Consider the following 47,968-nt stretch of genomic DNA (forward strand, 5'->3'; position numbering starts at 1 on the left):
TCGAAGTAGCAGGTTCAGGTGCTCCGGCAGCGGCTCCTGCAGCAGTTGAAGCGCCAGCAGCAGCTCCTGCGGCAGCGGCTGACAAAGAAGTGAACGTACCGGATATCGGTGGCGACGAAGTTGAAGTCACTGAAATCATGGTTGCAGTTGGCGACATGGTGACAGAAGAGCAATCTCTGATCACTGTGGAAGGCGACAAAGCTTCGATGGAAGTACCAGCACCATTCGCTGGTAAAGTAAAAGAAATCAAGATCGCGACGGGTGACAAAGTGTCTACCGGCTCTCTGATCATGGTCTTCGAAGTAGCAGGTGCAGCACCGGCTGCGGCACCTCAGGCAGTGGCTCCGGCGGCAGCCCCGGCAGCAGCTCCGGCTCCGGCAGCAAAAGCTGAAGCCCCTGCAGCGACCGGCGATTTCGTTGAAAACAACGAATACGCACACGCGTCTCCGGTTGTTCGTCGTCTGGCACGCGAGTTTGGCGTGAACCTGGCGAAAGTGAAAGGCACTGGCCGTAAGAACCGCGTTCTGAAAGAAGACGTTCAGAACTATGTGAAAGAAGCGCTGAAGCGTCTGGAGTCTGGTGCTGCGGCATCTGGCAAAGGCGACGGTGCGGCTCTGGGTCTGCTGCCTTGGCCGAAAGTTGATTTCAGCAAGTTCGGTGAAACCGAAGTGAAGCCTCTGTCTCGCATTAAGAAGATCTCTGGCGCGAACCTGCACCGTAACTGGGTGATGATTCCGCACGTGACTCAGTGGGATGATGCTGATATCACTGCACTGGAAGCATTCCGTAAAGAGCAGAACGCGATCGAAGCGAAGAAAGATTCAGGCATGAAGATCACCCCGCTGGTGTTCATCATGAAAGCAGTTGCGAAGACGCTGGAAGCCTTCCCTGCGTTCAATTCTTCTCTGTCTGAAGATGGTGAGAGCCTGATCCTGAAGAAATACGTCAACATCGGTATCGCGGTTGACACGCCAAACGGTCTGGTTGTACCTGTGTTCAAAGATGTGAACAAGAAAGGTATCTACGAGCTGTCTGAAGAACTGATGGTTATTTCTAAGAAAGCGCGTGCCGGTAAACTGACTGCATCTGACATGCAGGGCGGCTGCTTCACCATCTCAAGCCTGGGTGGCCTGGGTGGTACTGCATTCACACCAATCGTGAATGCACCGGAAGTGGGCATCCTGGGCGTGTCTAAGTCTGAGATGAAACCAGTATGGAACGGCAAGGACTTTGAACCTCGCCTGATGCTGCCATTGTCACTGTCTTACGATCACCGTGTGATCGACGGTGCCGAAGGTGCACGCTTCATTACTTACCTGAACGGCATGCTGTCTGACATTCGTCGACTGGTGCTGTAATAGGTGTGACCCGAGATTCCTTGCCCGATAAACGGGCAAGGAATTGTTGCCTGGCTCACAGGGAATGCCATTTTCCTTTTCAGGTTGATAACAGGTCTGTAAACTGTTGCGCGGTCTGAAAATAAAAATATAACGCATTCTGCCTTACAGCCAGTTTAGGGATAGATGACTTACAACGAGGTCAATAATGAGTAAAGAAATTAAAGCCCAGGTCGTAGTTCTAGGCTCAGGTCCTGCCGGTTACTCTGCCGCTTTCCGTTGCGCAGACTTAGGTCTGGAAACGGTTCTGATTGAAAAATACAGCACTCTGGGTGGCGTGTGTCTGAACGTGGGTTGTATCCCATCGAAAGCACTGCTGCACGTGGCGAAAGTCATCGAAGAAGCGAAAGCCATGGCCGAGCACGGCGTGGTCTTCGGTGAGCCGCAAACCGATATCAACAAGATCCGCATCTGGAAAGAAAAAGTCATCAACCAGCTGACTGGCGGTCTGGGTGGTATGGCGAAAATGCGTAAAGTAACGGTAGTGAACGGTTACGGTAAATTTACCGGCCCGAACACCATCGTTGTTGAAGGCGAAGAAACCACCACAGTGAACTTCGATAACGCGATTATCGCTGCGGGTTCTCGTCCGATCGAACTGCCATTTATCCCGCATGAAGACCCACGTATCTGGGATTCTACTGATGCGCTGGAACTGAAAGAAGTTCCTGAAAAACTGCTGGTGATGGGCGGCGGTATCATCGGTCTGGAAATGGGGACTGTGTATGACGCACTGGGCTCTCAGATCGATGTGGTTGAAATGTTTGACCAGGTGATTCCTGCGGCAGACAAAGACATCATCAAAGTCTTCACCAAGCGTATCAGCAAGAAGTTCAACCTGATGCTGGAAACCAAAGTGACTGCGGTTGAAGCGAAGGAAGACGGTATCTACGTATCAATGGAAGGCAAGAAAGCACCTGCTGAGCCTGTTCGTTATGATGCGGTTCTGGTTGCGATCGGCCGTACACCAAACGGTAAGCTGATCGACGCTGAGAAAGCTGGCGTTGCCGTTGATGAGCGTGGCTTCATCAACACTGACAAGCAAATGCGTACTAACGTACCACACATCTTCGCGATCGGTGATGTTGTGGGTCAGCCAATGCTGGCGCACAAAGGTGTTCACGAAGGTCACGTGGCTGCAGAAGTCATTGCCGGTAAGAAACACTACTTCGATCCGAAAGTGATTCCTTCAATTGCTTACACTGAGCCAGAAGTGGCTTGGGTTGGTCAGACTGAGAAAGAAGCGAAAGCAGAAGGCATCAACTACGAAGTTGCAACCTTCCCATGGGCAGCCTCTGGCCGTGCGATTGCTTCTGACTGTGCCGACGGTATGACGAAGATGATCTTCGACAAAGACACCAACCGCGTGATCGGTGGTGCAATTGTGGGTACCAACGGTGGTGAGCTGCTGGGCGAAATCGGTCTGGCGATCGAGATGGGCTGTGATGCTGAAGACATCGCGCTGACCATCCACGCTCACCCGACGCTGCATGAGTCTGTGGGTCTGGCTGCTGAAGTGTTCGAAGGTTCGATCACTGACCTGCCAAACGCAAAAGCGAAGAAGAAAAAGTAAGTCATTACCTTTTCTGAAAGCATGAAAAAAGCGCCTATCAAGGCGCTTTTTTGTTTTCTGTGACCTGCCCACAACATGGTGTCTGTCCGGTCTGATTTCCCCGCCATCGCGGCGGGGCTGCCTTGATTATTGTTTGAAGCTGCTGACCATGCGTTCCAGACGGACCGACAGCGCATGCAGGTTCTGGCTGGAAGAAACCATCTGATTGGCGGTTTCTGAGGTACGCTGGGTATTCTCGTTGATCTCTTCAATATTCACGTTGATGTCGCTGACCACAGTGGACTGTTCTTCTGTCGCTGTGGCGACCTGGGTGTTGAGATCGGATATCTGCAGGATCTGTTCATTGATCAATTGCAGGGCCTTGGTGGCATCATCCGCAGCCTGGGTGCCGGCTTCCGTCAGCTGCTGACTGCTCTGCATGGCATTGACCGCATTCTGGGCTTCCTGCTGCAGACGGTCGATCATGGTCTGAATCTCATCGGTGGATTTCGCAGTCCGGCTGGCTAAGTTACGGACTTCTTCTGCCACAACCGCAAAGCCGCGGCCCTGTTCTCCGGCACGGGCGGCTTCAATGGCGGCATTGAGCGCCAGCAGGTTGGTTTGCTCAGATACCCCGCGGATCACTTCCAGAATACCGCCGATCGCAACCGTGTTATCGGCCAGATCGCTGATGACCCGGGCCATGTTGTTCATATCAGCGGCCAGCTGTTCGATGCTGTCCTGAGCACTCAGAACCACTTGCTGACCATTGCTGGTGGCAGAGGTTGCCTGCGAGGCTGAATCAGCCGCAAAGGCTGCATTGCCTGCGATTTCATTGACTGTTGCTCCCATTTCATTGATGGCGGTTGCCACCTGCAGGGTGCGGTCACGCTGATTCTGGCTGTGAGACAGGGTGGTTTGTGCGTGCGTGGAAACGTCTTCTGCGGCAACCCGCAGTTCGGTTCCCGTGGCTGCAACATCGGCCACCAGGGTATGGATCTTATTGGCAAAGGCATTGAAGCCTTCGGCCAGTTGCGCCATTTCATCCTTGCCGGACACCGGGATACGGCGGCGCAGGTCACCATCGCCTTCTCCGAGTTCACGGAAGGTTTCAGCGGCCTGCTGAATCGGTCCGGTGATGGTATGGCTCAGATAGATGGCCAGTGCGATAAACGCCAGGGTTGTCAGTACGACCAGCAGCATGACGTGCTGGCTGGTTTCCGCCAGCTGGGCGAAGACTTCTTTCTCAGGGACCTGAGCAATCAGGAACCAGTCGATGGACGGAATATAGCTGGAAGCCAGCAGCAGGCTCTCTCCCTGATATTCTGTGGTAAACAGGTTAAACGGTGTTTTTTCCAGCAGAACCCGGCTGTCCGGGCCGAAGCGGTCGATCAGACGGGATTTGTCCGGATTACGGGTGTTGGGATCCAACTGGATCACACCCTGTGCATCGGTCAGGACCACAAAACCGCTTTTTTCCAGTTTGAATTGCGACAGCAGGTTGGCCATGTCATTGAAGGAGCGGGAAAAGCCCGCCATGCCTTTGCCGTTGGTCTGCTGGTAATTGACAAAGAGCTTCAGCTCACCGTTCGCTTCCCGGAAGACCTGAACCATTCTTGACTTGTTGCTGTCACGGAAGCCGAAGAACCAGCTATCCTGAGCGGGATTCAGGCGTCGCAGGAAACCATTCTGGTTCCAGTAATCACCGGTCTGGCGGTTTGCAATGGACGCATCATTCAGGCCATATTGCGCTTTCAGGGTGTTCAGCTGTTCAATCAGCTGCTGGTCATCGGCCGCACTGACGGGTTGATCCAGCAGTTTCAACGTCGCCGTATTGGAAGCCAGTTGCTGGCTGGCATTTTGCAATTGTTTGACTTCGGATTCGACCTTGTCACGAAATTGTGTCAGCCGTGTCGGCAGCTCAGTATTGAGCAGGCGCGTCTGAATAATATCCTGCGACTTGCTCAGGCTGAGGTAGCCAACCAGGGCACAGGACGCGATCACGGCGATACTCATCGCGAGTGTAAGTTTTTGTCTGATGGAAAGGTGCTTGATATTCATGCATCAATTCTCTGTTGCTACCGGTGTATCTGCGGTATAAGTGTGCGGATTAGTTGTGTTTTCAGGTCAGCCTTTGGGAGGCCGACCGCGTGATCAAAATGGTGTTTCAAAAAAGGATGTTACGGTTTTTTGCATTATTTCTTGTGATATCGGCAGTATTTCCATCAACTTTAGTGCTTGCAGAGCAAAAAAATGCTGAGCGGATCAAGGTCGGGCTGGTGCTGGGCGGCGGTGGCGCAAAAGGCGCAGCCCATGTTGGCGTGCTCAAAGCACTGGAAGAAATGCAGATACCGGTGGACTACATCGTCGGAACCAGCATGGGGGCTTATGTCGGGGGGCTGTATGCTTCAGGCATGAGTGCAGATGAAATCGAAGCCATTCTGAATACCGTGGACTGGGCGTCCGGTTACGAAGACCGGGTGAAGCGCAGTGAACGCCGGGTCCGGGAAAAACAGCAGGAAGACCGGTTTCAGATCATCACAGATTTCGGATTTTCTTTCTGGGAAATCAAGGTGCCCCGGGGCTTCGTTCAGGGGCAGACAATGGGGGAAATCCTGCGGACCACTTCAGGGAATCTGCCCTGGATGGCTAGTTTTGATGAGCTGCCGATCCCTTACCGGGCAGTCGCAACGGATATTGAGCATCTCAAACCTGTTGTCTTGTCCGGCGGCGATCTGGCGGAGTCGATGCAGGCCAGTATGTCGGTACCGGGGTTATTACCGCCGGTAAAACTCGATGGCAAATTATTGGTCGATGGCGGGATCACCAATAATCTGCCGATTTCGGTGGTCAAGGCTATGGGAGCGGATGTTGTGATAGCCGTCGACATCAGCAATGACTTCAAAACAGCGGATGAGCTCACCGACTATCTGGTGGTCATGGATCAGCTGACCGATTTTATGGTGCGGGACAATGCGGCCCGCCAGGAATCCTTGCTGCAGGATGCTGATTTTCTGCTGCGGCCCGATATTCAGGGCATTACTACCACAGACTTTGACCGGATGCCCGAAGCCTTTGACAGCGGCTATCACACGGTACAGGCGCAGCGTTTTCAGCTCTCGGCCCTGGGAAGTGCCACTATTTATCAGGACTATATCGAGAAAAAACAGGCCGCGCGCCGCCAGCTGGAGTTTCTGGAAGAAGGGCGGATTGATGAAATTAAGCTGATCAATAACAGCGATTATGCGGATGCGGTGTTGCTCGACCGTCTGCAGCTGAAGCCGGGCATGAAAGTCAATACGGAAAAGCTCGAGAAAAGTGTCCGCGATCTCTATGCGCTGGACCGGTTTGAGCGGGTGGATTACCGCATTGTGCGGCGGAATGACCGTCATATTCTGATCCTGGAAGTGAAAGCCAAAAGCTGGGGGCCGAACTTCATTGATATGCGATTTGCTCTGGAAGATGATTTTGCCAATAACACGGACTATTCGATTGGATTGGCGCTGACGGCAACCGGACTGTCAGAGAAGGGTGCTGAGTGGCGGAATGAACTGGAATATGGTTCGGACAAACGCATTGCCTCTGAACTCTATGTGCCTTTCACCAGTGATCAGGAATGGTTCTCCGTGCTGGGGATGGCGTATGACGTGACCAATACGCATGTCACGGTTTCCGGTGAGGAACCGGACCTGAGAAAGATTGATGATTTCCTAGCTGCCCGTTTCAGCGATGTGTCGATTGACAGTTCGATCGGTTGGCAGCCAGCGCTGTGGCAGGAATTCAGGCTGGGTTACCTGTTTGGCAACGGGGAGACTGAGTTTCCCGGGATTCTCCAGCTGGGACGTGAGAAACGCAGCAGTCGTCGGATTTATCTCAGATACAATCTGGATACACTGGATGATTTTACCTTGCCCAAAGACGGGCACTATTTCCTGGCTGAGGTCGCGTCGTCTGATGACAGCGTTCGCTATAAGGGAGAGAAGTTTTCAGATTCCTCACTGCATTTCGATATTGGCTGGAAAGGTGCCTACACCTTTGGTCGCCATACAGTCATGGGTAAGGCGGAGTACGGTAAAGTCCGCTCCGACGCAGATCTGCGGCTCGATCCGAAAGAACTGGGCGGCTTTCTGAATTTATCCGGGATCCCGAAAAACAGTTTGTCCGGGAATAATAAGCTTTTCTCAGCATTGGTTTATCGTTACCACCTGATGGATAACGACTTTGGTTTGTTTAATTCGTCCATTTATTTGGGGGGCTCTGTGGAATGGGGCGGGGTGTACAATAACCCGGATCTCTCAGCCTCAGAAATTCCGGGCTATTATGCCGGGAGTATTTTTACCGGAATTACAACACCATTCGGGCCATTCATTCTGGCTTATGGTCAGACCGAAGAAGATCTGAGTTCATTTTATTTATTCTTTGGAGGAGAGTTGTAAGAAGCGGATTTTTCATGTTTTGTGAATGTTGTAAAAGTCCGTCCGATTTTAATTTTTAGTTAAAAATGGTATGCTCCGTAACCGGTTTTGGTCTCTCCTGCACGCCACAAAGGTCTGAATCAAATCAAGCATAATGCGTGCGAGAAAACCGGAGAGGGCAATCACTTCCAAGGATGTTTAACCGGTTGGTTAAACCGAAAAAAGAGGAATATGTCGTGCTTGAAGCCTACCGTAAACACGTCGAAGAGCGTGCTGCCGAAGGGGTTGTTCCCAAGCCTCTGGACGCCGAGCAAACTGCTGCTCTGGTTGAGCTGCTGAAAAATCCCCCTGCAGGCGAAGAAGCCGTCCTGATTGATCTGCTGGAAAACCGCATCCCGCCGGGTGTGGATGAGGCAGCATATGTGAAAGCCGGTTTCCTGGCAGCGATTACCAAAGGTGAAGCCTCTTCCCCTATCGTCAGCAAAGAAAGAGCCGCTGAACTGCTGGGCACCATGCAAGGTGGTTATAATATTGAGCCGCTGGTCAGCCTGCTGGATGACGCCGCGCTGGCTCCGATTGCCGTGAAGGCCCTGTCTCACACCCTGCTGATGTTTGATGCTTTCTATGATGTTGAAGAGAAAGCAAAAGCCGGCAATGAGTTTGCCAAACAGGTGCTGCAGTCCTGGGCTGATGCAGAGTGGTTCCTGTCTAAGCCTGAACTGGCTGAAAAAATCACCCTGACTGTCTTTAAAGTCACAGGTGAAACGAACACCGATGACCTGTCTCCGGCACCGGATGCATGGTCTCGTCCGGATATCCCGCTGCATGCGCTGGCCATGCTGAAAAATGAGCGTGACGGTATTGAACCGGATCAGGCTGGCAGCATTGGTCCGATGAAGCAAATTGAGGCCCTGAAAGAAAAAGGTCATCAACTGGTTTATGTTGGTGATGTTGTGGGTACAGGTTCTTCCCGTAAGTCTGCGACAAACTCCGTGCTGTGGTTCATGGGTGATGACATTCCGCATGTTCCGAACAAACGCGCCGGTGGTTATGTCCTGGGCGGTAAGATTGCGCCAATCTTCTTCAATACCATGGAAGATGCAGGTGCACTGCCAATCGAAGTGGACGTGACTGCCCTGAACATGGGTGACGTGATTGATGTTTACCCGTTCAAAGGTGAAGTCCGCCGTCACGGCAGCGACGAAGTTGTGTCGACTTTCAAGCTGAAAACAGACGTTCTGATTGACGAAGTCCGCGCCGGTGGCCGGATTCCTCTGATTATCGGTCGTGGTCTGACGGACCGTGCCCGTGAATCTCTGGGTCTGGAAGCATCGAAAGTCTTCCGTCGTCCGCAGCCTGTTGCCGATACTGGTAAAGGTTATACGCTGGCCCAGAAGATGGTGGGTAAGGCATGTGGCGTCGACGGTATCCGTCCCGGCACATACTGTGAGCCGAAGATGACGACTGTGGGCTCTCAGGACACCACAGGCCCGATGACCCGAGATGAGCTGAAAGATCTGGCATGTCTGGGTTTCTCGGCTGACCTGACCATGCAATCATTCTGTCACACCTCGGCCTATCCGAAGCCGGTGGATGTGAACACGCACCATACCCTGCCTGATTTCATCATGAACCGCGGCGGTGTCTCGCTACGTCCGGGTGACGGCGTGATCCACTCCTGGCTGAACCGTATGCTGCTGCCTGATACCGTCGGTACCGGTGGTGACTCGCATACACGCTTCCCGCTGGGTATTTCTTTCCCGGCTGGTTCTGGTCTGGTTGCTTTCGCTGCGGCGACAGGTGTCATGCCGCTGGATATGCCTGAATCCATTCTGGTTCGCTTCAAAGGCGACATGCAGGAAGGTATTACCCTGCGTGATCTGGTTCATGCGATTCCTTACTACGCGATCAAACAAGGTCTGCTGACCGTGGAGAAAGCCGGTAAGATCAACGAATTCTCTGGTCGTATCCTGGAAATCGAAGGTGTTGAGCACCTGACGGTGGAGCAGGCGTTTGAACTGTCTGATGCGTCTGCTGAGCGCAGTGCTGCGGGTTGTACCGTGAAACTGTCTCAGGCTTCTGTGGCAGAGTACCTGGAATCGAACATCGTGATGCTGAAGTGGATGATCGCTGAAGGTTACGGTGATCGTCGTACCATCGAGCGTCGTATCACTGCGATGCAGGAGTGGCTGGCGAACCCGTCACTGATGGAAGCCGATACAGATGCAGATTACGCGCATGTGATCGAAATCGATCTGGCTGAGATCAAAGAGCCGATTCTGTGTGCGCCAAACGATCCGGATGATGCACGTCTGCTGTCTGATGTTCAGGGCACAGCAATTGATGAAGTCTTCATTGGTTCCTGTATGACCAACATCGGTCACTTCCGTGCTGCCGGTAAGCTGCTGGATAAATTCGGTGGCCAATTGAGCACCCGGATGTGGGTTGCACCGCCAACGAAGATGGACCGTGACCAGCTGACTGAAGAAGGTTACTACGGCATCTTCGGCCGTGCCGGGGTACGGATTGAAACGCCGGGATGTTCTCTGTGTATGGGTAACCAGGCGCGTGTTGCTGACAAAGCGACCGTGATGTCAACGTCGACCCGTAACTTCCCGAACCGTCTGGGTACGGGCGCGAATGTCTTCCTGTCATCTGCTGAACTGGCTGCTGTGGGTGCAATTCTGGGGCGTATTCCGACGCTGGATGAGTATCTGGAGTACGCGAAGCAAATCAATGCAACGGCAGCAGATACATACCGTTATCTGAACTTCCACCGCATGGATCAGTACACCAAACGTGCTGATGATGTGATTGTTCAGGCGGCGGTGTAATCCGGTCTGCTGACAACATGTAAATTGAAAGGGAGCCGATGGCTCCCTTTTTTAGTTCTGTTTTTTTATCCGTCTTTATGGAGATGATGCCTGTCTTTCAGCTGACCGCCCATGGTGAGCAAAGCGGCGATGTTGCGTGCTGTCAGCTCAAGGTTGGCAGCACCTTGCGCCAGTGCCTCATCCAGATCGCAGGCCCGGTTGACGATGCTGAACACAGCATCAATGCCCTGGTCGTGAACTACACTGCAGTCTTCAGACAAACTACCGGCGATCCCAATGACCGGTAATCCGAAGCGCTTTGCAGCCCGTGCCAAACCCACGGGCGTTTTCCCGTGAATACTCTGACTGTCGATCCGGCCTTCACCGGTAATCACCAGGTCGGCATCGGCGATGGCGTCGTCCAGCCGGACGGCGTCCATCACAATCTCAATACCGGGACGCAACGTTGCACCGAGTACAGCAAGCAGCGCGGCGCCCATTCCGCCCGCTGCACCAGCGCCGGGAGTGTGCCCGATATCACGGCCAAGCTGGCGGCTGAGCAAGCCAGCAAAGTGAGACAGGTTCCGGTCGAGTTGCCCGACCATGGCTGGCGTTGCGCCTTTTTGCGGACCAAATATGGCGGAGGCTCCATGGGCGCCGCAGAGCGGGTTGTCGACATCACAGGCAACTTCCAGTCTGAGCGCTGTCAGCCGGGGATCCAGTCCTGAGACGTCGATGGTCGTCAGATCTGAGAGGGCGCCACCGCCACGGCCAATTTCCTGCCCGTGCTGATCGAGACACCGGACTCCCAGCGCCTGCAGCATTCCGGCACCGCCGTCATTGGTTGCACTCCCGCCGATACCAATGATGAGGTGCTCAATATGTTGTTCCAGGGTTGCTTTGATCAGCTCGCCAGTACCGTAACTGGTGGTCAGTAGCGGGTTGCGTTCATGCATGGGCACGAGGTGCAGCCCTGATGCGGCAGCCATCTCGATGACTGCCGTTTTGCCGTCCCCCAGCAAGCCGTAAAATGCCTCGACCTGATTGCCCAGTGGCCCGGTGACGTGCTGATGGATGATTTGCCCGCCGGTCGCATCCACCAGTGACCGGACGGTTCCTTCGCCGCCATCCGCCATCGGCAGTTTGTGGTAGTCAGCATCCGGCATGACCTGCCGAAAGCCGCGCTCAATGGCATCGGCAACTTCCATCGCCGTCAGGCTTTCTTTGTAGGAATCCGGCGCAATAATTATTTTCATAAGCAAGCCTTGTCAGCTTCTGCCGGAGGCATGGGAGGAAGCTGGTTGCAATTTGTCTGAGTTCCTGACATGGTGCGCGCCTGCTTTCAGCACGCACTGCGATGCCAGGCTGTGATGATGCCTTTTGCATTCAGTCTATCGAGCAAATGATCAATCGACAAACCGCCTGGTGGCGAAAAGAACAAGAGTAGGGCAGGTATGGATTACGAGTTTAAGAAAAATATGCTGGATGGCAGCTATCATGCCGTTTTTTCCATGGGACATGAGGCCCTGGGACGCTGGCTGGTGGAAGAGGTTCAGGATGACGAGGCGAAGATCAGCCTGATCCTGACTCATCTTGGTGCACTCAAGGGCACCACGAGAGAGTGGCAGCTGTCCGGGGAAGAAATGTCGCTGAACCTGCAGGATAATGAAGCGATCGTTCAAGCCAACTACCTGTTTTTCAATACGGAAGACGAACTGGACGAAGACATGAGCCATTATGATGACGAAGCAGTGTCCTGTTGCGGCTTTGAAGATCTTGAGCAGGTTTTGCATGCTTGGCGTGCATTTATCGCCGGCCGGTAGCCCTTCCGGCTGAGAGAAGCAGAGACTTGCTTCTTTTCGGGGAATCAGCCGCACCACGATGGTGCGGCTTTTTTGTGCAATTTGATTTCTTTCTCTTTAACTTGTTGTTTTTCAATTGATATAAAAATTGGCACGAAGCTTGTTTACTTGACTGTGTACTGACTGAGGGATGCACAGGTTTAAGGAGCAGGTTAATGAAACTCATCAACGCAATTATCAAACCTTTCAAGCTGGATGATGTTCGTGAAGCACTGGCAGATGTCGGCGTCGAGGGGATGACGGTTTCTGAGGTTAAGGGATTTGGCCGTCAGAAGGGACACACCGAGCTGTACCGTGGTGCGGAATACCAGGTCGACTTCCTGCCAAAAGTCAAACTGGAGATTGCCACGCAGGCTGAGAACCTCGACATCATTCTTGAGGCAATCACCAAGGCTGCACACACGGGCAAAATCGGTGACGGTAAGATTTTTGTTTATGACCTGGACCACGCGGTACGGATCCGTACCGGTGAGACAGATGCCGAAGCATTATAACAACAAGATGTGATAAGAGGATGATGACCATGGAATTATCAACCACAGTGACTGAGTTGCGTTACGCACTCGACACCTTCTTTTTTCTGATTTCCGGTGCGCTGGTGATGTGGATGGCGGCAGGTTTTGCCATGCTTGAAGCGGGCCTTGTGCGTTCAAAAAACACCACCGAAATTCTGACGAAAAACTTTTGTCTGTACGCGATTGCCTGCACCATGTATCTGATTATCGGTTACAACATTATGTACGTCGATAATGGTGAAGGAGGATGGCTGCCATCATTCGGCACCTTGTTCGGTGCTCAGGCTGAAGGGGCGGATCACTCGCTGGAATCGGATTTCTTCTTCCAGGTCGTCTTCGTGGCAACTGCGATGTCTGTTGTTTCCGGTGCGGTTGCTGAACGGATGAAACTTTGGGTCTTCCTGATTTTCTCTGTGGTCCTGACAGCTGTCATTTATCCGATTGAAGGCTACTGGACCTGGGGTGGTGGCTTCCTGTCTGCAGCCGGCTTCAGTGACTTCGCCGGTTCCGGTATCGTGCACATGGCTGGTGCATCTGCGGCACTGGCTGGTGTTCTGCTGCTGGGTGCCCGGAAAGGGAAATATGGCAAGAATGGTGAAATTCTGCCAATCCCGGGCTCCAATATGCCGCTGGCGACGCTGGGTACTTTCATCCTGTGGTTTGGCTGGTTTGGCTTCAACGGTGGTTCTCAGCTGATGCTCTCCGATTTCGAGAATGCTACAGCGGTCGGTAAAATTTTCCTGAACACCAATGCGGCGGCGGCGGCGGGCTCTCTTGCTGCACTTGCGGTGTGTAAAACCACCTGGGGTAAAGCGGATCTGACCATGATACTGAACGGTGCGCTGGCAGGTCTGGTTGCCATTACGGCGGATCCGCTGTCTCCGTCACCCATGTCAGCTGTGATTATCGGTGTGATTGCTGGTGCTGTGGTGGTCTTCAGTATTGTCGGTCTGGATAAGCTGAAAATTGATGATCCTGTGGGTGCGATTTCTGTTCACGGTGTGTGCGGCTTCTTCGGCCTGATGGTCGTCCCATTCAGCAATGGAGATGCAACTTTCGGTGCACAATTGCTGGGCGCAGCAGTCATCTTTGCCTGGGTCTTTGGTGCGAGTTTGGCTGTCTGGGCCATCCTGAAAGTGACAATGGGTATCCGTGTCAGTGAAGAAGAAGAGATGGCGGGAATGGACCTGCACGATTGCGGTATTGATGCGTATCCTGAGTTCGTCAGTGTGAAATAATTGCTCTAAATCTGAACTAATTCACAAAAATGTCAAAAACGCTGCTACTGGCAGCGTTTTTTTGTGTTCATTTGTTTCAGCGCATTGTTGGACGAGGCTGCTACAGTATAATTGAGCGATACTGATAAACGTTATCATTCATTTTTGTATTAAGGAATTGCTCGATGAAAAAGCTGTTAGCCTCAGCCGTATTACTTGGCCTGTCTGCGCCACAAGCAGTGCTTGCTGCTGAAGAAGTCAATGTTTACTCTCTGCGCCAGCCTTTTTTGATTGAGCCAATGCTGAAAGAATTCACCGACGAAACCGGCATCAAAGTGAATGTGAAATTTGCGAAAGATGGTATCGCCGAGAAGCTGGTACAGGAAGGCGAGTACAGCCCTGCGGATGTGATTCTGACTGTTGATATCAGCCGCCTGGCGGAGCTGAGCGAGAAAGGTCTGGTTCAACCGGTGCAAAGCGAAGTCATCGAGACCAACGTCCCGGCTCAGTACCGTGACTCTGATGATGAGTGGTTTGCCCTGACACTGCGCACCCGCAGCGTTTACTCCTCCCGCGACCGTGTCGGTCATCTGCCGGACAGTTTTGACTACCTGGATCTGGCGAAACCAGAGTGGAAAGGCAAGATTTGTACCCGTTCTGGAAAACATCCGTACAACATCTCTCTGGTTTCTTCGATGATTGCTCACTACGGTGAAGCTGAAACCAAGACCTGGCTGGAAGGGGTGAAAGGAAATCTGGCCCGTAAGCCGCAGGGGAACGACCGGGGTCAGGTGAAAGCAGTGAAAGAAGGTCTGTGTGATCTGGCAATTGGTAACAGCTACTACCTGGGTAAAATGCTGAGTGATGACAGCCAGAAATCCTGGGCTGAGTCGGTTTACATTGACTTCCCGGGCCAACAGGCGAACGGCACCCATGTCAACATCAGCGGCATGGCGATGGCGAAATATGCGCCAAACAAAGATAACGCGAAGAAGCTGATGGAGTTTCTGACCTCAGACAAGGCGCAGCACATGTATGCTGAAGTGAACTTTGAGTACCCGGTGAAACCTGGTGTTGCGCGTTCCGAGCTGGTCGCGTCGTGGGGCGACTTCCGGGCAGATAAACTGCCGCTGGAAGCGATTGCCGAGCATCACAGTGCGGCGACCAAACTGCTGGACGAAGTGCAGTTTGACCTGTAAGTGAAAGAAAAATAGGGGCCGGTTGGCCCCTTTTGCACTTTTGTCTGGTATCTTTGGGGGCGTTTTTTTCGCGGACTGCTTGGACGCATGCGTTGCTTGACTGAAGCAACAAGTACTATCGTGTCCGGTCAAGGATACTAAGTTGTAGGCAATGAAAGACAAATATCCTCTTTGGCAAACCAGTGGCTGGACGTTCGGAATGCTGTTGGTCATCCCTATTCTGGCCATCTTCTACACGGCGCTGGGCGCATCTGATCAGCTTTTCTCACACCTGATGGATACGGTGATGGGCACCTACACGCTCAATACGCTGGGACTCGTCTTCGGAACCTCTTTGCTTGCTGCTGTTTTTGGCCTGCCTGCAGCATGGCTGATGGCCATGTGCCGTTTACCCGGGGAAAAGTGGCTGCAGTGGGCGCTGGTGCTGCCTCTGGCGATGCCGGGTTATATTATCGGTTATATCTATACCGACTGGCTGGATTATGCTGGTCCGGTTCAGATTTTGCTGCGTGACTGGTTTGGCTGGCAGAGCTATCAGGACTACTGGTTCCCCGACATCCGCACGTTGGGCGGCGCCTGTCTTGTTCTGGCGCTGGTCTTATATCCCTATATTTATCTGCTGGCGAGAACCGCATTCATGGAACAGAGCGCCAGCCTGTTGCAGTCGGCCCGGTTGCTGCGGTGTTCGCCGTTGGAGAGCTTCCGGCGTATCTCTTTGCCTCTGGCTCGTCCGTCCATTGCGGTAGGACTGTCACTGGTTGCCATGGAAACACTGGGCGACTTTGGGACGGTCAGTTACTTTGCCGTCCATTCTCTGACCACTGCGGTCTATGACACCTGGCTGGGATATTCCAATCTGAATGCCGCTGCGAAGATTTCAGCGTTGATGCTTTTGGCGATCTTTTTGCTCATCAGTGCAGAACGATTCAGCCGCAGGCGTCAGAAACTTTTTCAGCAGCACAATGGACTGAATGAAGATGTGCGATACACGCTGTCCGGCTGGAAAAAAGTGATGGCTTTGGTCTGGTGCTGGGGGCTGATCGGTTTTGCTTTTGTATTGCCGTTGCTGCAACTGATGTATTACGCCTGGCACTACTTCGCGCAAAGCTGGACAGCAGAGTTCCGGGACTACACGCTGAACAGCCTGATGGTATCCGTGAGTGCGGCTTTACTGGCGGTGTTGGTGGCGTTGCTGGTGAACTTTTACAATCGTCTGGATGGCAGACCTGCGAGTCTGGCGCCGATGCAGATGAGCGCCATGGGATACGCGGTCCCGGGGACTGTTCTGGCGATTGGCGTGATGATCCCGCTGACGTCAGCCGATCATCTGCTCAATGACTTCACCCGCGCCATGGACTGGGGCCGCCCCGGACTGGTTTTTTCCGGCACGATGTTTGCGATGATTTTTGCCTTTGTTGTCCGTTTTGGCGCTGTGGCTGTCGGGAGTGTGGAAAGCAGTCTGGCTAAGATTTCTCCGTCACTCGACATGGCCGCGAAAACAATGGGATGTGCTTCCGTGTCAATGCTGCGCCGGGTGCACCTCCCGCTGATCCGACGAGGCTGTCTGATTGCCGGCCTGCTGGTGTTCATTGAATCCATGAAAGAGCTGAATGCAGCTTTGCTGCTGCGTCCGTTCAATTTTGAGACCCTGGCAACCTACGTTTTCAACTATGCCTCTGATGAGCAGCTGGAACTGGCGGCACTGCCAGCCATTTTGCTTGTCTTGGTTGGTTTGATCCCACTGGTTGTTATCAACCGTTCACTGGAGCAATCACATTGATGAATCATGCGTTATCCGTCCAAAATCTGACGTGCCGTTATAACGGCCAGGCAATTCTGGAAAATTTGTCTCTGGTGGTCGAAGACAGCGAAATCGTCTGTTTGCTGGGGGCCAGCGGATGCGGTAAAACCACGTTACTGAAAGCGATTGCAGGTCTGTTGCCGCTGGAACAGGGGCGTATGGTTATTAATGACCGGACGATAGCGGACAGTCATCATTGGGTCCCGCCTGAAAACCGTAACATTGGCATGATTTTTCAGGACTATGCACTATTTCCGCATCTGACCGTAGCAGAGAATGTTGCGTTTGGTCTGCGTCACTGGAGCAAAGCCAAAGCCGCGACCAAGGTCGCTGAGATGTTGTCACTGGTCCGTCTGGACGGGCTGGGACAGCGTTATCCTCATCAGTTGTCCGGCGGGCAGCAGCAGCGTGTAGCCATCGCCCGGGCACTGGCCTGTGAACCGGATCTGATCTTGCTGGATGAGCCGTTCTCCAATATTGATACTCAGGTCAGACATGGTTTGATCCGGGAAATCCGCCGGATCTTTAAAGCACAGGGCGTGACAGCTATCTTCGTGACTCACAGCCGGGAAGAAGCTTTTGCCTTTGCGGATCGTCTTGCCGTGATGCATAACGGCGTGATCGAACAGTTCGGCACGGCGGCAGAATTGTATTACCAGCCCTGCAGCAGGTTTGTGGCAGACTTTCTTGGTACTGGTTCTTACTTACCGGCAACCGTACATCATCATGAATTGCAGACGCCACTCGGTCCGGTCGATTTGTCCCGCGCGGTGACATTCGGGGAAGGAAAGCATGTTGAGTGGCTGGTCAGGCCGCAGAATCTGAGACTCATTGAGGATGATGAGGGAGAAGGGGAAATTCTGGATCAGCAGTTTATGGGAGACAGTTGTCGCTATACGGTGAACTATAAGGGGCACCACCTGATTGTGAATACCCCTATGATCCTGCAAACAGGTCAGCGCGTGTCCGTGGAACTGGATTTATACCAATCGGTGTTGCTGGCGGCTGCCAGCTGACGCTGAAGTTGTCTGTTTACGGGAACATTAGGCTGATGTAAGCATCGGCCTGTGCCTGCATGCTGTCTTTGTTGGGTTCAATGTTGGCGCGCAGGTACAGTACATAACAGAGACCATGCAGCAACCAGGTCAGATCGTAAGATGCGATATCAGTACTCAGCTGGCCGTTTTGTTTACCCAGTTCAAAAATGTTGGTGACCTGTTTCAGGTTAGGCTGGTTTGCATCCAGGAATTGGGGCCATGTTTCAGTACGGACGGAAGTACTCCATTCGAACCATACTTTGAGCCAGTCTTGCTGCTCAATGACGGCATCAATCAGATAGCCTGTAATACAGCTCAGGTGACCGTGGATGGTGTCATGTTCTTCTCCCAGACACAGGTTTAACAGTTCGTTGAACTTGCGCTCAACCTGATAAAGAACTTGCTCAACGAGTGCTTCACGGGTTGGAAAGTAATTGAATACAGTCGCCACTGAAACATTGGCCATGTCAGCAATGTCGGCATGGCCGGCACGACCAATTCCCCTGCGGGCAAATACTTCCAGCGCACACTTGAGAAGTTGTTGTTTACGTTTCTCGGGTGAGAGACGTGTCCTCGTTTTCTTAACTATGGTGTCCATGCTACAAATTCCCTAGCCAATCATTTTAATATGCACTTTGCTTAATAACTCTACATCAGGCTGTGATTTGGTTCAATCCTGATTTGTTCAGGGGTGCAGCATGGCTCGAAGAATGGATGGATAACTTTTCTTGATTAAGGATGTTAGAATAGCCTTTTAGTCATCACAGAGAACCAGGCGCATGCCAGATGCGCATATGGAGAAGTAAATGAAGCATACCATTGAAGTCATGATTTCTGAGCAGGATGTTCAGGCTAGGATCAAAGAGCTGGGAGAGCAAATCACCGCCTACTACCAGGGCTCAGAAAACCTCGTCATGGTTGGGTTGCTGCGTGGTTCCTTTGTCTTTATGGCCGATCTGGCCCGTGCGATTGAGCTTCCGCACGAAGTCGATTTTATGACCGCTTCCAGCTACGGCAATGCCATGGAAAGCAGCCGAGATGTCCGGATTCTGAAAGATTTGGATGACGAAATTGAAGGTAAAGATGTTCTGCTGGTCGAAGATATTATCGATACCGGTAACACCTTGAATAAAGTACGTGAAATTCTGGCACTGCGGAATCCGAACTCGATTCGCATCTGTACGTTGCTTGATAAACCTGAGCGCCGTGAAGTGGCCGTGGATGCCGAGTGGATTGGTTTCGAGATTCCGGATGAGTTCGTTGTCGGTGTCGGGATCGACTATGCCCAGAAGTATCGCCACCTGCCGTTTATCGGAAAAGTGGTACCGCTGGAAGACTGATCAGCCGTCATTCAGTTTGGTGTGATAAAACAAAAAGCGACCTCAGGGTCGCTTTTTGTTTCAGGGTTACTTGAGTGAACCCTGCAGGATACTGGCCATTGCGTCCTGATGAGACACTTCCAGGGTTTCCCGGCTGGTCGCGGTCACACCCAGATCACGGAGTTTACCGTCACCGATTCCGTAGACCCAGCCGTGAATCTTCACTTTCTGGCCGCGTTCCCACGCTTGCTGCATGATGGTGGAGTTCCCCAGGTTGTATACCTGTGATGCCACATTGATTTCACACAGTTTGTCGGCCCATTCCTCACGAGGCAGCTTGCCAAGATCACTGCGGTGTTTCAGGTACAGGTCCCGAATGTGCAGCAGCCAGTTATTGATCAGGCCCAGTTGCGGGTTGTCAATTGATGCTGCGACACCACCACAGCCATAGTGGCCGCAAATGATGATATGTTTCACCTTGAGGACATCCACGGCATACTGAACGACAGAGAGACAGTTCAGATCAGTATGAATCACCTGATTGGCGACATTCCGGTGGACGAACAATTCACCGGAATCCAGACCGGTCAGCCGCTCTGCGGGTACCCGGCTGTCTGAACAGCCAATCCACAGGTACTCTGGGTGCTGTGCTTTAGCCAGATGTGAGAAAAACTCGGGATCTTCGGATTTGATTTTTTCCGACCAGGAAAAGTTATTGGCGAATAACTGTTTAATTTCTGCCATGACAACACCTTAGTTTGCTACATTGGGCTGTTTATCTTTGCTCTGTATACTCAGACAGATTCAAAGATAAACAGGTCATTACTATACACTTGCAAGGCGACTTGCAAATCCGATTAGTTGATAATTTAACGATTTATAACAAATCTCAAGCGTATTGTATGAATGCATTAGAAATTACTCATTTAAATAAGGTCTATCCCGGGGTGCAAGCCCTGAAGGAAATGAGCCTGACGGTAGAAGAAGGAGACTTCTTTGCGCTGCTTGGTCCCAACGGCGCAGGGAAGTCCACCACGATTGGTGTGATCAGCTCACTGGTGAACAAGACGTCCGGAAAGGTGAAGGTGTTTGGGTACGATATCGACACCCACCTGGTGGAAGCGAAGAATCAGCTGGGCCTGGTGCCACAAGAATTTAACTTCAACCAGTTTGAAACGGTTGAACAGATCGTCATCAATCAGGCCGGTTTTTACGGTGTCCCGCGTGCGCTGGCGAAAGAACGGGCGGAAAAATACCTGACCAAGCTGGATTTGTGGGAGAAACGCAACGAGCGTGCCCGTAATCTGTCCGGAGGGATGAAGCGGCGTCTGATGATTGCGAGGGCCCTGATGCATGAGCCGAAGCTGCTGATTCTGGATGAACCGACCGCCGGGGTCGATATTGAACTGCGTCGATCTATGTGGACATTTCTGCGGGAAATCAATCGTCAGGGCGTGACCATTATCCTGACCACCCATTACCTGGAAGAAGCAGAGATGCTGTGCCGTAATATCGGGATTATCAATCATGGTGAGCTGATTGAGCACACCAGTATGAAATCTCTGCTGGCCAAGCTTGAGGTGGAAACCTTTATTCTGGATGTGACCTTAAATGGCAGCAAGCCGGATCTGGCGGGCATTGCATGGAAAATGCCGGACAATCACACCCTGGAAATTGATATTCATAAGGGCACAGGTCTGAATGCAGTTTTCAGCCAGTTGTCGGCACAGGGGATTGAAGTCCTGTCGATGCGAAATAAAGCTAACCGCCTGGAGGAGTTATTCGTGACCTTAGTGGCTCAGAGTAAGGGAGCACCGTCTGCATGAGATATCAGTACTGGATTGCGTTTCAAAGCCTGATCAGTAAAGAAGTGAATCGCTTCGCCCGTATTTGGGTACAGACGCTGGTACCGCCGGCCATCACCATGACGCTGTATTTTATCATTTTCGGCAGTCTGATCGGCAGCCGCATCGGAGAAATGGGCGGCTTTACCTACATGGAATACATCGTGCCCGGACTGATTATGATGTCGGTGATCACCAACTCGTATTCCAATGTGGCGTCTTCATTCTTCAGTGCCAAGTTTCAGCATAATATTGAGGAACTGTTGGTCGCACCGGTGCCTAACTTCGTCATCATTGCCGGATATATTGGCGGTGGTGTGCTGCGCGGGCTGGGAGTTGGTGTGATTGTCACCGGGGTCTCCTTATTGTTTGTGGACTTGCAGATCGCCCATCTCGGAGTGATTGTCGCCACGGTCATCATGACCTCTGTGGTGTTTTCACTGGGCGGGCTGATCAATGCCGTGTTTGCGAGAACCTTTGATGATATCAGCATTATTCCGACGTTTGTGCTGACACCGCTGACCTATCTGGGAGGCGTATTTTACTCTTTAAGTCTGCTGCCTGAGGTCTGGCAGTGGGTGTCTAAGCTCAACCCGATTGTTTATATGGTGAATGCGTTCCGTTATGGCTTTCTGGGTGTTTCGGATGTCGGGATCGGGACCGCGTTCAGTGTGCTGCTGGCATTTGTGCTGGTGCTGTACAGCATTGCACATTACCTGATTTCGAAAGGGATTGGCTTACGATCCTGAGGTGATTCTGTCTCCCGAAATCATCACCGAAACCATAAAAAAGCCCCGGCAACAAGTGCCGGGGCTTTTTGATCAATCAGTTGAATCTGTTCAGGAAGACTCAGACTCTGATGCCGGGGTACCCAGTTCAATCACCTGATTATCGATCAGGCGGGCTTTCCCCAGAAATGCAGACATCAGGATGACGGCCTGACTGGTTTCTTCTCCCACGACCTGTAGGGTGCGGGCGTCACGGATGTAAATTTCATCCGGTTCCAGTCCGGCCGCACGCAGCTGATCGTTGGCATCCAGCACCACTTCATCAAAGTCACGGCGTCCGCCACGGATCTGACTGCTGATCCAGCGCATGGTTTTCGCCAGTACCGGTGCACGCTGACGTTCATCCACGGTCAGATAGCCATTCCGGGAGCTCATCGCCAGGCCATCCATTTCACGGACAGTCGGGACACCGATGATGTCGATCGGCATCGCCAGATCGGCCACCATCTGGCGGATCAATGCCAGCTGCTGGAAGTCTTTCTCGCCAAAACATGCCACATCCGGCTGTACGATATTGAACAGCTTGCTCACAATCGTGGAGACACCACGGAAATGACTTGGACGGAGCGCACCTTCCAGCATGTGCGACAAACCCGGAACTTCAACGAAGGTCTGGCGATCCATTCCGTTCGGATAGATGATATCTGGCGTCGGCGTGAAGACCAGTTCCACACCTTCACCGTTCAGTTTGGCCAGATCTTCATCCAGCGTTCGCGGGTAATTGTTCAGGTCGTCAGCTTTGTCGAACTGCATTGGGTTCACAAAGATGCTGACAACCACAACGTCAGCCTGTTCGCGAGCTTTGCGAACCAGAGTCAGGTGCCCCTGATGCAGATTCCCCATGGTCGGAACGAAGGCAATCCGGCGGCCATCACGGCGCCAGGCCCGAATCTGTTCACGAACAGGAGCAATCTCAGCAAAAGTCTGCATGTTGGGTTTTCCTTACTCAAAGGTATGCTCAGGAGCCGGGAAGGTTCCCGCTTCCACTTCTGACAGATACTGGGAAACCGCTTTGCGGATATCCCCGGTCTGTGCCAGATAATTTTTAGAAAAGCGTGGCATATAGTTGGCAGAGATGCCCAGCATATCATGCATGACCAGGATCTGGCCGTCAGTGACGTTACCGGCACCAATACCAATGACTGGGATATCCAGCGCTTCTGTAATTCGTTTTGCCAGCGAAGCCGGTACACATTCCAGTACCACAATCTGGGCGCCAGCATTTTGCAGGGCAATGGCATCGGCCAGCATCTCATCGGCACGGGCCTGATCGCGGCCCTGAATTTTATAACCGCCGAAAATGTTAACCGACTGAGGCGTCAGGCCCAGGTGGGCGCAGACAGGAACGGCGCGCTCTGTCAGGGTGCGAACGGTGTCAGCGAGCCAAGCGCCGCCTTCCAGTTTCACCATGTTGGCCCCGGCACGCATCAGTTTTGCGGCATTTTCGCAGGCTTGCTCCGGCGTACCATAGGTCATGAACGGCAGATCGGCCAGCAACAGGGCATTCGGGCTGCCGACCCGGACACTGCGGGTGTGGTAAGCCATGTCATCAATGGTGACGGGCAGAGTATCGGTCTGGCCCTGCAGGACCATGCCCAGAGAGTCACCGACCAGAAGCACCGGGACTTCCTGTTGCTCGAACAGCTGAGCAAAACTCGCATCGTATGCGGTGAGTGATGCAAACTTACGACCTTCCTGCTTCCATTTCATCAGGTCGTTAATGGTAATTTTCTTCATTATTTTCTCCCTTATCCCGGGTGTGTCAGGATTGCCACACTCGCAGGCCATTACGGTCCACCCCGGATAACAGTTCGGTCAGAACGGTGCCATCGGGCAGGACGAGTTCAGGGGCAATCTCAGCCAGTGGATACAGAACGAATTCACGGACTTTCATGCCATAGTGCGGAATTGTCAGGCGTTCGCAGTGATGTTGCAAATCGCCGTAGAGCAGGATATCCAAATCCAGAGTGCGCGGGCCCCAGCGCTCGGCTTTGCGGACCCTTCCATGTTCCTGCTCGATCTGTTGGGTCAGGTCGAGCAGCGCCAGCGGTGCCAGTGTTGTGTCGATGGCAACCACAGCATTGATATAATCCGGCTGATTCTGCGGCCCCATCGGGGTACTGCTATACAGCGAGGATTCGGCGACAACCTGAATATCCGGCGACTGTCGCAGGGCAGCCATGGCCTGATGCGCCTGGCTGACCGGATCATTCAGATTGCTGCCAATAGCGATATATGCGCGGATCATGACGCTGATTTCGCCTGAGGCTTCTTGCGTCGGGCCGGACGACGGCGGCGCCGTTTCTGTCCGTTTCCGCCGTTCAGTTCCTGCACCATTTTATTGCGATCATTGCGCTCGGCAAACTGGAACTGATGCCACCAGGTTGCCAGTTCAGCGATGTCATCGCCTTCGAACTGACCACGCATTTCCAGAAAATCAAAGGAAGCCCGGAATTTCGGGTTTTCCAGCATGGCAAAAGCGCGTTTGCCAAAACGGCGCTCAAAGCGGTGCTGCTGTTGCCAGATATCGCGGACTGTGGTCGTCAGACGGCGCGGAACGGCAATCGTCTTGACCTGTTCATCCAGAATGTCATTGGCCGCAATCATGAAGGCGTCATAGTCATTCAGGCCGCCGGTACTGGAAATTTCTTCCGCACGGGTGACCACCGGATACCACAGCATGGCGGCGAACATAAAGGCCGGGTTGACCCGTTTACCGTCAGCGATGCGCGCATCGGTTGCTGCCAGAATGTGTTCAATCATCCGCTCTGTCTGACTGCTGTGATCTTCAGTGAAGTGTTCGGTCAGAATCGGGAACAGCTGTTGGAACAGATTGTATTCCCGCAGCATTTTGTAGGTGTCCAGGCCTTGTCCGGATTGCAGCAGCTTCAGGCTTTCTTCAAACAGACGTGCCGGCGGAATGTCCTGCAGCAGGGTCGATAGTTCCCGGATAGGTGCAGCGGTTGCAGTTTCAATCTGCATGTCCAGTTTGACAGCAAAGCGCACGGCCCGCAGCATCCGCACCGGATCTTCACGATAACGGGTTTCCGGATCGCCAATCAGGCGCACCAGCCGGTTTTGCAGGTCCTGCACCCCGTTGGCATAATCCGTGACGGTGAAATCTTTAATGCTGTAATACAGGGCATTAATGGAGAAATCCCGGCGCTCCGCGTCTTCATCAATGGTGCCGTAGACATTATCGCGCAGCAGCATGCCTTCATGATTGCGGGACGAAACAGCCTGCTTCCCTGTCGGGGCTTTGACTGAGCCGGCATCATGGTGACCCCTGAAGGTGGCAACTTCAATTACATCGCGGCCAAACAGAATATGGGCCAGACGGAAACGGCGGCCAATCAGGCGGCAGTTTCGGAACAGCGCTTTAATTTCTTCCGGCGTTGCGTTGGTCGCAATATCAAAATCTTTGGGTTTTTGGTCCAGCAGCAGATCCCGCACACCACCGCCGACTAAATAAGCATCGAAACCGGCTTTGTTGAGGCGATAGAGTACCTTCAGCGCATTTTCGCTGATGTCTTTGCGGGAAATACCATGCTCCTGGCGTTGATAAACTTGCAAGCTTGGCTCCTTGTTACCCGAAGCATTTTGCTCTCGGGTCAATACTTTACGGCAAAAGCTGGCGACTCGACTAAAGATAACACACCTCGTTATTTCACATTGGCCGGACTGAACAGCCGCATATCATATACCCAACCCACCTCAAGATGCTAGGTTCAGCGTGATCGCTGTTGTTGGCGGCAGGTTCGAGACATCCCAGTGCGCGATCCCCCAATGGAGGATTTCCCGGGGGGCGGCAGACGATAATTCGGGTGGTGGCGACATGCCTAAAAAGGTCATGGCCTGGCACAACAGCGGCCCGGGTTGGCTTTTATCGATTGCCGGCGCATGGTTCTGTTTGGACAGTTTGTTTCCGTTTGCAGTGACGGCCAGCGGCAGATGCAGATAACTGACTTCGGGCTTGCCCAACTGACGGTACAGGCCAATCTGGCGCCCGGTCGGTTCAATCAGATCGGCACCCCGGACGACTTCCGTGACGCCCTGAGCAATGTCATCCAGAACTACTGCCAGGTTATAGGCGTACAGGCCGTCACGTCGGCGGATAATAAAATCTTCCTGTGCCAGTTGCTCAGGAATGCTGATCCAGCCATGCAGCAGATCGTGAAAACCAGTCACGGCATCACTGACTTTCAGCCTGACGGCGCTGTCGGCGGCGGTATGACTCGCCGTCCGGCAGGTGCCTGGATAAAAGCCGCCTGCATCTTTTATGGCTTTGCGGCTGCAGCGGCAATAGTAAGCGTCGCCGTCAGCCAGCCACTGATCGATTTGTGCCTGATACAGGTGGTGGCGGTGGCTCTGATAAATAACCTCGCCGTCCCATTCCAGGCCAAAGGCTTCCAGGGTGCGGAGAATATCGTCAGCGGCGCCCGGCATTTCACGCGGCGGATCCAGATCTTCCATTCTCACCAGCCAGCGTCCCTGACGGGCGCGTGCCTGCAGGTAACTGCCAAGCGCAGCCACCAGCGAGCCGAAGTGCAGCGGGCCGGAGGGCGATGGTGCAAAGCGGCCAGTATAAGAAGACTGAGTTGTCATAGCGGTCGGTATCAGCAAAAGAAAATAAAAAAGGGAGCAAGCGCTCCCTTTTGTCTGATTAGGGTTACAAAGGGCAGCTTAGCCGGCCATTTGTTTTTCTTTGATTTCTGCCAGTGTCTTACAGTCGATACAAAGGTCGGCAGTCGGACGGGCTTCCAGGCGGCGGATACCAATTTCCACACCGCATGAATCACAGAAACCAAAATCATCATCTTCGATACGTTGCAGCGTCTTTTCAATTTTTTTGATCAGTTTACGCTCACGATCGCGGTTACGCAGTTCCAGGCTGAATTCTTCTTCCTGTGCCGCGCGATCCACTGGATCCGGGAAGTTAGCCGCTTCGTCCTGCATGTGGTTTACGGTACGGTCAACCTCTTCACGTAGTTGGTTGCGCCAGGCTTCCAGAATTTTACGGAAGTGCGCCAGCTGCGCCTCACCCATATATTCTTCGCCGGCTTTTTCCTGATATGGATCAACCCCAGCAATAGCCAGGATGCCTAGCGATTTTTTAACTTTGCTCTCTGGCATATAGCATCTCCTAACATATACCGAATAACCGTCACTGGTTAATTTTGGCGGGTATCTATAGCAGAAAGGATATAGTGTGGCAATTGCTGCATCTCTTCAATTTTATACCATTGTGAAGAAAGCATCATTTTTCCTTTTTACTGTGCAAATTCTACCCGCTGGTTTAACGTCAGCGCCGTGGGGCTGATGTCTGCACGGTAGCAGAAGACTTCAACACCCGCTTTTTCTGCTTGTTTTAGCAATGTCTCATAGACCGGGTCTATATGGTGCGCCGCTGCGACGTTTTCAATCCCTGAATGAAGAACAGCGAAAAATAAAACCGCCCGTTGACCGCTTGCCGCAACTTCCGCCAGCTCCCGTAAGTGTTTTTGTCCCCGGGTGGTGACGGCGTCCGGGAAATAACCACGGCCGTCCTGTTCCAGCAGGGTGACACTTTTCACTTCGATAAAGCAGGATGGTAGCAACGGGTCATCAAGAACAATATCTACCCGGCTGTTTTCAGTACCATACTTCACTTCCGTGCGCAATGAAGCATAGCCCGATAATTCAGGAATGAGGTCATTTTTGAGCGCTTCAACCACAATCTGGTTGGCCCGGGCTGTATTGATGCAAATCCGATGACCGGCTTTTGTCTCAGTCAGTTCCCAGCTGTGGGCATATTTTCGCTTCGGATTATCTGAGGTGGAATACCAGATGGTGTCACCTGGTTCGGCGCAGCCGGTCATGGCACCGGTATTGGCACAGTGCATCGTGGTTTCCGTACCGTCCGGCAGGGTAACATCGGCCAGAAAGCGCTTATAACGACGAATGAGCGTTGCGGGCTGCAAAGGTGAGGGATAATTCATGTACTGTCCTGTGCGGCGTTTTGTTCAGTGAGGAGTAACCATTCCCGGGCCAGGCGGTAATTCACGCCTGACCTGTCCGGGTCAGAAATATACAGCCCGAAGCGCTGAAAGTGAAAATGAAACGTGTCCTGTTCATTCTGCAGTCCGGGGCGATGCCACACATTCCGCCGCAGTGTGATATGCGGTTTATAGGCTCTCTCTTCCTGCGGCAAGCCGACAGTCAGTGCGCACCGGGAGAGCTGCTGCGCCAGTAACAGCAGCTCTCCCGGTGTCTCTTCACTGCCCAGCCACAGTACTTTGCTGCGTTTCCAGTACCCCAGATGGTCAAAACGGACAGAAAAGGCCGGAATCCGCAGCTGATCGACTTCGGTCAGCAACAGGTCACGTTGCTGCGCCGTGACCTGTCCCAGAAAAGCCAGGGTCAGGTGGAGGTTGGTATCAGGGACGGCGCGTCCTTTGCCGGGATAAGCGTTTTTCAGCTGACACAGTCGCTGAAGTACCTCCTGATTGACGGCCGGTGGTTCGTTCAGTGGCAGGGCAAAGAACATCCGCTGACTGGCATCGGTTGAAAGCCCGTGGGCAGGGTGTTCGGATAAATCGGTCATCGCAGGCTCCTTTATCTCGGATAACTGCATCGCTTGGATAACACTATCTTTTGGATAGCAGTGTCTCTCGAATAGCACCGTGATTCTTGTTTGAGTACAATCATCCCGAACGATCGGAGCGTTTTGTACAGAAAAATGTTCCTCCTTAGAAGATGACACAAGGGTCCCACATTGTCACAGCTCCCCATTGAAGCCGTTCTGCCTGAATTGCACACGGTGTTGCAGCGCCATCGTCAGCTCATTCTCAAAGCACCTCCCGGTGCCGGTAAATCGACCCGTTTACCGTTCTCGTTGCTGGAATCCCGTGCCGTAAGCGGCAAAATTGTGATGCTGGAACCCCGCCGGCTGGCGGCCCGAAACATTGCGGCTTATCTGGCCACTCAGTTGGGGGAGAACGTTGGGCAGACCGTCGGCCTGCGGATGCGCGGAGAAACGAAGGTCAGTGCTGCGACCCGGCTGGAGATTGTCACGGAAGGGGTGATGACCCGCATGTTACAGCAGGATCCTGAATTATCCGGGATCGATCTGCTGATTTTCGACGAATTTCATGAGCGAAGCCTGCATGCTGATACGTCGCTGGCGCTGGCGCTGGAAGTCCAGGAGGCGCTGCGGGATGACCTCAGGCTGCTGGTGATGTCGGCGACGCTGGATCATGAAGCCTTGCAGACTCTGCTGCCGGAGGCCGGATTTCTGGCATCTGAGGGGCGCAGTTTTCCGGTGGATTATCGTTATCAGAGTCAGGGAACGTCGGCCCAGCAAAGTCCCGGCGTGGCGACAGACTGGACCGGCAAGCAGATTCTGAAGTTACTGTCGGAAGAGTCAGGTTCCATGCTGGTCTTTCTGCCCGGGGCCGGTGAAATCCGCCGTCTGGCTGAGTGGCTTGAAGCGGCGGCAGGGGCGGAGGTCATCATTGCACCTTTATATGGTCAGTTGGATACGCAGGCGCAGCAGCAGGCGATTCAGCTGGCACCGAAAGGGAAACGCAAAGTGGTTTTGGCGACCAACATCGCGGAAACCAGTCTGACGATCGAAGGGATCCGGCTGGTGGTTGATACCGGCTGGGAACGGGTGTCGCAATGGGATCCGAAAACCGGGATCAGCCGTCTGGCAATGGTGCGGATTGCCCGCTCGTCGGCCGAACAGCGTGCCGGGCGGGCCGGACGTCTGGAGCCGGGCATTTGTCTGCGCTTGTACAGCGAAGAAATGCTGAGCCGCCAGCCTGCGGTCCCGCAACCTGAGATTCTGCGCGCCGATCTGAGCCGTCTGGCACTGGAACTGGCCCAGTGGGGATGCACCAGCGCCGACGAATTACGCTGGCTGGATACACCCGCCGATGCTGCGATGCAGCAGGCCAGAGTGCTATTACAGTCTCTGGGCGCACTGGACGAACGGGGCCAACTGACCGCCAGAGGCCAGCTGATTCAGCAATCAGGCACCGAGCCCAGACTGGCTGCGATCCTGGCGCATGCCCGTGCTTTACCTGCATCGGCGCAGACGACCGCCGCGCTGCTGGTGGCCCTGCTGGAAGAACCGGCACGTGGTATCAGCAATCCGGATCTGGCTTATCAGCTGCATTTACTGGAATCCGACCAACTGCCCCGCAGCAAGTTATACCGTCAGCGGGCCAGACAGCATCTGGCAATGCTCCGGGATGGACAGGTTTCTGCACCGGGTTGGCGTACAGACCGACGCTGGCTGGCGACACTGATGGCAGCCGGTTTTCCTGACCGGATTGCGCTGTCCCGTGGGCAGGAAGGCCGTTTTCAGCTGGCGAATGGTCAGGGTGTCAGTGTTGATCATGAACAGCTTCTGGCGACGGAAACTGCACTGGTTGTGGCGGATGTCGTCAAGACCCGTCAGGGCGATAGCCGGGTGTTCACAGCTGTTGCCGCAGATATCGAGCAGTTACGGGAAGATTTGCCACCTTTATTCCACGAGCGGGAATGGCTGGACTGGGATGATAAAAAAGGGCGGCTGGTCGCAGAAAAGCAATGCTGTTGTGGCAACCTGGTGATTCAGCGAACACCCATGGCCGAACCTGATCCGGCCCGGGCCAGTGAAGCCCTGCTCAATGCCATCCGGCGTCAGGGGCTGGATGTCCTGCCGTGGAATGCCCGCAGTGAAAGTCTGCGAATCCGGGCCCGTTGTGCCGAAGCTTGGCTCCCTGAAATGGCGTTGCCTGCAATGGATGATGCCAGTCTGCTGGCGTCTCTGGAAGACTGGCTGTTGCCCTTTATGACCGGTATCAGCACCCTAAAGGCGCTGGCAAATCTGGATCTGACGGCGGCACTGGAAGCGCATCTGGGATGGGCGCAGTCGAAGGCGCTGGATCACGCGCTGCCGACTCATTATGAGGTGCCCACCGGCTCCCGGTATCCGATCCGTTATCAGCCGGGACAGGCACCGGTGCTGGCGGTCCGGATGCAGGAGATGTTTGGTGAGCAGACGTCGCCCGTGATTGCCAACGGCAAAATTGCGGTGGTGCTGGAGCTGCTGTCTCCCGCCCAGCGGCCGCTACAGATCACCTCAGATCTGGCCGCATTCTGGCAGGGAGCCTATAAAGATGTGCAGAAAGAAATGAAGGGGCGTTACCCGAAACATGTCTGGCCGGATGATCCTGCCAGCCATGCGCCAACCCGAAAAACCAAGAAATTTATGTAAGCGCCGGACAGTGCAGAGACCCTGAACACAAAGATATCATGATGACCCAAGAGCCCAAGCGCCGTCAGGCAGCGCCGAAACCGCCCAGTGAGAAGAAACCGAGTCGCCGCAAACCTGCCGGGACGAAAAAAGCCCCGGCAAAACGCGGCGCTAAGGCCCCTTCTGGCAGTCAGCCAGCGAAGACTGCCGCAAAGAAAAAAACCTCCGGCAGTCGTTTATCCCGGTTCGGACGCTGGATGTTTTTCTCCGCACTGAAGCTGGGTCTGGCGATTCTCGCCGTGGTCTTTGTGATGGGGATATATCTCGATACGCTGGTGCGGGACAAATTTGACGGCCAGCTCTGGGACCTGCCAGCCGTGGTTTATGGCCGGGTGCTGGATCTGCAGCCGGGACAGGCCATCACACTGAACGAAGTGCGCCGGGAACTGGACGCGTTGCAATACCATAAAGTCCGTACGCCGCAGCGGGCAGGGGAGTATTCGGCATCTTCCACCCGGATCGAGCTGATCCGCCGTCCGTTTGAATTTGAAGACGGTTATGAAAGCCAGCGCCATGTCATGCTGACCTTCGATGACAGCGGGCTGAGCAAGGTGTTCGATCTGGGACGGGAGAAGGCGCTGGGCTATTTACGGATTGAACCCAAGATGCTGGGCATGCTGGGCACCAAAGAAGGCGAGCAGCGGATCTTCACGCCCCGGAAAGAGTTCCCGGAAGTGCTGATTGACGCCCTGCTGGCGACCGAAGACCGGGATTTCTACCATCACAGTGGTGTTTCTCCGCTGGCGATATTGCGTGCGGCTGTGGTCAACCTGAGAGCCGGACGGACCGTACAGGGCGGCAGCACCCTGACGCAGCAGCTGGCGAAGAACATCTTTCTGACCCGTGAACGCTCCCTGTGGCGGAAAATTCAGGAAGCCTACATCGCAGTCATCATCGACTATCGCTACAGCAAAGATCGGATCCTCGAAGCCTATCTCAATGAAGTTTATCTCGGACAGAGCAGTGGCCGTGAGATCCATGGCTTCGGGCTCGGTGCCCGCCTCTATTTTGGCAGGCCGTTGCAGGAACTGCGGATTGATCAGCTGGCGATGCTGGTGGGCATGGTCAAAGGGCCGTCTTATTACAACCCCTGGCGTCATACCGAGCGCGCCAGGGAGCGGCGGGATCTGGTACTGCGGCTGATGCTGGATCAGGACATTCTGACCGGCCCGGAATACGAGCAGGCGGCGACCCGCAAACTGGATGTCCAGAAACAGGCGGTGATTGCCAGTCTTCAGCCGGCCTATTTCCAGTTACTGCAGCGTGAACTGACGGAAAAAGTGGGCAACCGCTTTACCCCGGGTGTGGGCCTGCGGATTTTCAGTACCCTGGATCCGGTCTCTCAGCAGGAAGCGGAACGGGCTGTTGCCCAGTGGATCCCTGCGCTGGAGAAAAAAGTGGGCGGGGAGATTGAAACGGCCATGGTCGCGGTGGATCGCCATACCGGTGAAATCCGGGCGATGATTGGCGGCAGCCGGCCGGGATACGCCGGGTTTAACCGGGTGCTGGAAGGTCGTCGTCAGATAGGCTCGCTGGTGAAACCTGCGGTCTACCTGAGTGCGCTGCGTCAGCCGGAGAAATATACCCTGGCCACCACACTGGATGACAAACCAATTTTGCTGAAAGGAAATCAGGGCAGTGAGTGGCGGCCGCAGAACTACGATCGGCAGTTTCGCGGTAAAGTGCCGCTTTACTATGCGCTGTCACGCTCGCTCAATGTACCGACGGTGAATCTGGGCTTAGACGTTGGCTTAGATAACGTCATCACGACATTGACGGAACTGGGCGTGTCAAAAGACGAAGTGCCCCGATTACCGTCGATCTTGCTTGGTTCTTTCACCCTGACGCCGTTTGAAGTCAGTCAGATGTTTCAGAGTCTGACCAGTGGCGGACGGCGTGCCGAGCAGACGGCACTGCGTTCCGTTGTCGACAGGCAAGGCAAGATGCTGTACCGCCATATTCCATCCGGCCGTCAGGTCGTGCCGGAACAAGCCGCCTGGCTGACGACTTATATGATGAAGCAGGTTGTCAGTCAGGGGACGGGGCGCTATCTGCAGTCCCGCTTTGGCTGGGCCACGCTGGCGGGTAAAACCGGGACGACGGATGATACCCGTGACAGCTGGTTTGTCGGTGCCGATGGCCGGGAAGTGGTGACCGTGTGGATGGGCCGTGATGATAACAAACCGGTCAAACTGACCGGCGCCAGCGGGGCATTGCGTTTGTATAGTGGTTATCTGGAAAGACGTCAGCCTGAGCGTTTGCAGCTCAACTGGCCGCAAAAACTGAGTACAGTGAAATATCACCGGTTGTCAGACGGCACGCTGGGAATGGACTGCCGGGGTGAGCAATCCCTGCCGGTCTGGGACCCGACAGGGCAGCTGGCGGCGCAGTGCCGTGAAAGCAAGCCCGAGGGCTGGCTGAAAGATATGTTCAGCTGGTAGGGCGTGCTCCTGCCAGCGATGAGAACCTTGCTGAGTTGTACGGGATTAGCTGCCCGGTTTTAGTCGACCGGTTTCTGCTGTCCGGGCCTAGTTTTCCGGATCGAAGTAATAAGAAATCCGGGTCCGGGGGTTGAGATACTGACGGATTGGCTCGGGCAGCTTATTGGGCAACAGAGCCCGCTCAATCGTCAGTTCACTTTCCTCCAGATCCAGAATCGGTGCTTCATTGGAAGGAACACTGGGCTCATAAAGCAGAATGTTCGGGTAGAGCAGGCGTTTGGCATTGACGGAAATAACCATCCCGACCTGCTGGTTCGACAGCAGCACCACACTGCCCGGCGGGTAGACTCCCATCATCCGGACCATCAGCGCAATATATTCCTCGCTGTACTGACCTTTCTTATGCTTGAACAGGTAGGACAGGGCACTGTACGGAATTCTGGCCTTGCTGGGATCCATCGGATGGCAGAGGTTGTCGTAGGCATTAACGACTGCCACCAGCTGGGCAAACCGGTTGATCTGGTGATCTTTCAGTCCCATCGGATACCCGCTGCCATCCATGAGCTCATGATGCTGGCTGAGGATAGGCTTCGCGGCGTCCGGAAAGTGCTCACTCAGTTCCGACAGTTCCAGGCTGTATTTCGGATGCAGTTTGAGGAAATTCGCCTCTGGCTCGGTGAGCGGGGTAATTTTCCGCAGGATATGGGTGGGAATTTTCTGTTTGCCGATATCGTGGAATAAAGCACCGATGGTGATCGTTTTAATATCGCTTGCAGACATCCCGTTGGACTTGGCCAGCAGCATCGACAGCACGGCGACGTTCATGGAATGGTAGTAAATATCTTCCGATTCTTGCGCGTCACTCATCAGATGCAGAGCCAGATTATCATTATCCAGCAGGGCATCCACCATATCACTCACCAGCTCTTTGGCATCCTGAAAAGCAGTGACCGGGCGGCTTTTAATTTTCTGCGAAATGGCGCGAAGCTGGGACAGGGAACGCTGAAAACTTTTCTCACATTGCTGGAGACTGCGTTTGTAGTTTTTCAGATGTTCAATCCGGCGTTGTTTCTCACGCCATAACCTGTCGGTATGTTTATGGATAAACCGGGCTTCCTGTTCGGAAATTTCCTTTGGCGGGCTGGCAACGGTTTCAGGCGGCAAAGGCGGGTTATCACTCTTATCCGGAAAGTGGAAAACGAATTTCAGACCCAGATTCCGGATCAGGCGGATTTGATGTTCATCCTTAATCTTAAAATGATTAAGCATGAAGGGATGCTCCGTCCATTGCAGCGGCAATTTGATATAAAGGCCTGGTGTTAAACACTCGGTAGGGAGTTTTACGTTTGTCATTACCTTATTCTGTACATTCGCTTTTCAGGCCGGCGATATACGGCATGCCCGGTTAATATCATGCTGTGACAGTGGGGCAGGGCAGGTGAGAATTGCCGTATCAGAGACAAGATTATTTATCATAATACTGACCTGAGATCGATTATTAAGAATACCGTCAGTAAAAAAATGGGCTTAATGTCGTGAAAAATTTGTAAAAGGAATATGGGTAAAAAAAACCTCGCGGGCGCGAGGTTTAAAAGATGGTGCCGACTACCGGAATCGAACTGGTGACCTACTGATTACAAGTCAGTTGCTCTACCTACTGAGCTAAGTCGGCACACGAATTTGGCTCCCCCTGCTGGACTTGAACCAGCGACATACGGATTAACAGTCCGCCGTTCTACCGACTGAACTAAGGGGGAATTGTTCTTTCTTATGACGTTACCAGAACACCATAAATGAAATCATGGTGCCTCGAGGCGGAATCGAACCACCGACACGAGGATTTTCAATCCTCTGCTCTACCGACTGAGCTATCGAGGCAACGGGGCGCATTAAAAAGGTTTTGCGCATTTTCGTCAATGCTTTTTTTGAAAATAATGGTCAACCTTCCTTTTTTTGTTCTGTTTGTCCGGATTTTAATCTCATTTGATAATATTCCGGTCTTTAAAGAGAGGATTTGCTGCGGAATATCTTTCAGGGGCAGGCGGTTCTGACTGGTATTTTTTATCACTTCCGCTATTTCATCTGCTCCTTTTCGACCGTTGTATGTTTTTTATACGCCACCTTCTGTGCTACAAGATTTAAATGTGATCCAGGTCACCTTTGTGGTTGGTGGTGCAAATATAAATGAAACTGATAATTGATCTCATTATCTCTTCTGTGCATGATGTGCGACCTGTTTAATGGTCAGAAAATTGCTTTCTGAATTTTTCGGAAAATTGCGGCAAAAAGGGTGTGGTCGGGAAATGAAAAGTTGCTTCATCGGTATTGTGCTGAGCAGCGCTGCAAGTGTGTGGTGTGCTTCGGCAGCTTTCGCTTCTGACGCGCCTGTACATGCCGAGGTTCCCGGCCTTGTTGATGCGTCTGCTTCATACAGCTGGTTGCGGGATGACAGCCGGCAATCCGAAAAAGTTCTGACTTTCCTGCGTGATGAAAATCAGCACACCGAAAAGGCCCTGACGTCTCAGGCCTTGCTGGAAGCGTCGCTGATCAATGAATGGCAGTCCCGTCACGCCCGTGTGGCTGAAAGGCCATGGCAGCTGGCCGGGAAGTATAACTACCGGCTGACGTCATCAGACGGCAGTGTGCAACTGCTTCGTCAGGATGCAGAAAGCGGAGCGTCACTTGTTGTGGCGGACTTTACCCAACGCGGGCAGCAGGCTGAGTATTATCAGATGGGCAGTTGGCAGGTCAGTCCGGATCACCGGTTTGTGGCAATCACCGAAGATCGCCGGGGAGACCGGAATTACCGATTGACGGTCATGGAACTCAGCAGCGGACGTGAAATCGCCACTGTTTCTGAGCAGTCAGCAACCGATCTGGTCTGGAGTGAGGACGGCCAGAGCCTTTACTTTGTTGAAAACGAAGCGGGTACTTACCGTCCGCATCAGGTGCTTCGTTGGTCGCGGGAAGGCGGTCTCAAGACGATGCTGTATCGCGAATCGGATCCGGCCTGGCTGGTGTCGGTTTATGCAGCCAGCTCCGGCGACTACCTGCTTATCCAGTCGAACAACCATGACAGCAGTGAACAACAACTGGTGGCTTCAGACAGCGGCCAGATTCTGACAACAATCCGTTCCCGGACGCCGGGTGTGGAGTATTACGCTGATGTCCGCTATGGCGCACTGTATCTGTCCAGCAATCTTCAGGGCGATTTTGCACTTTACCGGTCAGCGCTGAATGACACCCAAGCTGCCTCCTGGCAGCCGGTCTGGCAACCGAAGCCACATCAGCACATCAAGAACTGGCTGCTGTTCCCTCAGCACATCGTGCTGGAAGTGACAGAACAGCAACTCAGCCGTCTGGTGGTGCTGAATACACAGGGTCGCACACTGTTTGATCAGGTCATTATTCCTGAAGGCGGTGTGGCCTGGTTGTCCGGAAACAGCAGCCGTTACGGTCAGTCGGTGATGATCCGCAGTATGTCGCTGACTCAGCCTCCTCAGTGGCAGGCGCTGGATCTGACGGAGTTACAGCTGACAACGTTGTCGGCAGACCGTTATCCGGAATTTGAGCCGGATCTGTACCGGACGGAACAGATCCGCGTCCGACACGGTGATGTGTCTGTGCCTGTTACCCTGGCTTACCGGACGGATCGGCTGACCGCTAAGTCTCCCGTCATTCTTTACGGCTACGGCGCGTACGGCACCCCGGTGCGTTCGTATTTCATGCCGCAGATCATCAGCCTGCTGGATCGCGGGGCGATTTATGCCATAGCCCATGTCAGGGGCGGCGGCTATCTCGGCCCAGAGTGGTACGCGCAGGGAAAAGGGATGCTGAAGCCCAATTCGTTTGACGACTATCTGGCCGTGGCACACGTGATGAAGCAGTTTCATCAGGGCTCAGACCGGCCCATTCTGGCGTTGGGCGGCAGCGCGGGCGGTACGCTGGTGGCCGCAGCACTGAACCGGCAGCCGGCGCTGTTTACGGGGGCTGTCCTGCAGGTGCCGTTTGTGGACGTGATCGCGACCATGGCTGATCCCAGTCTGCCGCTGACCCGCCAGGAATACGCAGAGTGGGGGGATCCGCGCGATCCGGCTCAACTCGCGGTGATGAAGCAATACAGTCCGAATGACAATATTTCGGCCCGGGCTTATCCGCCAATGCTGGTGACCGCCGGGCTCTATGATACTCAGGTTCCCTACTGGGAGCCTGCACGCTGGGTGATGAAAGTCCGGGATGCCAGTCTGGCTCAAGGTCCTTATCTGCTTCAGACGGATTTGTCCGGCGGACACCGGCAGGATGCCCGGCAGGCGATGCGGCAGCAGGCGAGAGAATATGCGTTTCTGCTCAGTCTGGTGCCCGGCAGCACCCCGTCCCCTTAACCTTTGAATGATGTGTTGTCCGCCCGGTGCAGTGATGTGCCGGTGGACTGCTTTTGCCTGAAAGGCACTGAACCCTGTTTATGTCCTTGATATCCGGAGTCCCCAACATGCAGTTGAAGCCTGTCCCTCTGGCTTTGTATGCCCTGTTCAGCCCAGTGATCAGCTCAGTCAGCTTCCAAAGTGTTGCTGCGCCTCAGCAACAAGCCTCTGAAATGACGACCGTGGTGGTCACGGCCACCCGCATTGAGCAGCCTTTGTCCGAAACCAATGGATCAGTGGCTGTGATCACTCAGGAAGAGATCGAGCAGGAAGGTGCCACCGAGCTCTATGATGCTCTGTCGCATGAACCGGGGGTCAGTGTGAGCGGGGGAGCCGGACGGCCGCAGAATATTACCATTCGCGGAATGAGCGGTAACCGGATCGCGGTCATCAAAGATGGCGTGAAAGTCGCGGACGGCTACGGGGCCAGCGATATGAACGACGTGGCCGGTCATAACAGTTTTGACCTGGGTGAAGTCAAGCAAGTTGAAGTGGTGAAAGGCGCGGGCTCTTCGCTGTATGGCTCCGGTGCGATCGGGGGCGTGGTGGTCCTGACATCCAAAACACCGAGCGACTATCTGGGCAGCGAGGATCACTATGTCGGCCTGGAAGGGGGATACTCAGGGATCAGTGATAAATATACCTCGGCGCTGACCACTGCGACACGGCTGGGCGACACGGCGCATCTGGTACGGGTCAGTTACTGGCAGGGCAGTGAAAGTAAAAATCATGATCAGTCGCTGTATGTTCGCGATATTGACGGGATCAATGCGGCGCTGACCAGCGAGTGGTTTCTGAATGACAGCTGGCTGCTGAAAGGTAAGGTGGATTATTACCGTCAGCAGGCGCGCCGGGAAGAGGGCATTGCCCCGACACAGGCGGACGGTGGCGGCTGGGAAGCGACATCGTTTCTGGAAGACGTTGACACAACGACGCTCTCTGCCCGTGCGGGAGCCGAATGGGAAGGGGAAACCCTGCTGGCTGAACAGGCAGATATCAATCTGTACTATCGTCAGACCGAAACCTCGGGCGACAAAGATGTCGCAATGCAACGGACACAGGAAGGGCTGGTTTTCAAGCGCCGTCAGTCGGAAAACCGGGCGTTCAGGGATCATCTGATCGGATTGTCAGCAGATTTGCAACAGCGGAGTGCTCATGGCGAGCTTGAGCACACCGTTGCCTGGGGTGTTCAACTGGAATCCATGCTGCATGAGCGTCCGGTCAACGTCCGTATCGTCGACTGGACCGGCGATACGCGGAGTGAATCGGAGCCTTTTGCTTCGGCCAGAACCTACAGTCTGGGGATTTATGTTCATGATGACATGCGCTGGGGCAAGTGGAATCTGGCGCCGGGGCTGCGGTTTGATGCACAGCAGATGTCCTCTGAACTGGACGACACCATTGGCAGTTATCCCCTCCATGAACTGCGCAGCAGTGAGTTGTCGCCGAGCCTGTCGCTGGCTTACCAATGGACGCCGGATCTGAATACCTATCTGAGTTACACCCATGGTTTTCTGGCGCCTTCCTATGCCAAGGCGTACGGCTTCGTACCGCATCTGTCGAGCGATCTGGGGAATTTCGTGATCCGCCCGAATGCGGATCTGGAAGCCGAAACCAGTGACAACTTCGAGCTGGGTTCGAAGTATGACGATGGCCGGCTGGTGGTGTACGGCGCTGTGTTCTACTCCGTCTTCGATAACTTTATCAGCGAAAAAACAGTCGGCTGGAACGAGGCCGGTAAGTATGCCGAAGTGCAGTACCAGAACCTGGAAGGGGTGAAAACCTACGGGGCTGAGCTGACGGCCAGCTACTGGTTCACTGACCGGCTGAAGGTTTCCAGCAAACTGGGCATCGTCGATGGTGAAGATGAGCACGGCGAGCCAATCCGTACCCTGACACCGCTGGAAGGGAACACCTTGCTGAGCTATGAGCAGGATGTCTGGAACGGTTTCGTACGACTGAACTATGCCGGGGCCATGAACAAGGTACCGAGCTGTCAGGATGATTTGGGCATGAGTCAGACCTGTGCGACCACGTCGGGCTGGATGACCCTGGATGCCGGGGCGGGATACGACATCACGCCGGAATTCCGCATTAATGCTGCGGTGCACAACCTGCTGGACAGGGAATATACCCGTTATCAGGATGTGGCCGGCGTGACGGAATCGCAGACCCGTTTTTCAACGGAGCCGGGCCGCTATTTCAGCGTGAACGGCAGATACAGCTTTTAAGGGAAACCGACATGAAACGATTGATTCTGACAGCGGCGGCCCTGCTCTCTACTCAGGCGCATGCCGGGGCTCAGCACCTGATTTATCCGCTGGAAACTGCTGTGATTCAGGACCGTGATGACGCGCTGGCGTATGTTCAGTCTCGTTATTCGCAGACCGGCCCCCTGGCTCTGCTGGATACCCGGCAGAGTCTGCTGGGAACGCACTATCACTTTGCGCCGCAGAATGACTCTGGTCAGCCTTGCGAAGGCGCAATCGTGGTGACGACCGATCGCCAGGGGCAGCTGTACCGGCTGTTCAACAGCTTGCCGGATGATACCGCGGATTGTGTCTTGAATCTGCCGTTGCCGCCCCGGCCACATACGTTGCTGACACCGCCAGCCGGTGAGATTGTTCCGGCGACGATGACGGTGTTTGATCCGGACCCGCGGACGGCCACAGGTCTGGCACTCGAAGGCGATCATGCTGATGTGGATGACATTGTCATTCCGGCATCAGCCTATCAAACCGTCACCGGTATTGAAGTGACCCGTCAAAACGGCAGGCTCTATCTGGTCAACGACCGGGTGATGGCGGTCGATATCCAGTCGATGGCTGCGCTGGAGACTGGCCCTGAGCAGGGACTGGTGTCAGTTGCGGACGGCAGTTCGTTTGCGTTTACGCGGCAGGACACGGCCTTTCGCGATGTGAATGCTTTCTATCATCTGGATCATTCGCTTCAGTATCTGGCTGCGCTGGGATTCACAGGATCGCGGGCCTTGTTTACTGCGCCGTTAAAAATTGATGCGCAGGGACAAAATACCAATAACTCCACTTATCTGACCGATACCGGGATTCTGGCAATGGGTGTGGGCGGTGTGCCGGACAGTGAAGATGCGGATGTGGTGCTGCACGAGTTCGGACATGCCATTAATTACCAGCTGGTGCCGGACTGGAAAGGCGGCGACAGTGATGCGATTGGCGAGGGCTTCGGAGATTACTGGGCCGGTGCCTACAGTTTCTGGGTTCAGCGTGATCGCAATGAACGCTTCGAGCTGGATGTGTTTGCCAACTGGGATGGTGTGGTCGGCGCACTGAAGTCCCGGCGTTCGCTCAATGATCAGGAAGCGCGGTATGACCCGGAAATGGATTACCGGGCGCATGTGTCGGTCAACGGAACGCTCAGCGATCAGCTGTGGTCGACGCCACTGTTTCAGACCTTAAAACAGGCCGAAGCCGTTTATGGTGAAGCCGCATTTGATGAGTTCAACCGGGTGGTGCTCGAAGGCATGGCCAGCATGGGTTTTGGCATGAAGATGTATGATCTGGCCCGCTCTACCGTAGATGCAGCGCAGCGGTTATACCCGCAGAAACCTTATGCCCAATGGCTGAACGCCCGGTTCAAACATCATGGCATCCTCCGTGACGCACTGGTTCTGGCGCAAAGCAATTCTGCTCTGACCGTGACGGGAAAAAATCAGACTGAACTGTCTTTGGCGCTGATTCAATCAGGTGCGAGCGCACTCAATAATGTTCAGGTTGATCTGGCGATGCCGGCACTGAACTGGCATCAGGTGGTCCGTTCGGAGCTGGTGGCGGCGGGGGCTGTTACCCGGGTGAACGAGTCAGTCAGTATTCCGGCATCTTTGCAGTGCGGAGAAACCCTTTCCCTGAATGCAGAAATTTCATTCAGTCAGGATACGGCTCAACAGCCTGTGAATTACCAGCAGGAACTTACATTTACGTATGGTGTGCCCGTGCTGTCGCAACCATTGCAGCATTCGCAGCAAGCCATACCGGATGCCCGCCAGATCAACCAGAACGGAAAGATTCTGCTGGGGGAGGCGCTCGTTGCCCTGAATGTTCCGGCTGGCGCTGGGTTGGTTTCGTATGACTTTGCGATTCAGCTTTCGCTGTCTCACCCGCGTTTTTCTGATCTGAAGGTCACAGTGCGTGCGCCTTCGGGGCGGAGCGTAACACTGCTGAATTATCAGAGCTTTCCGCTGCCGGAGAAAACCGACACCTTCACGATGGCCAATACCGCAGGGCTGTCGGAGCTGCTCGGGGAGCCGATGACGGGGAACTGGGTGCTTGAGGTGACTGACCGGGTCACGGGGCAGAGCGGCAAGATTCACTCATGGGGCGTGGGAGCCGTGACGGGTTATGACTGCAGTCAGACGGGCACTTCAACCGATCCCCAGAACAAACAAACGACAGACAACCCGGCAAAGCCAGAGAACAGCAGTTCATCCGGTGGAGGTTCACTCGGGCTGTTCAGCCTGCTGTTTGGCGTTGTGATGGCGTTGGCAAGACGCCGTCAATTTTAATTCGAGAAAAGTGAGAGTCAGATGAAATCATTCCAACTCGCAGTATTGCCGGTTGCGCTGACCATGGTCCTGAGCGGATGTAACGGTTCAGGCGGCGGCAGCAACTCAAATGTTCAGAGTCAGCCAACCTATGACGTCAGCGGCCGTGTTTCCTCGGCATCGGTCGATCTGCCGATGACGGTGTGCGCGGATATCAATCGTGACTGGACTTGCAGTGCCGATGAACCGTCGGTCAAAGCCACGCAATATAACTTTACCCTGACCAGTACAGATATCCGGGTGAAAACTTCCCCGCTGCTGGTTCAGGCCACGCCGGTGGTTTCTGCTCGTTCATCGGCGTCAGCTTCGCTGAATCTGGCAGCCCCGGCAGCGCGTGAGCATGCTTTCACTCTGGTGAACGGGGTGACCACGCTGGTAGTGGGTGAAATGCTGAGTGGTGCCAGTCTGGAATCGGCGGTGGCAACGGTGAGCAATAATCTCAAAGCACACGGAATAACGCCGCCGTCTGATTTGCTGGCCAGCAGTGATGATTCGGCGCTGGCTGATCTCGATGAAAAGCTGGTGGCGCTGTTTGCTCAGCTGAAGGCCATCAGTTCAGATGACGCCGCAGGCATTGCGGGTGCTGCAAAAGGGTTTCCGGCCTACGGGACGGCATTGCTGGCAGGGTCTCTAAACGAGGCGCAGATTCAGGAGATTGCGTCGCTGGGCCGTCTGGCAACCAAACAGCTCAATGACACCGGGATGGTCAAACATCTGAATCTGTCCACTGGCACTTTGTCGAACCAGCCTGATCAGGGGGCGCCGGGCCAGGATGCCAGCTTCGGGCTGGATGTGACCGACGGCGGCTTCAAGCTGACCAAGCTGGATGCCAAAGGCCAGTCTTTGCCTGAAAGCAGTCCGGACTGGCAGTGTGTCAAAGATGAGCGCACCGGGTTGATCTGGGAAGTGAAAGCGGACGACCAGACTTCATTCCGCGATAAGCATCGTCTGTTTGCACTGGAAACCAGTACCCTCAAGTCGCATGCCGATGAAATCGCTCTGGCTTCCTGCAGTTCGGATCGTCTGGCGGCTTGCACCACGCAAGAGTACAGCCAGAAACTGAATGATGCTGCTTACTGCGGCAAAACCAACTGGCGGCTGCCCACGATGCATGAGCAGTATGATTTGCTCGATTTCAGTGAAACGGCGACCGACGCAGACGGCAATGTTTATGGTCTGAACGTGAAGTTCTTCAATGATCAGTATATCGGTAGTGAAGATCTGCCTTACGGCTATTACTGGTCATCGACCTTATTACGGACCGATCCGAATTATACCGAGGGCCGGGCGATCAGCCATCTGTCACAGATGACACAAGCCAAAGGCGGTACCGGGCTGGGTGAACTCACTGCTTACTACGCGCCCTGTATCGCGGGTGAGGCGTGCCTCTCTCCGAATGTGATGGCAGTTCGAATGGTTGCGGAATAAGGAATAACACCATGTTGAAAAAGATGATTGGCACCATTTTCTGTGCTTTGGTTTGTTCAGCCAATGCGATGGCTGCAATGCAGTCGTGTGGTCTGAACATTGAGGCAAGCGCACCGGATATCCGGTTTCAGGACAATGGCAATGGGACAGTCACGGATTTACAGACAAAGTTGGTCTGGCGTCGCTGTCTGTTAGGCACACAGTGGAATTCGCTGCAACAGACCTGTGATGGCGCGCCGGAAGGGTACAGCTGGAAGAAGGCGCTGTTTCAGATCAACCTCAATGAGAAAAACACGGTGATTGACGGGGTGAGGGGCTGGCGGATGCCGAATATCAAAGAGCTGGTGAGTCTGCGCGAAGTGGCCTGCATTTCTCCGGCCGTGAACCTGAAGGCTTTCCCGGATTTTATCCAGACGGAAGATGATAAGTACGCAACAACAAGCAATGTCTGGTCATCAACGCCTCACGCGCAAAGTCAGAACATTCTGGTGTTCGGTCTCAATGATGGCATGATTATTCACTATGGTGCTCAGGATGCTGATTTTGGCGTGCTGCTGGTGAGTGATCAGGCGCGGTAGCCGGAGCGCCTTGTCTCATATCAGTTTGTCTAACAACAACCCCACACTATGATGTGGGGTTGTTGTTTTGTGACTGGTTCTTGTGTGGCGGTTACTGTTTCAGACTGAATTTGCCGGTCCAGTTTTCCAGTTCATGATACAGCCGTTGCAGAGAGCGGGTACTGTTGTGGCTCTGACTGACGACGTCAGACAACTGGCGGCCACTTTCCTCAATCATATTGATCCGGGTGGAGATGTCGTCACCAACCTGTGTCTGTTCGGCTGCAGCCGCAGCAATCTGATGACTCATTCCGGTGATACTCTCCAGCGCTGAAACAATCTGATTCAGTGCGTCGGAGGCTTCCTGAGACTGATGTACTGTGGTCTGACTGGTTTCCGCACAGGTCTCCATGGTTTCAATGGCGTTTCGAGATCCGCTTTGCAGGCGGCCGATCATCTGCTGGATTTCTTTGGTACTGTGCTGGGTTCGACCTGCCAGATTCCGGACTTCATCGGCGACGACCGCAAAACCGCGACCCTGTTCTCCGGCACGGGCGGCTTCAATGGCAGCATTGAGTGCCAGTAAGTTGGTCTGCTCGGCGATATCGCCGATCACATCCAGGACTCTGGCAATGCTGTTCACTTCCGTATCCAGATGGGCGACGGCCTGACTGGCGGTGGCGAGCTGATCGGCCAGCCCCTGAATGTTGTCGACGGTCGACAGAATCAGGGTCTGAGTGACCTGGCTCTGCTGATCGGCACGTTCGGTATTGCTGGCGGTATCGCTGGCAGACTCCGCCACATTGTTGGCCGAAGAGGCCATTTCGGTCATCGCAGTTGCAATCATGGCCGTCGACTGTTGCTGGCTGTCCGTCAGTTCGGCAATCACGCCGGAACGTGACGAGACTTCACCGAGCTCCGTACGCAGTTCAGCCATCGACTGTTTCAGGTTATTGACCAGCTCTGCCAGAGACAGGCTCATGGTCTGTACGGCGTAATAAATGCTGCCCGGGGTTGCCCGGGTTTCAAAGTGGGTGGTGATTTTGCCGTCCGCCACCGCCTGAACGGCTGCCTGGACCTCGTCCGGTTCGCCTCCCAGTAAGTTCACAATGCGCTTACTGGCGATGATCAGCACGGTCAGAATCGCTGCGGTGATCAGAAGACATAAGGCCAGCTGCCAGCCCGCGGTGGACCAGAAACGCTGGTTCACTTCGTTGAAACCAATTCCGGTCCCAACATACCATCCCCAAACGGGAGTGCGCCGGGCAATGGACAGTTTCTCTTCCACACTGCCATCCGCCTGTTTCTGGGTCCAGGTATATTGCGCCAGCTTATCTCCGCTGGCTGCGACAGCCTGTTTCAGGATATTACCGACGCTTTTTCCGTTGCCGTCTTTGAAGTCGTGAAAGCTGGTACCGTGCAGCTGGGGATCCAGCGGCGCTGCGATAAAGGTCAGTTGTGCGTCCGCGACATAAACATATTCGTTGTCTTTATAGATATTGTTTCGCAACAACCGGGTTGCCAGCGTCTTTGCCTCCGATTCAGCCAGAAGGCCTTCCTGCGCCATTTTTTCCAGTTCGGAGAGGGTGTTGTAGGTGCTGTTAAACAGCTGCGTGACCCTGGATTCGTTATCCTGGTTACTGGCCATACGCAACGTCATCAGGCCCGTGACCATGATGGCCAGCATGGCCGTCAGGATAACAGCGGATAGCAGATAGGTTTGTGTCCTGAGTTTCATTCCCTGTTCTCTTGGTAATGCTGAAGAGACCTCCCGGCAATTGTCAGGAGGAGTTATTTTTCGACACGAAAATACTAGATCAGGTTAATACCTGTTCAGAGCAGAAAATTAACAAAACATGATCCTGGTTGAGAGGATTGATTCTGACGGTTTACCAATGAAAAGAAGTATGAATGGGATAAAACTGGAATATTATGCTGATAGTTTCATATTGTGAAATACTGGCGGGCTATGGTGGCCCACCAGTCCATTGCGGTCAGTTCAGCTGCCACACAGCAGCCTGCCCGGGCTGTTCGCCTTTGGTCCACCATTTAGCGGTGTACAGCTTGCCCTGATAGAGCACCTGATCACCGGCAACATAGACCTGATTCGGATCCCAGTCAGGTGCTGCAGGTAATAGCTTGATGTCCAGCTGATAGCTGTAGTCTTTGTTTTTCAGGAAGACCTGATTGCCAAACAGATCCTGAGCAACGAATACGATACTGCCGTCTGCGGCCTGTTTACCGATCTGAACCTGTTGTGCATAGGTCTGGTTCACTGTGGCTGCCAGATCTGCGGCCCATACGGACTGATTCTGGTTGGCCGTGTTGATGGCCAACTGCTCAGAAACAGTTTCGACACCATTCTGGTCAAAAATACGGAACCAGACGGTTTCGTCAGGCTGGGCGACATCTGTGGCTTTGACGAAAGCGCCCGCACTGGACCAGCCACCGGGCTGACCGTTATCCGAGCCGTCAAACCGAATGTCGATACAGTTGTAAAAACCTTCTCCGGCCGGGTCATTACGCTGCCAGCGGGCATACAGGATGGCATCACCGGTTCTGTCGGTCGGCAGGGTGATGGTCATCTGATAGTACTTCTGTCCGTTGATGGTGGTGGTTGGAATGTTCCCGACTTCTCCGACCAGGTCCAGGTCGCTCCAGGCTAATGGCTGGGTTGCGCTGTCAAAGCCGGGTTTGGTCAGGTAGAACTTCCAGAAACTAGGGTTGTGCGGGGTTTCAGCACGATACAGCAGATCCAACTGACCATTATTCGTCAGATCAAGGGTTGTTTTCTGCCAGTAAGGCGAGGGGATATCCATGCCTGACTTTTTACTGTCTGCAGCAGAACACAGCGATCCGTCAGGGATGGCCCGTTCAACAGCGGCCTGGTTGTGATAGTCCGATACCAGTCTGGCAAACTCGGGTTTCTGAACAAAAGGGTACCAGCCAGACTGAACAAAGGCAGCGCGGCAGGCTGCATTGGGAATGGTTGAGCCGTCGGTCGAATCCCAATAGCCGCCATCCATATCGCAGATTTGCTGTCTGGCTGGCGGATATTCCATATAGCCGTGTGCCTGAGCGGTTGTCGACAAGGAACTCAGCACTGAACTGACACCCAAGAGCCAAAGCCCTTTCCTCCATGAGGCATTTTGCAGCAACATATTCTCTCCTTCATCATTTCACATGAGCACAATTGCAGTACTGGTTTGAACGAGTCGCAGGAGACTGGCAATCGGGAGAATGTTAAGAGAGGAGGTGACTCAAAACCTGTCCTCATTTTTTTCACCGCGTATTAAATACTTGGGACTAATCGCAAGTTTTTTAAAGCGAGCAAAAAAGAGCAGGGTGAGGAAACTGTTGAGGTGATTGTAGTCAAGAGGGTACAGATAAAGAAAAACCCCGGTCTTTCGACCAGGGTTTCTGAAGTGGCTCCCCCTGCTGGACTTGAACCAGCGACATACGGATTAACAGTCCGCCGTTCTACCGACTGAACTAAGGGGGAA

35 protein-coding genes and 4 tRNA genes (1 of these 39 cut by a window edge) are annotated in these 47,968 nt (G+C 53.9%); 20 read left to right on the forward strand and 19 right to left on the reverse strand.

Features of this window, described 5'->3' with window-relative positions; translation table 11 throughout:
• Positions 1-1,358 carry the 3' portion of a pyruvate dehydrogenase complex dihydrolipoyllysine-residue acetyltransferase gene (gene aceF / locus ACYP03_RS17750; protein ID WP_459781360.1) on the forward strand. It extends 523 nt beyond the left edge of the window, so only the last 1,358 of its 1,881 coding nucleotides appear in the window; its start codon lies off the left edge, out of view; it ends in the stop codon at positions 1,356-1,358.
• Between the two features lie 187 nt (positions 1,359-1,545).
• On the forward strand, positions 1,546-2,970 hold the full coding sequence (lpdA, locus tag ACYP03_RS17755) for a dihydrolipoyl dehydrogenase (protein WP_459781362.1): 1,425 nt from the start codon (positions 1,546-1,548) through the stop codon (positions 2,968-2,970).
• A 126-nt stretch (positions 2,971-3,096) separates the two neighbouring features.
• Here the strand turns inward: lpdA and ACYP03_RS17760 are convergent, their stop codons facing one another.
• Entirely contained in the window at positions 3,097-5,010 is a 1,914-nt protein-coding gene (locus tag ACYP03_RS17760; protein ID WP_459781364.1) for a methyl-accepting chemotaxis protein, read from the reverse strand.
• A gap of 98 nt (positions 5,011-5,108) precedes the next feature.
• Between ACYP03_RS17760 and ACYP03_RS17765 the strand changes: the two genes are divergently transcribed.
• Positions 5,109-7,385, forward strand: coding sequence for a patatin-like phospholipase family protein (locus tag ACYP03_RS17765; protein WP_248143945.1), 2,277 nt, complete (start codon positions 5,109-5,111; stop codon positions 7,383-7,385).
• 215 nt (positions 7,386-7,600) lie between these two features.
• Entirely contained in the window at positions 7,601-10,198 is a 2,598-nt protein-coding gene (gene acnB, locus ACYP03_RS17770) for a bifunctional aconitate hydratase 2/2-methylisocitrate dehydratase (protein ID WP_459781402.1), read from the forward strand.
• Between the two features lie 65 nt (positions 10,199-10,263).
• Here the strand turns inward: acnB and ACYP03_RS17775 are convergent, their stop codons facing one another.
• The gene (locus tag ACYP03_RS17775; protein WP_459781366.1) at positions 10,264-11,433 is read right to left on the reverse strand and encodes a glycerate kinase; all 1,170 of its coding nucleotides are present in this window, start codon (positions 11,431-11,433) and stop codon (positions 10,264-10,266) included.
• Positions 11,434-11,631: 198 nt separating this feature from the next.
• Between ACYP03_RS17775 and ACYP03_RS17780 the strand changes: the two genes are divergently transcribed.
• The 6 genes from ACYP03_RS17780 (at position 11,632) to ACYP03_RS17805 (ending at position 17,787) form a co-directional block, all read left to right on the forward strand.
• Complete coding sequence (locus ACYP03_RS17780; RefSeq protein WP_248143947.1) at positions 11,632-12,000, forward strand: YacL family protein; 369 nt, start codon at positions 11,632-11,634, stop codon at positions 11,998-12,000.
• A 194-nt stretch (positions 12,001-12,194) separates the two neighbouring features.
• On the forward strand, positions 12,195-12,533 hold the full coding sequence (locus ACYP03_RS17785; protein ID WP_027253649.1) for a P-II family nitrogen regulator: 339 nt from the start codon (positions 12,195-12,197) through the stop codon (positions 12,531-12,533).
• Positions 12,534-12,562: 29 nt separating this feature from the next.
• Positions 12,563-13,792 (forward strand): ammonium transporter, encoded by a 1,230-nt coding sequence (locus ACYP03_RS17790; protein ID WP_248143948.1) that lies wholly within the window; start codon positions 12,563-12,565, stop codon positions 13,790-13,792.
• 164 nt (positions 13,793-13,956) lie between these two features.
• Positions 13,957-14,970 carry a Fe(3+) ABC transporter substrate-binding protein gene (locus ACYP03_RS17795; protein ID WP_459781369.1) on the forward strand — a complete coding sequence of 338 codons (1,014 nt, stop codon included), beginning with the start codon at positions 13,957-13,959 and terminating at the stop codon, positions 14,968-14,970.
• Between the two features lie 151 nt (positions 14,971-15,121).
• Positions 15,122-16,750 (forward strand): ABC transporter permease, encoded by a 1,629-nt coding sequence (locus tag ACYP03_RS17800; RefSeq protein WP_459781370.1) that lies wholly within the window; start codon positions 15,122-15,124, stop codon positions 16,748-16,750.
• Positions 16,750-17,787, forward strand: coding sequence for an ABC transporter ATP-binding protein (locus ACYP03_RS17805; protein ID WP_459781372.1), 1,038 nt, complete (start codon positions 16,750-16,752; stop codon positions 17,785-17,787). Before ACYP03_RS17800 ends, ACYP03_RS17805 begins: the two co-directional genes overlap by 1 nt.
• Positions 17,788-17,803: 16 nt before the next feature.
• On the opposite strand, the gene ACYP03_RS17810 is transcribed toward ACYP03_RS17805, so the two are convergent.
• Complete coding sequence (locus ACYP03_RS17810) at positions 17,804-18,406, reverse strand: TetR/AcrR family transcriptional regulator (protein WP_036749519.1); 603 nt, start codon at positions 18,404-18,406, stop codon at positions 17,804-17,806.
• A 208-nt stretch (positions 18,407-18,614) separates the two neighbouring features.
• On the opposite strand from ACYP03_RS17810, the gene hpt reads away from it, so the two are divergent.
• Positions 18,615-19,148 (forward strand): hypoxanthine phosphoribosyltransferase, encoded by a 534-nt coding sequence (gene hpt / locus ACYP03_RS17815; RefSeq protein WP_248143952.1) that lies wholly within the window; start codon positions 18,615-18,617, stop codon positions 19,146-19,148.
• A gap of 66 nt (positions 19,149-19,214) precedes the next feature.
• On the opposite strand, the gene can is transcribed toward hpt, so the two are convergent.
• On the reverse strand, positions 19,215-19,871 hold the full coding sequence (gene can, locus ACYP03_RS17820; protein ID WP_248143953.1) for a carbonate dehydratase: 657 nt from the start codon (positions 19,869-19,871) through the stop codon (positions 19,215-19,217).
• Between the two features lie 158 nt (positions 19,872-20,029).
• Here can and ACYP03_RS17825 point away from each other — a divergent pair, with 158 nt between their 5' ends.
• Both ACYP03_RS17825 and ACYP03_RS17830 read left to right on the forward strand, forming a co-directional pair.
• Positions 20,030-20,953 (forward strand): ABC transporter ATP-binding protein, encoded by a 924-nt coding sequence (locus ACYP03_RS17825; protein WP_330961474.1) that lies wholly within the window; start codon positions 20,030-20,032, stop codon positions 20,951-20,953.
• Complete coding sequence (locus ACYP03_RS17830; RefSeq protein ID WP_248143955.1) at positions 20,950-21,720, forward strand: ABC transporter permease; 771 nt, start codon at positions 20,950-20,952, stop codon at positions 21,718-21,720. The genes ACYP03_RS17825 and ACYP03_RS17830 overlap by 4 nt, the downstream gene beginning before the upstream one ends.
• Before the next feature lie 90 nt (positions 21,721-21,810).
• Here ACYP03_RS17830 and panC read toward each other — a convergent pair whose 3' ends face one another.
• From panC to thpR, 8 genes are all read right to left on the reverse strand, one after another.
• Positions 21,811-22,689, reverse strand: a complete 879-nt coding sequence (gene panC, locus ACYP03_RS17835) for a pantoate--beta-alanine ligase (protein ID WP_459781376.1) — start codon at positions 22,687-22,689, stop codon at positions 21,811-21,813.
• A gap of 12 nt (positions 22,690-22,701) precedes the next feature.
• Positions 22,702-23,496: a 3-methyl-2-oxobutanoate hydroxymethyltransferase gene (gene panB / locus ACYP03_RS17840; RefSeq protein WP_459781378.1), complete on the reverse strand. Its 795-nt coding sequence runs from the start codon at positions 23,494-23,496 to the stop codon at positions 22,702-22,704.
• Between the two features lie 25 nt (positions 23,497-23,521).
• Entirely contained in the window at positions 23,522-24,007 is a 486-nt protein-coding gene (gene folK / locus ACYP03_RS17845; RefSeq protein WP_248143958.1) for a 2-amino-4-hydroxy-6-hydroxymethyldihydropteridine diphosphokinase, read from the reverse strand.
• On the reverse strand, positions 24,004-25,374 hold the full coding sequence (gene pcnB, locus ACYP03_RS17850; RefSeq protein WP_330961479.1) for a polynucleotide adenylyltransferase PcnB: 1,371 nt from the start codon (positions 25,372-25,374) through the stop codon (positions 24,004-24,006). Before pcnB ends, folK begins: the two co-directional genes overlap by 4 nt.
• Before the next feature lie 99 nt (positions 25,375-25,473).
• Complete coding sequence (gluQRS, locus tag ACYP03_RS17855; RefSeq protein WP_459781380.1) at positions 25,474-26,364, reverse strand: tRNA glutamyl-Q(34) synthetase GluQRS; 891 nt, start codon at positions 26,362-26,364, stop codon at positions 25,474-25,476.
• A 78-nt stretch (positions 26,365-26,442) separates the two neighbouring features.
• A complete protein-coding gene (dksA, locus tag ACYP03_RS17860) occupies positions 26,443-26,892 on the reverse strand; it encodes an RNA polymerase-binding protein DksA (protein WP_036749487.1) in 450 nt (149 codons plus the stop codon).
• 137 nt (positions 26,893-27,029) lie between these two features.
• A complete protein-coding gene (gene sfsA / locus ACYP03_RS17865) occupies positions 27,030-27,737 on the reverse strand; it encodes a DNA/RNA nuclease SfsA (protein ID WP_248143961.1) in 708 nt (235 codons plus the stop codon).
• The gene (gene thpR / locus ACYP03_RS17870; protein ID WP_459781383.1) at positions 27,734-28,342 is read right to left on the reverse strand and encodes an RNA 2',3'-cyclic phosphodiesterase; all 609 of its coding nucleotides are present in this window, start codon (positions 28,340-28,342) and stop codon (positions 27,734-27,736) included. The genes sfsA and thpR overlap by 4 nt, the downstream gene beginning before the upstream one ends.
• 171 nt (positions 28,343-28,513) lie before the next feature.
• On the opposite strand from thpR, the gene hrpB reads away from it, so the two are divergent.
• Both hrpB and mrcB read left to right on the forward strand, forming a co-directional pair.
• The gene (gene hrpB / locus ACYP03_RS17875; RefSeq protein ID WP_459781385.1) at positions 28,514-31,003 is read left to right on the forward strand and encodes an ATP-dependent helicase HrpB; all 2,490 of its coding nucleotides are present in this window, start codon (positions 28,514-28,516) and stop codon (positions 31,001-31,003) included.
• A gap of 41 nt (positions 31,004-31,044) precedes the next feature.
• Positions 31,045-33,483 (forward strand): penicillin-binding protein 1B, encoded by a 2,439-nt coding sequence (gene mrcB, locus ACYP03_RS17880; RefSeq protein ID WP_459781387.1) that lies wholly within the window; start codon positions 31,045-31,047, stop codon positions 33,481-33,483.
• Between the two features lie 87 nt (positions 33,484-33,570).
• Here mrcB and ACYP03_RS17885 read toward each other — a convergent pair whose 3' ends face one another.
• The 4 genes from ACYP03_RS17885 to ACYP03_RS17900 all read right to left on the reverse strand — a co-directional run bounded on the left by ACYP03_RS17885 (position 33,571) and on the right by ACYP03_RS17900 (position 35,361).
• Positions 33,571-34,836: an HD-GYP domain-containing protein gene (locus tag ACYP03_RS17885; RefSeq protein ID WP_459781389.1), complete on the reverse strand. Its 1,266-nt coding sequence runs from the start codon at positions 34,834-34,836 to the stop codon at positions 33,571-33,573.
• 243 nt (positions 34,837-35,079) lie between these two features.
• A tRNA-Thr gene (locus ACYP03_RS17890) sits at positions 35,080-35,155 on the reverse strand.
• A gap of 9 nt (positions 35,156-35,164) precedes the next feature.
• Positions 35,165-35,240: transfer RNA gene (locus ACYP03_RS17895), tRNA-Asn, on the reverse strand.
• A 45-nt stretch (positions 35,241-35,285) separates the two neighbouring features.
• Positions 35,286-35,361: transfer RNA gene (locus ACYP03_RS17900), tRNA-Phe, on the reverse strand.
• Positions 35,362-35,786: 425 nt separating this feature from the next.
• Here ACYP03_RS17900 and ACYP03_RS17905 point away from each other — a divergent pair.
• From ACYP03_RS17905 to ACYP03_RS17925, 5 genes are all read left to right on the forward strand, one after another.
• A complete protein-coding gene (locus ACYP03_RS17905; RefSeq protein ID WP_459781390.1) occupies positions 35,787-37,865 on the forward strand; it encodes a prolyl oligopeptidase family serine peptidase in 2,079 nt (692 codons plus the stop codon).
• A 107-nt stretch (positions 37,866-37,972) separates the two neighbouring features.
• Positions 37,973-40,135, forward strand: coding sequence for a TonB-dependent hemoglobin/transferrin/lactoferrin family receptor (locus ACYP03_RS17910; protein WP_459781391.1), 2,163 nt, complete (start codon positions 37,973-37,975; stop codon positions 40,133-40,135).
• Positions 40,136-40,146: 11 nt separating this feature from the next.
• A complete protein-coding gene (locus ACYP03_RS17915; protein ID WP_459781393.1) occupies positions 40,147-42,441 on the forward strand; it encodes a proprotein convertase P-domain-containing protein in 2,295 nt (764 codons plus the stop codon).
• 21 nt (positions 42,442-42,462) lie between these two features.
• The gene (locus ACYP03_RS17920; protein WP_459781394.1) at positions 42,463-43,908 is read left to right on the forward strand and encodes an Lcl C-terminal domain-containing protein; all 1,446 of its coding nucleotides are present in this window, start codon (positions 42,463-42,465) and stop codon (positions 43,906-43,908) included.
• 11 nt (positions 43,909-43,919) lie between these two features.
• Positions 43,920-44,486 (forward strand): Lcl C-terminal domain-containing protein, encoded by a 567-nt coding sequence (locus ACYP03_RS17925; RefSeq protein WP_248143970.1) that lies wholly within the window; start codon positions 43,920-43,922, stop codon positions 44,484-44,486.
• Between the two features lie 91 nt (positions 44,487-44,577).
• Here ACYP03_RS17925 and ACYP03_RS17930 read toward each other — a convergent pair whose 3' ends face one another.
• The 3 genes from ACYP03_RS17930 to ACYP03_RS17940 all read right to left on the reverse strand — a co-directional run bounded on the left by ACYP03_RS17930 (position 44,578) and on the right by ACYP03_RS17940 (position 47,967).
• The gene (locus ACYP03_RS17930; protein ID WP_248143971.1) at positions 44,578-46,203 is read right to left on the reverse strand and encodes a methyl-accepting chemotaxis protein; all 1,626 of its coding nucleotides are present in this window, start codon (positions 46,201-46,203) and stop codon (positions 44,578-44,580) included.
• A 256-nt stretch (positions 46,204-46,459) separates the two neighbouring features.
• A complete protein-coding gene (locus ACYP03_RS17935) occupies positions 46,460-47,626 on the reverse strand; it encodes a lytic polysaccharide monooxygenase (protein ID WP_459781397.1) in 1,167 nt (388 codons plus the stop codon).
• A 265-nt stretch (positions 47,627-47,891) separates the two neighbouring features.
• Positions 47,892-47,967: transfer RNA gene (locus ACYP03_RS17940), tRNA-Asn, on the reverse strand.
• Position 47,968: the final 1 nt, after the last annotated feature.

Source organism: Photobacterium sp. R1 (assembly GCF_054600795.1).

Coding starts and splice junctions, on each gene's coding strand:
- ACYP03_RS17935 (WP_459781397.1), bottom strand. CDS start 47,626: ATGTTGCTGCAAAATGCCTCATGGAGGAAAGGGCTTTGGCTCTTGGGT.
- ACYP03_RS17775 (WP_459781366.1), bottom strand. CDS start 11,433: ATGAAAATAATTATTGCGCCGGATTCCTACAAAGAAAGCCTGACGGCG.
- ACYP03_RS17785 (WP_027253649.1), top strand. CDS start 12,195: ATGAAACTCATCAACGCAATTATCAAACCTTTCAAGCTGGATGATGTT.
- thpR (WP_459781383.1), bottom strand. CDS start 28,342: ATGACCGATTTATCCGAACACCCTGCCCACGGGCTTTCAACCGATGCC.
- ACYP03_RS17825 (WP_330961474.1), top strand. CDS start 20,030: ATGAATGCATTAGAAATTACTCATTTAAATAAGGTCTATCCCGGGGTG.
- ACYP03_RS17810 (WP_036749519.1), bottom strand. CDS start 18,406: ATGGACACCATAGTTAAGAAAACGAGGACACGTCTCTCACCCGAGAAA.
- panB (WP_459781378.1), bottom strand. CDS start 23,496: ATGAAGAAAATTACCATTAACGACCTGATGAAATGGAAGCAGGAAGGT.
- folK (WP_248143958.1), bottom strand. CDS start 24,007: ATGATCCGCGCATATATCGCTATTGGCAGCAATCTGAATGATCCGGTC.
- ACYP03_RS17760 (WP_459781364.1), bottom strand. CDS start 5,010: ATGAATATCAAGCACCTTTCCATCAGACAAAAACTTACACTCGCGATG.
- ACYP03_RS17925 (WP_248143970.1), top strand. CDS start 43,920: ATGTTGAAAAAGATGATTGGCACCATTTTCTGTGCTTTGGTTTGTTCA.
- ACYP03_RS17930 (WP_248143971.1), bottom strand. CDS start 46,203: ATGAAACTCAGGACACAAACCTATCTGCTATCCGCTGTTATCCTGACG.
- sfsA (WP_248143961.1), bottom strand. CDS start 27,737: ATGAATTATCCCTCACCTTTGCAGCCCGCAACGCTCATTCGTCGTTAT.
- ACYP03_RS17920 (WP_459781394.1), top strand. CDS start 42,463: ATGAAATCATTCCAACTCGCAGTATTGCCGGTTGCGCTGACCATGGTC.
- ACYP03_RS17805 (WP_459781372.1), top strand. CDS start 16,750: ATGAATCATGCGTTATCCGTCCAAAATCTGACGTGCCGTTATAACGGC.
- lpdA (WP_459781362.1), top strand. CDS start 1,546: ATGAGTAAAGAAATTAAAGCCCAGGTCGTAGTTCTAGGCTCAGGTCCT.
- ACYP03_RS17830 (WP_248143955.1), top strand. CDS start 20,950: ATGAGATATCAGTACTGGATTGCGTTTCAAAGCCTGATCAGTAAAGAA.
- ACYP03_RS17915 (WP_459781393.1), top strand. CDS start 40,147: ATGAAACGATTGATTCTGACAGCGGCGGCCCTGCTCTCTACTCAGGCG.
- ACYP03_RS17910 (WP_459781391.1), top strand. CDS start 37,973: ATGCAGTTGAAGCCTGTCCCTCTGGCTTTGTATGCCCTGTTCAGCCCA.
- hpt (WP_248143952.1), top strand. CDS start 18,615: ATGAAGCATACCATTGAAGTCATGATTTCTGAGCAGGATGTTCAGGCT.
- ACYP03_RS17790 (WP_248143948.1), top strand. CDS start 12,563: ATGGAATTATCAACCACAGTGACTGAGTTGCGTTACGCACTCGACACC.
- ACYP03_RS17780 (WP_248143947.1), top strand. CDS start 11,632: ATGGATTACGAGTTTAAGAAAAATATGCTGGATGGCAGCTATCATGCC.
- dksA (WP_036749487.1), bottom strand. CDS start 26,892: ATGCCAGAGAGCAAAGTTAAAAAATCGCTAGGCATCCTGGCTATTGCT.
- panC (WP_459781376.1), bottom strand. CDS start 22,689: ATGCAGACTTTTGCTGAGATTGCTCCTGTTCGTGAACAGATTCGGGCC.
- can (WP_248143953.1), bottom strand. CDS start 19,871: ATGGCAGAAATTAAACAGTTATTCGCCAATAACTTTTCCTGGTCGGAA.
- ACYP03_RS17765 (WP_248143945.1), top strand. CDS start 5,109: ATGGTGTTTCAAAAAAGGATGTTACGGTTTTTTGCATTATTTCTTGTG.
- ACYP03_RS17885 (WP_459781389.1), bottom strand. CDS start 34,836: ATGACAAACGTAAAACTCCCTACCGAGTGTTTAACACCAGGCCTTTAT.
- ACYP03_RS17795 (WP_459781369.1), top strand. CDS start 13,957: ATGAAAAAGCTGTTAGCCTCAGCCGTATTACTTGGCCTGTCTGCGCCA.
- gluQRS (WP_459781380.1), bottom strand. CDS start 26,364: ATGACAACTCAGTCTTCTTATACTGGCCGCTTTGCACCATCGCCCTCC.
- mrcB (WP_459781387.1), top strand. CDS start 31,045: ATGACCCAAGAGCCCAAGCGCCGTCAGGCAGCGCCGAAACCGCCCAGT.
- ACYP03_RS17800 (WP_459781370.1), top strand. CDS start 15,122: ATGAAAGACAAATATCCTCTTTGGCAAACCAGTGGCTGGACGTTCGGA.
- ACYP03_RS17905 (WP_459781390.1), top strand. CDS start 35,787: ATGAAAAGTTGCTTCATCGGTATTGTGCTGAGCAGCGCTGCAAGTGTG.